The following is a 57,671-nucleotide window of genomic DNA, read 5'->3' as shown; positions in this document are numbered from 1 at the left end:
TACATTTAAAACTATTTTCTATGTTTAATTTATTGTTGTTCCTCTTCTAGTTTTCTGTATAATGTAGCTAAACCTATCCCTAAATCTTTTGCTATTTTCTTTTTTGTTTTTGTATCTCTTCCATATTTATTTAACAACTTATGTATGTAAGTTAATTCCAATTCTTTAATTGAAAGTATTTTTTCTTGGTTTTCTACTATTCCCCCGACTATATCATCTTCAAACTTTGTTACCTCATTATTACTCTTAAAACTATTTCCTTCAATATTATAATAGTTCAAAATATCTAATGGAAGCATATCTTTATAGATTATTCCATCTTCTCCAACTAAATTCATCATATATTCAACTGCATTTTCTAATTCTCTTATATTTCCCGGCCAATTATAATTAACCAACATATTCATTACATTTTTTTCTATTTGATTCAATTTTATATCTAATTCTAAAGAATACTTGGAAACAAATTTCATCATTATAGTTTCAATATCATCTTTTCTTTCCCTAAGAGGTGGCAAATTTATAGGAATTACGTTTAACCTATAGTACAAATCATCTCTAAACTTACCTTCATTCACCAACTTAAGTAAGTTTTTATTCGTTGCAGCAATTACTCTTATATCTAAATCTATAAGTTTATTTGAACCAATTCTTGCAAATTTTCTTTCCTGCAAAACTCTAAGTAACTTTGCTTGTAAAGGCATAGATAGGTCTCCCATTTCGTCAAGAAATATGACACCTTCATTTGCAAGTTCAAACTTACCAACCTTACCTCCACTACTAGCCCCACTAAATGCACCTTTTATATAGCCAAATAACTCACTTTCAAGAAGGTTTTCTGGAATAGCAGCACAGTTTATAGCAATAAATGGCTTATTCCATCTACTTCCTTCAGCATGTATAGCTCTAGCAATTAGCTCTTTCCCTGTACCACTTTCACCAGTTATAAGAACTGTTGAATTTGACTTTGCTAATTTCTTAGTTCTCTCTTTAACTTTCACCATTGATTCTGAGTTCCCAATTATAGACTCTATATCACTATTTCCCCATCCACTATTGACTTTCCCATGTCCTTTATGGTTTATATATGTCTTATCAAATATAATTATCTTGTCATATTGATTTATATATGGATATACAGGAATTATTTTGGCATTTATATTATAAATTTTGTTATCAATATCAATTTCTAGTAATTCATGTCCATTTGAAGAAGATTCAACAGATACTATTTTTACTGTATTTTCTATTATATCTTTTCCAATATCTAATTTTTTCAAAGCAATATTGTTTATATAAGATATTTTGCTATTTATATCTAATATAACAACACCTTTTTCAACATTTTCAATTATTTCTATCATCATGTTCATTTTTCTACTGCTACTTTTTGACACTTCATGTTCTTCTATCTTCATAGAAATTAAATCGCATATATGATTGACAAACTTCAAATAATTATCTATTTTTGCACTTATTTCTACTTTTTTAGTTTTATCTGTACTAATAGCACCAATTACTCCTATAGTACGATTATTATATTTTATTGGAACTGCTATTATTACTTTATTTAGGCATTTCATGTAATGGGAACATTCTATACAAAGCTGATTATCACATATATCTAATACGACTAATTCTTGACCTGTCTGTATAACTTTATCATAAAGAAAACCTTCAGTAACAACGCTTTCATTTATTTTTGATTTATACAGACCTGTGCCACTAATTCTTATTAATCTATCATCAACTATTTCAATATCTACATCTAACACGCTAGCTACTGTTTCAGTGTATTTTATCATTTCCTGTTGAAATTCTTTTAATTTACTTACCATAGTTTCCCCCATTAGAATTTAATTTACTAAATTATCAGTTTAACTATATTTTAACATATAGTTAATTTTTAAAATATATATAAAACATTACTTATTTATATATTTACATTGAAATACATAATAATAATTATAAAAAGATTGTTTTATATTAGGATTACTTTAATTATAATACACAAATAATAAAATAAAAAAAGCTTTCCTCCTATAACAAATATATTTTTGGCACAAAAATATATGTTATATAAGAAAAGCTCAATAGTTAAATATTTAGATAGATTTTTATATAGACTTTTTTAATATAAACTTTTTAATTGTAGACTTTTTTTATTAGTTTTTAATTTTCATTAGTTTTGTCATTGGTTTTATTATTATAATACTGCCATTGCTTCAATTTCTAAAACTGCATCTTTTGGTAATTGAGCAACTTGTACACATGATCTTGCTGGTGGATTTTCTTTAAAATATGTAGCGTACACTTCATTAATATCATTAAAATCTTTTAAATCTTTTACGAAAACTGTAGTTTTAAATACTTTATCCATAGTTGTACCAGCTTGTTCTAGTATTGCTTTTACATTGTCTAAAGAAGCTTTTGTTGCTTCTTTTGGGTCAGATACTAACTCGCCTGTCTTCATGTCTATTGGAAGTTGACCTGATGTAGAAACTATATTTCCAACTTGTATTGCTTGAGAATATGGTCCAATTGCTCCTGGAGCTTTCTCTGTAGCTATTACTACTTTTGACATGATTTCACCTCCTATTATTAAGTTATATTTACAGGAAAATAAAATTTCCTAAACACCAATATTAATATGAACCTCTAGACAAGAAATCAAGTCCAAAGTTTCAAATAATCAATACTCAGATTATTATATTTATTTGTGTTCATGTTAATATTTATTAAAGCAATTAGCATGCCAATTTCTTTTTATTCATAAAACTTTATAGAACCACTTAAAACACCTAAATTGAAACCTTTCCATAAAAAATAATCCGAAAATAGTTTTTTTATAGTACTAATTTTTTTCTCATATCTGGAATTTTACCAACTTGAGAATTCTTGTTTTGAGAATTTGCGAATTTTATTTAAATAGTTCTAAAGTTTTAAGTTATTATGCTATCATGTATGAAAGAACTATGGTTGACAATCCTACTGCTACAAATAGCAACACTTTAATCCAGACCTTATTTACTTTTGTTATCATAGAACCTATTGAAAATATAATAGCCAAGTATAATAGTAACCAAAAAATTATCATTCCACTACTGCTGCTGAAAACTTACAAAACTATTTTTTAATGACCCCATTTATTTTATAAGATATACGTTTATTTTATAAAATATAAGTAAAGTATAAAATTATTTCAGCAACTTTCTCCCTTCTTATTTTTTAAATCTTTTATAGAATTGTATCATGTTTGAGTGAATTTTCATACTATTAAGTCTTTACCTCTACAAAACAATACCTCTCATTTCATGCCTAATAATGTAAGATTACAGCTATTTTATTGATTTTGATAACTTGATTGACTATACTATTATTAGTTTTTATTTGTATATAAAGCTACTATTTATATGCAAAATTTTTATTTATATAGGGGGTTTTTAATTATGAACAAAAGTCCATTAACAGCAGAAACAACAGAAGAAATGCTAAAAGTACTAAGTGGGAAAGATTATAATATTGCTTATGATTTTCATAAGCTTGGTCAATCACTCGATTGCAAGATTGAACCACGAACAGGAGCTCGCTCTTATCGTATATTATATTCAACTAAAAAACCAAAGCGTAGTCTATTTACTATTGAATGTAATGAGAAAAAATGGAGAGTTAAAGCAAACCTTTATAATCTAAATACATATAGAGATACTGTGGAGGAATGTTCTAAAACTATTAAAGATAGTATTACAAAAACTCGTACTTGTAAAAAATGTAATCCAAAATGTATTGGTGGTTCTTCATTTGAATTAGATGGCAAGTCCTATATAACTTGTGTAGGAAGTGGACATTATTTTGCTAATATGGAAGAAATAGATTGGAAAAACCTAAAAAAGTTAATTAGTAAAGAGAATGATATTATGCAGAAATCTGTTTAATATGCTACTAACTATTAAAACCAAAACAACTACTAAAACACATATAAATTTAGATATCAAATAAAAGATAAAAATGTGCATAGATTTGTATGTATATCAAAATTCTGTGCATATTGAAAAACTGTGTATACCAAAAGGCTGTAGATAAATTTACTTTTCTGTAAATCTAATTATAGCCTTTATGTATTGCTTTTACTATATAATCATTAAAGTTATTTTGTAATCTTAAATTTCCTCCTACATGTACTGCTTCTATATTAGCTTTTGTTTATAAAAAATGAATCCTATTACAAGGATTCATTTTTTTATATTATTTAGTACTTATTTTCTGAATTTGCTAGTTCTTCCTTTAGGATACTTTATAATAATATACAGTTTCTTTTCCAATAAGTTCAGAACCAATTTTTACCCATTTCCCTCCATAAGTAGATTCTATCTTAGAAATATCTGAATCTGTTGATTTAACAATAAGTCCAGCTTTAGGTTTGAATACCTTTTTTTTCTTCTCATCAGTGCTGTTTTTAAAGCTAAACTCACCTTTCTCTAATAGAAATAAATTTTCATTTTTGTGATATCCGACCAAATTAATTCCATTAATAATTTCTGGAACAGATGAGTCAATAAATATATAATCATTAAAGTTGTTTTGTAATCTTAAATTTCCACCTCCATCTTTTGCTTTTACTATATAATCATTAGCATCTATGTTACATTTCAGTGTAGAATCTGGTATTTCAAGAATTTCAAATACATAAACTTTATGCTTATATTCTAAACCATCGTCCCAGTTATCTTTATTATCACTAAGCAAATTAACATAACTATTCTTAAAATAATTTCCACAAAATAAAGAATATGCATCTTCTTTTTCATCTTTTATATTTAAATAAGTATTATAATCTGTATTATAATAACGTTGTCCACATCTTCTTATAATTCCAGATATATAAGTATCAATTACTAACCCAAACAAAAATCCACACTGACCACATTGATCGATTGTAATATTATTGATTTTGTAGCTTCCAAATCCCTCAAGCTTCCCATTTTGACTACTTATAAGACCAACTTTTTGTATCTTCTCTATCCTTACATTATTTATACTAGTGCCAGTCATAATTCTCATTCCATCTCCACATTCGGATATTCTACTGTTAGAAATAATTGCATCAATACCTGTATCAATACCTAATCCGCAAGAGTTAACTGTAATATCATTTGAAATTGCGTAATATGGTATCTGAATTCCTATACCTGAGAAACCACTTATATAAAGATTTTCATAATGACCAAGACCTCTGGTAGCATCATCCAGGCCATCAGTTGTAATTGCTGACACATTATCAAGTTTTTCATTTTTATTATTTTTCTTAGTCAGCATTTCATAATGATAATGTGGGTTCCCATGTGTTGGTGGTTCATCATTAACAAGTACCTCACAGCTATCAGAGTAAAAACTTATATTTTTAATACATTGTTTCATTTTTGTCAATGTAATAATACTCATATTAGGAACTCCATGAGTTATAAATTCTGTAGCAGATGTTGATGAATTAGAATCTCCCAGTAAGGTTATTTCTTTATCAATTGTAACACCAGTTTCAAATAAGTATTTACCTTTGGGGAAATATAAAATACAAGACTTAAGTGGTAACTTATCAATAACTTCCTGTATGAAAGGTCCCACATCTTCTGAACCATCGTTTTTAATCTTAGGATATCTTTCTAATATGTTAATTGTTATTTCATTTTTAATTTCTTCCATAATATTATTTATTCCTTTCTTATTTACTCAATACCAAAATATTATGTATTTTTGGTATTAGATGAATTTTTCATAGTTATAAATTTAACTATACTATAACAACTAGACCACTAGTAACGAGCGAGTTTAAATACCATACATTTGCTTACTTTTCTATCATTTTATGATATCTTACCATCATTCCAAACTCTACTTTTTGAGCAATTTTCTCCCATTTTCCACCATAATTATCAGCAACTGTATCACTACTTTCATTTCCTGCTGTCATAATATCATTTATTTGTGGAGTATACATTTTAATATCTTTATCATCACTATTTATATACATCTCACCTTTTTTTATCATAATTTTGTTATTATGCTCTTCTTCAGATATATCAACTCCATTGATACTACTTATTTTTCCATTATAAAATATAACAGTTTGTTCTTTATTATTGTACATTAGGTTTCCTTTTTCTGACCCAACAACCAGATCAGTAGCATCTACAGGACATCTTAATAATATATTATTGGCTTCAAGAGCTTTTATAAGGTATACCTTATGAGGACTATATCTTAGATCCCCTTTTCCTTCATCAAATTTATCTTTCCCTTTATCGTCCCAATAATCTACATTAGTATTTGAGATTGTTATATTACTTGACTCTATTGAATTCCCATAAAATAAGGAATAAGCTTCCTTAACTCTCTCGTCTAACTTCAAATAGTCATCATAGTTAAAATTAAAATAAAATTGCCCACATCTTGAGATATTTCCTGATATGTATGTATTAGACATTGAGTCAAACTTGAATCCGCAATATCCACATTGGTCAATTGTAACATTTGTAACAAAGTTTAAGCCCTTACCAGTATTGTTAATAGCAATCCTACCAACTTCTTCTACTCTCATACCATTTATAAATGTTCCAGTAGAAATTTCCATTCCATAATCACATCCCCAAGTCTTTCCATTAGTAATTATTGAATTTTCTCCTGTACTAATTCCACGATTACATGAAAAAACAGTTATATCATTTACTGTGGAATTATTAGGCATCTTAAGTGCAATTTCACCAAAACCACCAAAGTCCACATTTTCATAATGACCAGGCCCTTCTGATACATTTTCACATACAATTGCTGATATATATTTGCCTTTGTGTGCAAATACTATCTCATGATGAAATCCTGATTCACCATTTGCAGGAGGTGCATCAGGCGACTTCGCATTATCACAGTTATCTGATTGAAAAGAAATACTTTTAATACAATGTTTTACTCCCTTTACTGTTATCATTGCAAAACTTTCCATTGTACCATTTGCCTCATCTTCTTTATCAAATTTACCAGAAAATTGTGTTGTTCCTGAATAAAAATACTCATTAGTTGGATTATTTGACCTAAAATAGGCATCTCCACATAGTGTTAATCGTTTGTTAATCTCTATACCATTTGTAAATAAGTACTGCCCTCTTGGAAAATATATAATAGAGTCTTCTGGTGCAGCATTTATAATTTCTTGCACCCTAGAACTTACATCTTTTGTTTCATCATTAAAGACTCCATAATCTAAAACATTAATCCAGCCATCTGTTTCTTTAATTATTATCGGTTCTCCCATAATTCACTACCTCCTAATTTTAAAACTAATCTTCTATTTTTTTATAATAATACATAGGTTCTTCATTAACTGTTTTTATACCAATTTGTTCCCATGTACCACTATGCAACTTGCTTATCTCTTCCTCAGAGTTTAATATTGAAGATATAACAGAGTTTTTTTGTAGTTTAGGAACTACTAAATCTTTCCCACCATCATCTACATAAAGTGTATTGTCAACTATCTTAAGTAAATCACCCTGATTTACATCAGAAACTTGAACTCCACCTACAGAACAAATCTCACCATCATAGAACTTGTAAGTATTCCTACCATTCTCTAATAATAAGTTTCCTTTTGCACATTGTATAAAATTATCAGCCTCAGCATCACATTCTAGAGTTACATTTTTAGTATCATTTGCTTTAATTACATGTATTTTACGCTCTAAACCATTTTCTAGAGTATCAACATTATTATTTACCAATACAATATTGCAGTTATCTAAAGTGTCTCCATAGAATATAGAATAAGCCTCTTCTTTTTTGTCTGGAAGATTCTTATAAGTATCATAGTCAACATTTTTATAATATTGGCTACAGTTAGTAAATCTTGCAGTTATCTGGCTATGAGACATTTTTTCAAACATAAATCCGCAGTATCCACATTTATCAACTGCAAGATTCATAATAAGATTGAAACCAAGCCCTTTATTATCAATACCTACTTCTTGAATGTCTTCTATTCTTATGTTGTTTAAGCTGACACCAGTTGTAATTTCCATTCCTTTTTTACATCCATAAATCTTACTACTAGAAAGCATTGATTTTTCTCCAAGTTTTATACCAAGACCACATGAAGTAACAGTAATATCATTTGCAGTAGCATAAAGTGGAATTTCTATTCCTGTTCCTGAAAATCCAGAAATATATAGATGTTCAAAATGTGATAGACCTTGTACTCCTTCTCCTTCTGTTATAGCAGATACATCTTCAGGTAATTTATTTTTTTCGCGATTATCATAGTAAAAGTTAATATTCTTTACAGTTTGATTTTTCTCTGCTAATGTAATGATACTCATATTAGAAACGCCTCTAGTTATAAAATTTGTTGCTCCTATGAATGTTTTTTTATCTTCTTCACTTTCACTTAATTCTGGAACATCTCCCCCATAATAAGAATTTCCTTGAAGTGTTATTTGTTGGCTAATTTTGATACCTTTTTCAAATAAATAGTCACCATTTGGAAAATATATAACGGAATCCTTTAATGATTCATCAGAAACAATTTCTTGTATCATATCACTTACATCTTTTTTTCCAGTAATGTCTATTTCACTGTTTAGTTCCAGCACATTAACCCAGTCTGGAGTTTTAGTTTCAATTGCCATGATTAATTCCTCCTTTTAAAATTTAAATTGTTTGTATTTACAGGAATAAGTGCATTTTAACTATAATCATATACTTCCTGTAACTCCTATACTATCATTAAAATTCATCTTATCAGTAGTTGATTTGTTTATAAAACGTTTATATTTTATATATAATTTATTTATATTTATTTTATAATTTATTCACTTTATAAAATTAGTATTTATATTTATGATATGATAATAAAATATGAAGACTGATGCTATGGATGAAAAAACTAATTATCTAGTTTACCAATTATATACAACAAAAAGCTGTAGGTAAATTTGTTTTACACAAATCTACTTACAGCCTCTAAATGGTAGAATACATTTTAGTCTACTATTTATTTTATCAAGATTATTTTGTCTAGATTATTCTGAACTCACTCTATCAATAAAATTTAGTAAATCTGATACTCTTAAAAATCTCTCTTCACTACACTGACTTGCCCATTTCATAGGCATGATTCATTGCTACACTTTCTTTGATGTCACCTACATGCCAAGCTCCTATGCCATACACTATACCTTTTTCCTTAGCACCATTTAGACATGACGTAAATCCTCTGAATCCTTCTAATGTTCTTTCCATAGCCTGCTCACTATTGTCGGCTGCAGCAACGATGAAATAAAACTCTTTTCCAGAAATTTCAGTGTATCTCGAACAAGTTCTATCAATCATAGTTTTCATCTGTGCATTCATAGTATAAAAATAAACTGGAGTTGCCAAAACAATCACATCTGCTTTAATCATTTTTTCAAGAATTTCTTCCATGTCATCTTTTTGTGAACAGTTTCCACCTTTCTCGTAACAGACTCCACATCCTATACAATATTTAACATCCTTATCTTTTAAAAATATTTTCTCTACTTGGTTTTTAGATTCTAATGCCCCTTGCATAAATTGGTCACATAATAAATCAGAATTACCACCTTTTCTAGGGCTTGCAGACAATACAAGTACACTTTTATTCATAAGACAATACCTCCGTTCTTTGACTCTCACTATTATTTTTTAATGTTTTTTCTTTTTCAATAACTTTATCCTCGTATCCATCAATTTTACTATTTAATCGTTCTAAAGTTTTCTGCATATCTTCAATTCTTCTAGAAAGCTGATTTCGTTGTTCTATTAAAAGTTCTTTTCTCGCTTTGACAGTTTCGTTCCCTTGTTGAAACATAGTTACATATTCAATCAATGTCTCAATTGAAAGTCCTGCACTTCTCATACATTTGATGAAATTAACCCACTCACAATCTTTTTCTGTAAAAGACCTAATTCCACTTTTATTTCTATTTACAGGTGGTATTAAACCAATTCGTTCATAATATCGTAAAGTATCTGCTGAAAGTTCGTATTTTCTACTTACTTCTGAAATTGTCATACAAATCCTCCTCCTTTCTTGATACTGTATAATTTAAAATCGGATTAAATAGTTTAACTGATATTTCATTAACTTCGACTTTTCTATATAACATTAATTATTTTACTTATATTTCATTAACTTCAACTTTTCTATATAACATTAATTATTTCACTTATACTTAATTAACTTCAAGTTCTTTATATATCATTAATTATTTTATAGTAGCAATTATTTTTCAAATATTTCTGCTACATTCTTTAGAGATTCTACAATTTTAATATGTTGTGGACAATTTTTTTCACACTGTTTACATCCAATACAATCTGATGCTTTTCCATAAGTTTTAATGTAGTTATTATAATAAACCATTTGTGTTGAAAATCCAGTATTAAGAGCTTGCTTTTCTGCATTGTATAAAGCAAAATAGTTTGGAATAGCGATATTTTTTGGACATCCTTCTACGCAATACTGGCAAGCAGTACATGGAACTGCAATTGCTTCATTTATAATTTCCACCGCTTCATTTATAACATCATATTCTTCCTGTACAAATGGTTCAAAATTTTGCATATACCCTGTGTTGTCTAATAGTTGTTCCATATTTGACATTCCACTTAAAACCATCATGACATTATCTTTACTTGCTGCAAAACGAATTGCCCATGATGGCACTGACATATCTGGATTATAATCGTTAAATAATTTTTCTGCTCTTTCTGGTATTTTTGCTAGTGTACCACCTTTTACTGGTTCCATAACTATAACAGGTTTATTGTGTTTCTTTGCTACTTCATAACACTTTCTAGATTGTATGCTTTCATTATCCCAATCTAAATAATTAATTTGTAACTGCACAAAATCTACTTCTGGATGCTCATTCAATACTTTGTCTAATAGTTCTGCACTATCATGAAAAGAAAAACCAATATTTTTTATTTTTCCTTCTTTTTTCTTTTCTTCAATAAACTTGAAACTGTCAAATTTTTTAGCTATTTCATAATGTGATACACCAATGTTATGTAAAAGATAATAATCAAAATAATCTACACCACATTTTTCTAACTGTTCATTAAAAATAGGCTCCTGCTCTTCTTTTGTTTTTAAAGCCATTAGTGGTAGTTTTGTAGCTACTGTAAAACTTTCTCTTTTATGTCTCTTTACTAGAGATTCTCTAAGTGCTATTTCACTTTTACCCATATGGTATACATATGCTGTATCAAAATATGTGAATCCTCTCTCTAAAAAAGTATCAACCATATTATTTAAGTAATCCATATCAATACTTGTAGCATCATTTTCGTCTTTTATTGGTAAACGCATTAACCCAAACCCTAATTTTTTTTGTTCCATTGTCCTGCTTCCCCCTTTATGTATTCTCTACTTTAATTTATGTTTTTAAATATTTATAAATTTTCTATAATTATACTTTACTACTTAGAGTTAACTTCAAGTCAATAGTTTTTTTATTTTTTAATTAAATACTATAAAAATTTATCAAGAAATTCCACCTAAAGTAGAATATTTCCTAACAGATTTAGGAATAAACTTTGTCCCTGTTTTAGAACACATGAAATAATGGGGAAAAACCTATTTATCAAATGATAAAAATAATCCATCCTGATTTACATATATTCAATATCGAAAACATTTTCCCAAAGATTTATGATACAATGTTAAATAGTAAAATAAAAGCTTTATATTGAATACTCTTATCTGTTAATTTTAAAATGTTACATTTAATAGTAACTTGATTTTAAGATTATATTTTACTAGTTCATACTAAATAATAAAATATAAGGATTGTGAGGTAAAAAATATGAATAAGAAAAACTTAGCTATATTAGTGGCAGGTATGATGTTTTTTTCTAGCTCTTCAGTAATCTTTGCAAACAACATAACAAAGCAAGAAAGATTAATAGGTAAAACAAGATATGAAACGGCTGTAGAAGTGAGTAAATTAGGATGGGTTCAATCAAAAGTAGCAATTATAGTCAATGGCAACTCTATTCAAAGTGCACTTTGTGCAAATCCTTTTGCTAAATTAAAAAATGCTCCTATACTATTAGTAAATGATAATAGTATAGAAAGTTCAACTAAAACTGAACTTAAAAGACTTGGCGTAGATAATGTATATATAGTGGACAGTGGAAATAGTATATCTAATAAAGTAGAAAATGAAATAAAATCACTCAACATAAAGGTAAATAAAATAGTAGGAAATAATATCTATGAAATGTCTACAAATTTACTTAAAGAAATAGATAAAATAAAAAAAGTGGAAAATGTAGCAGTTGTAAATGGATTAAAGGGGTTATCTGATGCTGTTAGCATAGCTTCTCCATCAGCAATACATAATATGCCTATAATACTAGTATCAGAGGAAAACAGCAATAATAGCAGTATAAATTTCTTAAACAATAGGTCTATAAAAAAATCTTATATAGTTGGTGGAAATAAGATTTTATCAGACAATACAGTAAAAAAATATCCGAATAAAGAAAGAATCAGTGGTTCAGATAGAAACAATACCAATGCCAAAATTATTGAACAATTTTACAAAACCAAAAGTATAAAAAATGTGTTTGTTACTAAAGATGGTATGAACAAGGAAAATGCACTAGTAGACGCATTATCAATAGGAGTATTGGCAGCCAAAGAAAATTCTCCTGTAATAATATCTAATGGCACTCTTGTAAACAGCCAAAAAGATTTTATTAACAATAAAGACATAAAAGAAGTAACACAAGTTGGCGGAGGTGATAACCAAAAAGCATTTGAGGATATCTTAAAGCTAAAAAATGTCGATATAAGAAATAAAACTAAAAAAATATCTTTAATTGAAGCTAAGGAAATATTAAAAAAAGCTGTTCCAGAAAGTAATGTTTTAGTTTGTTACTACGACCAAGATGATAATAAATACGACAGTAAGGTTATAAAGGATAATATTGTATATGAAGTAGAAATAGATGCCTACTCTGGTAAAATAATAGAAATTGAAAAAGATGATGATATAAATAATAATTTAGGTGTCAAAAATATATCTTTAGATAAAGCTAAATCTATAATACTAGATGCCATTCCTAATAGTAATTTAATATACTGTAAATATGATGCTGACGATAATGAATATGAGGCTAAAGTTGTAAAAGATAATAAAACATATGAAATAGAGATAAATGCATTTGATGGAAGAATTATAGATATTGATATGGACGATGATTATGATGATAATGATTATGATGACTTTGATAATAATCACAATAATAGTGATTCTAATAACAATAACTCTATAATTAGCATTGAAAAAGCTAAGTCAATAATGCTAAACAAAGTACCTGGTGGTAAAATAGTAAAATTTGAATATGATAAAGATGATAAAGAATATGAAGGCGAAATAATAAAGGGAAATAATGAATATGATATAACAATCAGTGCAATCACTGGAAAAATATTAGAATATGAAGTTGATACAGTATAGTATATAACTCTAATGATATAGTTTATAAAAATTTTCTTATTTATTACTGTAATTTAAATTTTATATTACTGGAATTTTAAAAATTCCAGTAATATTTTTTATTATTAATAACACTAATAATCCTATTTTCTATACATATAATATATCTGAACATAAACTATATCTAAATTTTAGATTTTTCATAATATCTATTCTAGTATATCTCTTATCCACTTATATCTCTTATCCACTATAATCACTTTTTATTTAAGTAAGTCTTGAATTCATGACCAAATAGAATCTCTGGCTTTATATCCACTAGCGTAGGAGTCTCCTTCCAGCTCTTCACTCTTGATTCTATAACTTTATAAAAATCTTCTAAGCTATGGCCTTCTTTTCTTCTTTCAGCTATAAGTTTATTATCTGTTTCTGAATCAAACCTAAAACTTTCCCCTGACTCTTTATTTAACTTTTTTATAATATTTTCATAAATACTTTCTATATAGCAGTATTCCTCTTCCACATCAGTATTTTTCTTGGAGTTCTTTTTTAATAACTCTTTTTTTAAATTTTTTTTTAATAATTCTTTTTTCTTTGTTACATCTTCTGTTTCATCTACAGTATGAAGTTCTGGGTCATAACCCCATTGTCTATACTCTTTATCTACATAGCTATACATATTGGTATCACTGGTCTTATCTTTGTCATACTTATATTCATGTTTTGATACCTTTTGGCTACTATTATTTGTTTCATTAATATTTTCTAATATATCTTCAAAAAAACTTCTACGTTTCTTTATTACACCTGTATCATTACTTTCAGAGCATATATAACTATATACAGAGCAACAATTTCCCTTCACTCCTCGACTTATTAGTCTCAATATTCCTAAATCTATAAATTCATTTACAAGCCTACTTATTGTAGATATTGATAAATCAAGGTCAGATGCAGCCTTTCTTACAGTCATCATAAACTGTCCCCTTGGTAAAGTTCCCCTTAATCTTTGTATGTTTTCTTTTCTCATTATATAGTGATTAAACCTTATTTTGTTTACATCACTTCGCTCGTTAAAATATAATACTGCTGAATTTAATTGATAAAAACCATTGTTCATATTCTTATTCCCCCAATTCAAATAAATAGTTGTTTGTAAGTATTTTTGTATTTCTTAATAATTTATTAGATGATTATATTTTATTAAAAATCATTCTTCTATATTTTTCATTTTAAAGTTTTAAAGGCTCTATGTTAATAGATGAGATTTAACTTTTTTATTTAAACAATAAATTTAATAATTTTTTTAATATAAATATTTTATTATTTAGTAAACATTTTCTTGAAATTGATATATTGTTCTTAGTATCAAAGTTTACACCCCTACTAGATATTAAGTTTTTGTCTATGTTATAGTCTCTAACTTTATATAAATGTATAATCAAATATACAATCTAAAAATATATCACTATGTTATACTAAGTGTTACAAAGTAAGATAGAAATTCTCTTATAATATAAATTGTTGTTATATATAAGAAAAACTCCTAATAAAAAATCTATTTAACATTTTTTTACTTTAAATTTCACATACTCAACGCTTTATTTACTATAAATAAGGGTATTTAAAATATATATTTTTACAATAAGGAGGTATACTTATGACCGATTCCCAAATTAAAAAAGAATACTTACGTCGTATTTGCAAAGTACAAGACTACATAGAAGAGCATTTGTATGATTCTCTTTCTCTTGAAGAGCTTTCTAATATAGCAGGTTTTTCAAAGTTTCATTTTCATAGAATTTTCAAAGCGATAGAAAAAGAAACATTGTCACAGTATGTAAATAGGTTAAAACTAGAAGGAGCCACTTCTTTTCTTATTCATCGTACTGATATGACAGTTACTGATATTGCACATTATTTCGGTTTTACTGATTCCGCAGTTTTTTCGCGAGCCTTCAAAAATTATTATAAGATAAGCCCTATAAAATATAGAAACAATTATAGCAAGAATTGCAAAGAACCATATAAAATTTCTCAGTATAATAGACACATATCAAAACTTAAATCTAAAAATAAGAGAGAGGTTAAGGGAGAAATTGAAATCTTAGAACTTGATAATGTAAATACAGCTTATATTAGATACACTGGGTCATATGGAAATTTGGCCAGTCACTTTCCAAAGATTGTAGAAAAACTCTTTGATTATGCAAATGAGCAGAATCTAATTGAACTTGAAAAGACAAAGATATTAGCTATTTATCATGATAATCCTCAATTTACACAAGAACATCATTTGAGGACTAGTATTTGTATGACAATTCCAGATAATATTGTTGTCAAAGAAAATAGCGACCTTGGCAATATTACAATACCTTCTGGGAAATATCTGGTGGGACATTTTAGTATTTTTCAAGATGAATATAGTGATGCTTGGGATTTTATGTATAATGAATGGCTATCAAATGATGAGCATAAACTACGTAATTCTTTTCCTTTTGAAGTATATCTTAATGACCCAAATAGTCACCCACAAAATAAACATATAGTTGATATATATTTACCTATAGAGCCTTTTTAATACTATGATTTCGCTTAACCTCTTCTTATATTAATGATTAAAACATACTAATTTTATAGTTTGATAAAATTAATAAAATGAGGTGAATTAATGAAAGAAATAAAAATCAAAGGTGCAAAAATACATAACCTAAAAAATATAAATATCTCTATCCCCAAAAATAAGTTTGTAGTTGCAACAGGTGTTAGTGGTTCAGGTAAATCCAGTCTTATGTTCGATATTGTATTTGAGGAAGGGCGTAAACAGTACTTACAGTCCTTAGGCATACTTTCAGGCATTGATAATGAGAATAAATTTGACAATATTCAAGGATTAGCTCCTACTATAGCTGTTAAACAAAATATCATCCGTCAGAGTAATCCTCGTTCAACAGTAGGTACTAGAACCAATATTATTAGTATGCTTACACTATTATATGCAGGAGAAGGACAAGTAATATGTTCTGCGTGTAACACTCCTGTAGACAACAATCTTATTTGTAATAATTGTGGTAATAAAGAAGAACGCTTAAGACCAAGTTATTTCTCATATACCTCTTCAGATGGAATGTGTATGAAATGTTCTGGACGTGGAGCATACTTTGAGATTAATATTGAAAAACTTATCTTGGATAAGCGCACTACCCTAAAAAAAGTTTTGGATAGAGCCCAAATCACACCAGGATATTTGAGAGTGTTATCTAAAAAATTCAAAGATTACTTAGATATACCATTCTTACAATTGCCTGAGGAAGTACAAAACGAGGTACTATATGGTCACTATGAAAATGGAAAACAAAGTTCTTCTTTAGCAAAAGTACTTCATGGTCGTCACCAAAGAGGTGAAGACTTAAATGGTATTTATAGCATGACTACTTGTTCTGAGTGCCATGGTTTTAAAATTGGTGAAGAAGCACGCCAAGTTTTATTAAATGGAAAGCATATTGGTGAACTTGGAAAGATGAGCATTTTAGAAGTTCATGAATTCCTAAAGTCATTATTGAATCAAGACAAACTAACTATTCTAGGTAAAAATTTAATAGCTGATATTTTAATTAAGACAAATAATCTAATAAAGGCACGACTAGGTCATCTGTCCTTATACAGAGAGATGTCAACTTTAAGTGGTGGAGAAATACAAAGGCTATTTTTAAATTCTCACCTTGATTCAGAGATGGACTCATTAATTTACGTACTTGACGAACCAACTGCGGGATTACATGAATCCGAAAAAATCGACATTCTAAAATCCATTAAAGATTTAAAAGATTTAGGTAACACTGTCATTGTAGTTGAACACGACAAAAATACAATTAATATGGCAGAACATATTATTGATATAGGGCCAAAAGCTGGTATTGAAGGTGGACAATTAATATATCAAGGAGATTTAGAAGGTCTACTTAAGTCAAATGAATCAATTACTGGACAATATATCTCAGGAAAATACTCCATGCCTACTAGAACATCATCTAAAAATATTACGGACATTGAAAAAATGCATTGTATAGTTGTTCAAAATGCAAGTACAAATAATCTTAAAAACATTACTGCATCATTACCTTTAGGTGCTATGGTTGGAATAGCTGGAAAATCTGGTAGTGGAAAAAGTTCCCTTATATCAGATACATTACTCCCTCTTCTTAGAAGTTACTTCAACAATCAAGCAAGTAATAATAAAACCACTATTAAAGAAAATGAAGTAAGTAATGAGGATGATTATACAATTGTAGAAACTATTGCTGATAAATTAAGTGGTACACAATATATCTCTGGATATTCAGAAATATCTCAAACTCCTATTGGTAGAAATATGAACTCAACTCCTGCCTCTTATATTGGGATATGGGATAAGATACGTGTTTTATTTGCAGGTCAACCAGAATCAATAAAACAAAATTTCACTGCTGGGCATTTTTCATTCAATTCAAAAGGTGCTTGTCCTAAGTGTAGTGGTAGTGGATATGAAAAAATCTGGTTGGGAAATAATTTAAGTATGGACAGTATATGTAATGAGTGTCATGGAAAAAGATTTAATGATGAATCCCTATCCATTAAATATAAGAATAAAAATATCTATGATGTCTTAAATATGAGTGTATCTGAAGCTGTTGTTTTTTTTGAAGATACTCCAAATATTGTTTCACACTTAAAAGTACTAGAACAAATTGGTATGGGTTATATAAAACTAGGTCAACCTACCCCTACTTTAAGTGGTGGAGAATCTCAAAGAATCAAGCTTGCAAAAGAGATTGGTAAAAAACGAAAAGGCAATATCCTCTATGTGTTGGATGAACCCACTACTGGTCTAAGTCTGTATGATACTGCTAAACTAATTCAATTGTTGGATGAATTAATCGAAAATGGAAATTCTGTAATTGTTGTTGAACATGATATAGAAGTTCTAAATACTTGTGACTGGATTATTGAACTTGGTCCAGAAGGAGGAGACAAAGGCGGATATATCATTGCAGAGGGTTCTCCTCAACAACTAAAAGAAAACTCAAAGTCTATAACAGGGAGGTATTTATAATGGATAAAGGTTACTGCTTAGATTTGAAATTTGAAAATATAGACCCTTCAAGTGTTGGAATGGATTCAAAAAAACTTTCACAGCTTGAGCCTTTAATAATCTCACAATATAGCAATATAAACGCAATAATCATAGCGAGAAGAGGAAATATCGTCTTTGAAAAATATTATAATGGTTATAATGCTGACGATACTTTTCATGTTGCATCTGTCACAAAAAGTATCATATCAGCCCTAATTGGTATCGCAATAGACAAGGGTTATATAAAGGATGTTGAGCAAAAAGTTGTTGATTTTTTTCCTGAATATAATTGTAGCCCTGCTGATATATACAAAAAAGCAGTAACTATACGCCACTTGCTTACGATGACTGCACCATACCCTTTTAAAAATACAACTGAATCATTAGAGAGACTTTCTAAACAACGAGATTGGGTAAAATATGCCCTAAATCAACTTGGTCAAAACAAAAACATTGGAACTTTCAAATATTCTTCAGCTGGAGTTCACCTACTTTCAGCTATTATTACAAATACTACAGGAAAGTGTGCTCGTGAGTTTGCTAATGAACATCTATTCAAACCTATTGGTATGAGAGAAATACCCGATTATGATATAGAAAATTTTGATTTTGAAGATTTATTTGGAAAAAATCTTAAAGGTTGGGCAAAAGACAGGCAAGGTAATACTGCTGGTGGCTGGGGACTTACATTGAGTGCCAGAGATATGTTACGATTTGGTTCTCTGTATTTAAATGATGGTATTTGGAATAATAAATGTATTATATCTAAATCATGGATTGAAGAATCAACCAAAATGAATTCCAATGAGTATGGTTATCTATGGTGGCTATGTGAAGAAGATGGAACTCTTTGGTATTCAGCAATGGGAGCTGGAGGAAATGCCATCTGTTGTATACCAAAGTACGATTTGGTTATAGCAATACCATCTAAGATAGTTTTTAAACCTCGTGATAGATGGCAGCTTATTAAAAAACATATACTTACTTCTATAATAGAATAGTTGTATATGGAATGATTATAACAACCCTCCACTATAACACCAGACTTTCGTTTAGTGATATTATTGTTGATGCTATATACACACAAGAGGAGTTGAATATAAATGAATACCTACACAACATCAGAAATAGCAGATTTAATTGGTATACATCCTAATACAGTACGTTTATATGAAGAACTTGAACTAATACCTAAACCTAAGCGTAATCCTAATGGCTATCGTATTTTTAACGATTTTCATATAGAGCAATTTAAATTTGCTCGTACAGCCTTAAAAATTGAAGTTACGCAAAGAGGATTGAGAAAAAATGCAATTGAGATTGTCAGAACATCAGCAAATAAAGATTTTGACAAAGCTATTTCTCTTGTTAGTCATTATTTACAACAATTAGAAATAGAAAAATCAAATGCTGAGGAAGCAATCAATATTGTTAAAGAAATTTTAAATGGAAACACACAAGAGACAGACAAGTTATTTTTAACTAGAAAAGAAACCTCAGAATACTTAAAGGTTACAATAGATACTTTAAGAAATTGGGAAATGAACGGGTTGTTAAAAGTAAAAAGAAAGCAAAATGGTTATCGTGTATATACTGATGAAGATATAAAGCGCCTTAAAATTATTAATTCGTTACGCTCTGCAAACTATTCTCTTTCAGCTATTTTAAGAATGTTAAATGCTTTGTCTTGTAATCCCAATGCTAATATTAAAACTGTTATTGACACTCCAAAAGACGATGATGAAATTATCTCAGTATGTGACAAATTGATAACCTCATTGAAAGAGGCGGAATACAACGCAAAAACAATGAAATCTCATCTTCAAAGCATGAAAGAACAATTTTCTTAACCCTCCACTCTAACTCCATACTTTGATTTGTGTGTTATTCTTAAGAGCAAGAAAAATTAAACACACAAATCAAAGGAGGAATAGAATGGAAAACAAAAATACTCATTTTACATGGAAGCAAAAAATCCTTACCTTTTTAGTGAGCCAATATATTTCCCTATTTGGTTCATCACTTGTACAGATGGCAATGATATGGTATATCACACTTCAAACGTCATCAGGCATATGGGTAACAATCTTAACTGTATGCTCCTTCATACCACAAATGCTAATATCTTTTTTTGCAGGTGTATGGGCAGATTACTATAATCGAAAAATACTCATCATTGTATCTGATACTATAATCGCTGCTTCTACACTAATACTACTTATGCTTATGATGTCAGGAATTAAAGGAGAAAATGAATTAATCGCAATTGCTGTTGTATCTATTATTCGTTCTTTAGGAAGTGGTGTACAGACACCTGCTGTAAATGCACTGATTCCTCAACTTGTGCCAGAGGAACACTTAATGCGTTTTAATGGTATGAATGGCAGTCTTCAATCTATAGTTCAATTTATAGTTCCTATTGTATCCGCAGCAATTCTTGGTCTAGGAAATAAAATATCTCAAGTACTTTTAATTGATATTATTACTGCAATTATTGCTATTGTATTACTCTGCTTCATTAAAATACCTAAACATAATATAATAAAACAAACTGAAAAAGTATCATTTTTAACAGACATGATATCTGGAATAAAATACTCTTTTTCGGATAAATTTATTAGAAAAGTAGTTTTTACTTATGGCGCTTTCATTTTTCTTTGCGTACCATCAGGCTTTCTTATAGGATTATTGATTGAGCGTACATTTGGTAAGGGGTATATTTATCTATCTATTATTGAAATGATTGGCTTTTCAGGTATGGTTCTAGGTGGATTAGTTATAGGAATATTTGGTGGCTTTAAAAATCGAAATAAGACATTTTTCTTGGCAATGTTATCTTATGCTATCTTTTCTATTATTTTGGGGTCTGTTACACAAGCTTGGCAATTTTTCATATTCATGTTTTTTACCAGTTTTTCAATCCCAATTATTCAAGCAACAGCTATGACCATGTTGCAAGAACATGTAGTACCAGAAATGCAAGGTCGTGTATTGGGCTTACCTACTATTATATATACTGGTCTTATACCTCTTGGGATGATACTCTTTGGACCACTTGCTGATATGGTATCTATTAATTTCTTGATTATTGTTTCAGGTGTAATAATTGCATTTTTTGCTTTATCTATTCCTTATTCAGGACAATTTTATAAGCAAGGCATCTTTAAATCAAAAGAAATTAAATAATATGCTAAAGAAACTAAGTAATATACTAAAAAAATTAAGTAATACACTAAATAAACTAGGTAATATACTAGATAAATTTTAATTGTTCTATTTTGATTTTTATACATAATACACTAAGATAGTTTTAATCACTACAATAGTTTTAATTAACCTAGTTCAAATTTTATAGACCTCCGTTTCATTTACATATTCATTTTCATCAAGAATTAAATGAAACGGAGAAAAGCTATATGCCAATAAGGCTATTATTATTTTGATTCCTTTTTAGCATGACACTCAGAACATTCAGAGTCATGTAAAGAAATAATGCCACCACAATAAATACAAGTCCATTTTTTTAATTCTGCTTCCATCAAAGTAGTTATTCCAGACTCTTTAGCTAAAATATTATTTTTTATAAGGCTCTCTTCGTATCTTTTATTGTAACTTTTTTCCAAGTTTTTGACCAATTTGCATGGAAATTTTTCACACTCAAAACAGTATGTAATCTTTTCTATCTTTGTACACTCTTTTATATTACACTTTCTGCAATGTTCTGGTTTCCCCAAGTCACCTGCATAACATCCCTGACAAGGTTTCTTTGAATAACAATGTTTATAACAGACTTTACAGTTCATCCCACAGGGAGCAAACATAATATTTTCAATCTTATTGGGCATTTTCATAATACATTATTCCTTTCTATAATATTCTTAATTATTGAGTCTTCTTAATTCTTTAACTACTCTACTTTAACTACATTTAAGGCTTACATCTTCCCCACTATACCATGTTGAAATAAAATATTTCTCCTATTCTTGATAAAAAGCTTCTCTATACTCCTAAATCTGTGATTATTGAAATCATGAAGTTTTTGAACAATCTTTTTATAAAAAATCATTTTAATGAGATACTCTCATACATCATAACATTTTATAATCATCAGCCCCATACTCATAGCCTTTTAATTTATCTTCTTCTTCACCTTTAGCTGTCAACATAATAATAGGTATATTAGTCATTTCACGTGAAACTCTACATACTGAGAATCCATCTAAATATGGCATCATAATATCCAATATCATTAAATCTATATCATTATTCTTTAGTATTGTAAGTGCTTCTACTCCATCATCAGCAGTTATGCAAGTATATCCTCCTTTTTGCATATATTCTACAATAATATCTTTCATTCTTTTTTCATCTTCTACTACTAATATTTTAGCCATTATTATTTTATCATCTCAGTTTTTTAACTTTATTTTAGTTTATATTAATTTATTTTATAACTATTTTTTAGAAAATAATATGTTTATAAAAATAACCTACCAATTTATAAAAATAGCCTGCCAACTTTGATTCATGTTGGCAGGCTAAGAATTTATAAAATACTTATTATATTATTTTAATACTAGTTTATTTTTTTGATTAAAATATATTCTAAAGCAAATCTCTTCAATTAATGCATAAATTGCACTTGTTATAAAATATAGACCTAGGGCTACTGGAGTTCTAACAGTTATTATAAGACTCGTTATAGTAGTCATTATAATCGTTTGTTTGTTAAATGTCCTGTGAGAACTCACCTTAAAATATGGTATATAATTTATTAAATTTGGAGCTAGCATAGTTAATGTGTATATACAAGGTAGTATAAATAAATTATCAGCTGTATTTAAATTAGCAATCCAAGGAATTATAACTGTCGTAAATCCCTTTGGCATGTTTAAGCATACATGATACAGTGCATATATTACTGGCATTTGTAGTAAAATTGTGGAACACCCAATCATACTCTTCATACTTTCCACAGAGTGCATCTGTAGTTGCTTTTCAAGTTCTTTAGCATTATCCTTATATTTTTCTTTTATATGTTCCATCTTTTCTGCCAATTCTTGTTGTTTTTTCATAGAAAATCTTTGTTTTAATGACAATGGCATTAGCATCAACTTTACTATTAAAGTTATAAGTACTATTGCAATCCCAAAATCTCCTGTAAAACTAAATAATATATTTAATACCTCTTGTAGTATATTTGAAATGAAATCCATTCTATTCTCTCCTTTTATCTTAAATTCTTGAACTGTAATAGAATCACTTCAAATTAAAATATACTATAATACCTCCAAATATCATATTTTTGAAAAACAATATAATGCTTAGGCAATCTTTTTTCAGAATATGTAAATCTATTTATAAATATGTTTTTCCTTAAAACATATTTAATTTTATGATATAAGAGGTCTTTACAAAAGTAAATTATGCATCCAAGGATAGATACTAATAATGTCATATAAATTAGTATATATAACAGATTATCCATATCAAATCTCATTACATCACCTCATAAGTATTTATTTTTGTTTTTATGTTTATGTTTATGTTTATGTTTATGTTTATGTTTATGTTTATGTTTATGTTTAAATAATTATAGTATGTTAATCTCTTAATGTCAATATTTTTATACACTATCTATGCTATCCATCCACACCTAAAAGAGTTGGCTTTGTGCACTAGGTTGTAAATATACAAGTACTAATACCTTGATAAAACTACATTAAATTTTCAGTGTTATTTTTACCAGAATTCTCATGCTCTACTTCTAAAGACAATGACTTTTTTCTAAATTAATGATAAAATAATTAAAACAATTCTTCTATATGTGAATATGTTTTTTGTAAACATAACGTAAATATCTTTTATATAAACAGATTTTATCTAAATATATTTTTAAAACTAATATAATCTTTAAAATAAAAACCTTACTTGGAAATATCAACAAAAATAAATGGAGGTTACTACAATGATAAGCAATTCTATATCGAAAAGACGTAGCATTAGAAAATATAAAAATCAAAATATTTCACATGAAACTATAGAAAAAATAATTGAAGCTGGAATAGATGCACCTTCATCTAAAAATAGACAACCATGGAAATTTATTGTTGTCACTGAAAAAGAAAAAGAATCTATGCTTAGAGCTATGAGCAAAGGTATTCAAAATGAAATTGATAACAATGGACTTCTTCCAGAAAGTCGTCAACATATTGCAGGAGCAAATTATACTGTTGAAATTATGAAACAAGCTCCCATAACAATTTTTATTTTAAACAAGTTGGGAAAATCACCTTTAGAAAACTTATCTGCTGAAGAACGTTTTTATGAAATGGCAAACATACAATCAATCGGAGCTGCAATTCAAAATATGTCTCTTACAGCTGTAGAATTAGGTTTAGGTAGTCTTTGGATTTGTGATGTGTACTTTGCATATCGTGAATTATGTGAGTGGTTAGATACAGATAGTCAATTGGTTGCAGCAATATCGTTAGGTTATCCTGATGAACAACCAGCAAAAAGACCTAGATTAAAGTTAAATGATGTAACTGAATGGAGATAAATAACTATTTATAATTAAAATATGGTAAGTAAATTCAATAAAAATAATTTACTTACCATAAAAAATAATTTGATTACTATGCTGTTAGAACTATTGAAGATTATCTTATACCTCTACAATCTCCTTATGATTACTCACTACTTTATTTTGCTTTATAGTCAATGATTTCATTTCATGAATTGCAAAATATATGCATACCATTGCAGCAGCGGCGTCCGCTATTGGCCCTGCATACATTACTCCATCAATACCCATAAACATTGGTAAAATCACTATTAATGGAATTAAAAACAGAATCTGACGAGTCAAAGAAGTAAAAAGTCCCAGTACTGATTTCCCAATTGATGTAAAGAAAGTTGATGATACTATTTGAACACCATTTATAAATGTTAAGAACAAGAAAGTTCTAAAATAATGTTCTGCAAATATAAAGTAAGTTTCATTCCCATTACCAAATATAGATGTAATTTGTCGTGGGAAGAATTGGAAGCATAAGAATGCAATAACAGATATAACAGTTGCACTTCCTACTGCTAACTTATATGCTTCTTTTACACGATTATATTTTTCAGCTCCATAATTGTATCCTATAATTGGTTGCATCCCTTGTGATATACCAATAATTATAGATATAAAAATCATATTTACTTTAATAATGATACCAACACAAGCAAGTGGAATTTCACTTCCATAAACTGACCTAGCTCCGTAATATGCCAACGTATTATTCATAACTATTTGTGTTACAGTCATTGCTAATTGGTTAAAACATGAACTTGAACCTAGCGCAAATATATGTTTATAAATTATACTCTCTAATTTAAAACTTTTCTTATGTAGTTTAATATGTTGAAAATTCATTACATAATAAACACTAAAGCCAAAAGATATAAGTTGACCGATAACAGTAGCTAAAGCAGACCCAGCAATTCCCATATCAAGCACAAATATGAATAGTGGATTTAAAATTGTGTTAATAACTGCTCCTACCAACATACAAAACATAGAAGCTTTTGGTTTTCCATCAGCAAGTATCAACTTACTCATTCCAGTAGACATTATAAGAAATGGCAATCCAATTGATGTAATCTTTGTGTATGTGTGTGCATAAGACAATATTTCTGATGTGGAACCAAAGAATTTCAATAGTGGTGTTAAAAATATTGATACTATTATAAACAAACTTATTCCAAAGATAGCCATTAGACAAATAGAATTTCCCGCTGATTTTGTAGCTTTTTCTGAATTTTTAGCACCTAATTCTAATGAGCACTTAGATGCTCCACCAATACCTAATAATAAAGCAATTGCAGTACATATTGTTGTTAGTGGAAAGCTAACATTTGTAGCAGCATTACCTAACACTCCAACACCTTGCCCTATAAAAATTTGGTCAACTATGTTATATAACGCACTTACTAACATTGCTATAATGCTAGGTATTGCATACTTAGTCAATAATTTTGAAACTTTCTCATACTCCAATGGTTCTTTATATTTTTCTTCCATCTTCCTTCGCCTCCAATTTTGCTTCTTCATTCATATCAATAGCTATAAAAGCAGTCTTTTTTAACATTGACATGAACAACTCTTGCTCTTCTTTTTTAAATGAACTTAACAATTCCTCTACATATCCATTCGTTATTTTTATTATTTCATCATAACATGCCAAAGATTTTTCTGTAGGATACAGATGCCATGTTCTTTTATCTTTAACACTTGGTTCTCTAGTGATAAACCCTTCTTTTTCTAGGTTTGCCAAAGCTCTTGTTATATTACTAGGATTTACAAGAATTCTTTTAAATATAGTATCCTGTGTAATACCTGGATTACTACATATGTGTAATACATAAAAATATTGGCTATTATTAATTCCAATATCAGCCAATTTCCTATCAATATAGTTTGCGTTATATCTATTTATAATGGAAACCCATTTTAATAGCTCTCTCATGTTCTCTCCTTAATATTGTTATTTATATTTTTGTTGCGAGCGCAACAATCTATTTGCTCATGCAATTATTTTACTGCTAAATTTACACTTTGTCAATAGTTCCTAATTCTTAATTCCTTTTAAGCTGTCATGTCAATGTGACATAATATAGTAAATTAGACAAGATGCAAATCCACAGAATTAAAATTAAATGACAACAAGTAAAATCAAGCCATAACTTCTCTATTTCGTTATAATGAATGTAGGGTAATTGAAACGAGGTGAATAGTTAAATGTATGAGTGGCAACAACAAATTCAGATAATCATTGACGAGATTGACAAATGTATTAAAAATTACAACGGCGAAGTCTTAACGTTACGCTTTCTTTCTCGCAAATTAGGATATTCTGAATTTTATACAACGAAAAAATTCAAAGAAATATCGGGTATGCAGTTTAGAGATTACTTGCGGAATAGAAAATTAGCCTTTGCATTAAAAGAGGTTAGGGACAGTGATAAGAGTCTATTGGACATTGCTTTTGATTATGGATTTTCATCACATGAAGCTTTTACCAGAGCTTTCAAAAGAACTTATGGTGTAACACCAAGTGAATATCGAAAAAATCCTAAGCCAGTCGTTCTTCGTACAAAAATAACCCCTTTTGACCGCTACTTTTTAGGATTAGGAGAAATAGGAATGATTAAATCAACAGATGGTGTCAAGATTTATTTTGCAACCATACCTGCACATAAATTTTTGTACATTAAAAACAATGAAAGTAACGGGTATTGGGATTTTTGGAGAAAACAAAACCTTATTCCAGGACAGGACCACGAAACAATTTGTGGTTTGCTCGACAGCATCAAGGGTAAATTGGATGATGATGGTGGAAGCGAAGCTAACTGTGGAAGTGGTCAGATTATGGCTTATATAAACAGTCCAGATGGCAGGCTCTGCGATTGGGGTATTCTCCGTACAGAGTGTTGGGGCGTACGACTTCCTTTTGATTATAAAGGGGAACTTCCGCCACAAATGCTTATGATTGATATTCCTGAAGCCGAGTATATCATCTTTGAACATGGTCCATTTAATTATGAACAGGAAAATTGTAGTGTTGAAGAAAAGATTGAAATGGCTATGGCAACTTTTGATTACATTGGTAAGGGTTACTGTCCTGATATTACCCCTGGAAGAATCATGTACTTTTATTATAACCCAGACCAGTATTTTAAGTACATTAGACCTGTGAAAAAGATGTACGCCTATCCACTGTAAAATCCAAACTAAGTAGATAAGACGTACTCGATAAAATAAAATTTAAGGAGGAAAATTAAAAATGACTAAGTCTATTTGCGGAGTTGATTGTAGGAAATGCGAATTGAGTAACACTTGTAATGGATGTGCTGAAACGAAAGGTCATCCTTTTGGTTCAGAGTGCTTGGTTGCATTATGTTTGAAAGAAGGTAAAGATGCTCTATACAAATTCAAAAAGAATTTGATTGCAGCATTTAATGCACTTAATATACAAGATATGGAAGAAGTCACAGAACTTAATGCACTGAAAGGCTCTTTCATTAACATTGAATATACCTTGCCAAAAGGGCAGCTTGTAAAGTTTTGGGACGATAATAAAATTTACTTTGGAAATCAGCTTAGCAAAAAAGACAGTGACAGATATTATGGAATTATTGCTGATGAAAAATATCTCATGGTATCTGAGTATAGCGTTTATGATTCTGATGCTGAAATTGTAGTATTTAAGCGTTGGATGTAAATGCAAATTGAAAGTTGAATCAAAGATTATTTATAATAGATGGAGGTTCTTTAAGTTAGAAAAATATATTGCTCTTTTTCGTGGCATAAACATTAGTTGTAAAAACAAAGTGTCAATGCCATTATTAAAGGCGGCATTTGAAGGTATGGGATTTTTGAATGTTAGCACCTATATCAATAGCGGAAATGTTCTTTTTCCAGTGAAAGCAACGATAAAAGTGAATGCCAGCACTACAAAAAAATTATTTTTGTTATCTAGCAAGTAAATCTATTATGGGCATAACATGGAGTTCCCAAATTTCAGTTTATCTTTATCATTGACTGACTAGAAAATTTGAAATTGACTAGAAGGTTATAACTGGATGGAAGTAGTTAAATTTGCAAAAAAACAGCTATACGAAAGCATCTGGAGCTATGACAATACCATAAAAGGTTAATAATCTAACGTCGTCATTTGTACAAAACTAAGAAAAAAATAGAGACTGACTCAGACAATCCACAATATATTGGCTGTTTGGGGTGTTGGCTATAAATTCAGCGAATAAAAACCGCAGATTGTATATAATTCACTAATTAGTGAATTATATACAATCTGCGGTTTTGTGCACTATTCAAATAATTTATATGCTTTTAATCATATTGTCATGTCAAAGTTCTTATGTAAGTGGTAAATTCAACTCTTAAAACTTAAGATATGATAATAAACCTAGTGTTTAAGCGATAATCTGTATTTCTGTTTAAAACTTAATTTAAAAACATATTGACAGTCTACCCATTATTTGTAATAATTAATATATCAAAACGATATATAACTAAACAATATATACATAAACGATATTAGGAGGCACTATGTTAGAATACATTATTTTAGGATTTCTGATGGAAAAAGAATTAAGTGGATATGATTTAAAACAAAAGATGTCACAAAGTACTTCATACTTTTTTGATGCTAGTTTTGGTAGTATTTATCCTGCACTTAAAAGATTAGAAGAAAAAGATTATATCTACTATCGCGAAGTTATAGATGGGGGCAAATTAAAAAAACTATATTCCATAACTGATATAGGGAAATCATACTTTCTCGAGTGGTTAGAAAAACCAATTAAATTTTCTAAGACAAAGCATAACCACCTTGTTAACATATTTTTTTATGAGTACTTACCTAAAGAAATAATTGAAACAAACTTAAAAATGTTGATAGCTGAAATTGAATTACTTTTAAATAAATTAGATGCACAAAAAACTGAGGTAGAACAAAATTGTTGTATTGACCAATACACATGTATGTATTTCACAATGATTTATGGCGTTGACTATTATAGTTTTGTAATTAATTGGTGTAATAATTTATTAAAAAAAATTGTAGGATAGAATTACAAAAGTCAACCTACATAATATAAAGGGGGTAAAACTTATGAGACTTTTAATACATGATTTAACTGAAAAAGATTTAGATAATTTATTACCTAAACTTGATAACAATATAAAAATACTTTCAAACACTGAAGAAATCCACAAGTGTATTGGTTGTTTTGGTTGTTGGATTAAAACACCTACTACATGTGTCATAAAAGACTATTACAGAAATATGGGTAAATTGATAGCTGATTCTGATGAATTTATTATAATAAGTAGATGTTGTTATGGTGGATTTAGCCCATTTGTCAAAAATATACTTGATAGAAGTATAAGCTATCTCCTTCCATACTTTGTAATAAAGAATAATGAAATGCATCATAAAAATAGATATGAAAAACAGATAAATTTAAAGGCTTTATTCTATGGGGATTGTATTACAGATACTGAAAAAGACACTGCTACTAATCTAGTACGTGCAAATGCTGTAAATCTCAATATGAAGGAACATTCTGTTTCATTTTTTAAAAATCCACAAGATGTAAGAGGTGAATCTTTATGAATATAGTAATGATAAATGGAAGCCCAAAAGTAAAAGAAAATAATTCACAATACTTTTTATCTGAAGTAGAAAAACTTATACAAAAGGATAATGACATTCTCACATTTAAAATAGACAATGTATCTAAATATCCTAAAGCTATTGAAGCCATACTTACTTGTGATAGGTTAATAATTGCATTTCCTCTTTATGTAGATGGCATTCCTTCTCATTTAATTCGTTTTTTAGAGGAATGTGAAGAATGTGCGAAGAAACTAAATAAAAAATCTATTCCAGTATATGCAATAGTTAACTGTGGATTCTATGAAGGGAAACAAACTCATTTAGCAATTCAAATGATAGAAAATTGGTGTAAAAGGGTTAACTTTACATGGGTTCAAGGGATAGGAATTGGTGGAGGAGAAATGCTAGGTTCATTACAATCTACTCCTTTAGGTAAAGGTCCCAAAAAAAGCTTAGGAACTTCATTAGGAGAACTATCAAAGAATATACTTAGTAACAACATAGATAGTAACACTTCTAGTAAAGATAATATTTTTATATCACCTAACTTTCCTAGATTTCTATTTAAATCTATGTCTAATTATCATTGGACTCCTCAAGGTAAATCAAATGGACTGACTAAAAGTGATATATTAAGAAAATAAAAAATTAATATTAAAATAAATTTTACATAAGATATAAGTATTTTATTTGTCTTTAAAATTATGCATACAAATCTATACAAATCATGTAAAGCTTAAAATACTATATTAAAAACAACTTCTAAAAAGGGGCTGTCTCAAAATAGGGATAAGTCTCTTTTTCATTGTTTAAATAATGAAAATATATTTGATTTCATACAAAAAAAGAGTGCCTCATGAACCAAAAAGCTCATTTTGAGACATCCTCTTTCTATTGTGCATATAAAAAAATATCTTTTTATGCTACATTTAATTATTATTTAGCTTGAATTATATTTAACCATTATTCAGTTTCTATTATATTTAATTACTATTCAGCTTCCCTAATTCTTTCAACAATACTATCCTTAGAAACATTATGATAAACTATTAAAGGCACTATAGACGTTATCAAAAATACTATTAATATACTTATTATAAGCGCCCCTAATGGATAAGCATACACAGAATATCTTAATTTCATAATATTAAACCCTAAAAATGTTGCGATACTTCCAAAAGTAAGATTTACAATAGTTATTATCACCCCATAATAAAAACCTTCAAGCATTATCATTCTTTGAAGCTGTTTTCTTGTCATTCCTACTGCCTCAATCATTGCAAACTCTTGTTTACGAGACATTATATTTGTTATCATAGTATTTATAAAGTTTAGCACTCCAATCAATCCTATTATAAATACCGCACTCATACCTACAATCTTTATAACCTTTTGACTCTCTCTTGCCTCTTCTATATAGATATTTTTTGAATAAACTTTTGTATATGGATTATTGTATTTCTTATTCAAATTATTTATTTTATTTTCAACAGACTTCACATCACCATTTATATCAATTACCAGATTTTCTATATATGGCTTTATAACCATATTTTTAAAGTCATTTTCATTAATGTACATCCCCATATTAAAATTTTGTGCACCATCAAAAACTGCCATGACTTTAAACTCTTTATCTATATATCCTTTCCCTATAGTATCTCCTTTTAAATATCTAAACTTAATTTTATCTCCTGCTTTTATTTTACTTCCTTCATGTCCAGTAATTACTACATATCCACCTTCATCAAATTTTTTCTCATCTATAGAACCTGACAGTATTTTAGAATTCTTTTGAGAATATATAATATTGTTTTTTGATAGTTTACTTAATAATCTACCTGAAGATAATCCAACTGTATCTGAGGCTAAAAAACCATTATTTTCTGCAATTTCTTTTGGGTCTCTGCCCTGAAGAAATTGCTTTTTATATTCTTCATCTACTTTTTGAGTCAATATCTCATCTTTTAAATCTCCTTCATAAACTATATAACTTAAATCCTTATACACCTTACTTACATTACTCACTCCATCAAGATTCTTAATATCTTTTATAAGATTTTCGTCAATTGGAGCAACTTCGTTATCTTCAGATTTAGCAGTGTCTGCAAGTCCATGACGTATTTCTATATCCCCTAACATCATACCTTCAGCAGCTCTTTCTGGATTAGAGCTACTTATAATTGCAGATACAGTCAAAAATATTATACAACTTAGTGACATAGAAACTAAAACTAAAATAGCTTTGCGTCTATTTCTAAACACATTTGCAAATGCCATCTTATGAATTTTAGAACCACTTTTCCCTCTTTTAGACTTACGTTTAATCTTATTACTTTTATCACTATATCTTACAGCATCTATAGGAGATACAGAACTTACAATCTTAGCAGGTTTTTTGCATGACAATCTAACAGTTACATATGAAAATACAACGGCAAATACAAATATTAACGGATTAAAATATTCAAATGCAGTTTTATTTAATCCATCCATAAACTTACCAACTAGAGGAACAAACACTATTCCTATTAAAAATCCCAATAATAAACCTATTGGTATAGCTATTATACATAATCTATTAGCTTGTTTAATAATCAATTTTTTTAATTGATATGGAGATGTTCCTATTGTTTTTAATAATCCATAATATTTTATATCTTTAACAACTGAAATATAAAAAATATTATAAATTAATAAATATCCACTTAAAAGTATAAGCATTACAATTAAGATTATTGGTAATACATTTTTAACAACTTCTTTGAAAGTAGTTGCTTGTTTACTTAAATATATAGGATTTATAGTTGATTTTCCTGAATAAGGTTGGATTTTCTCAGTTAGTTTATCAAATTTAGACTGCAAATCTTTATCATTAAAAAAATTAAAGGATACACTTGTAGGAGCTACTTCATTTGTTTTTTTGTAATTATCATAGAAAGCTTCACTCGTAAATACATCATGAAGAGGTATTGCTGTAGCTGTTTTGTATTCAAAATATCCAACTAGTTTAAATTTGAACGTTTCTTTTTCATTAGTTAGTACCCCATCTTTAGTTTTTGGAATTATTAATTTTACTTCAGCACCTATTTTATGAGGTACATCTAACATATCTAATATCTTTGTAGGCATGACTATTTCATCATTATTTTTTGGTAAACTCCCTTCAATCATCTCTACATTTGCAGCATTTTCAAGACTTTTTTTATCATAAACGGTTAAATTCACTGTCTGAGTTGAAAACTCTGGATTTTTTAAACTTGCTATGTTTTTTACTATTCCAATACTGTTTTTGTCTACTGAACTATCTTTTTTTATAATTTCAATTTGCCTATTACTTAAAGCTTGAAATTGAACATGGTTCTTTGTCCCATATTCCATAGCTTTGTAACTATTAAAAGCGTCCAACATACTATATCCCACTGTAAACAATGATGTAAACAAAACTGTTGTCAATACTATTGCAAGCACTGAAACTATATTTCTCATTTTATTTGTTTTGAAACTTCTATTACTTAACTTTTTTATAATTTCCTTATTGTTATTTTGTAACATTGTTCTCACCTCTATTTACAACTTTTCCATCCTCAATCCTTATAATTCTATCAGCCATTTGAGCAATTTGTTCATTATGAGTTATCATAATTATAGTTTGGCTAAACTTATTACTAGTAACTTTTAAAAGTCCTAGCACATCTTGTTCTGTTTTGCTATCTAAATTACCTGTTGGTTCATCAGCTAGTATTATTGATGGTTTTGTTGCTAAAGCTCTTGCAATAGCTACTCTCTGTTGCTGTCCTCCTGATAGATTATTTGGTAGGTCATCCACTTTTTGACTTAATCCTAAAACTTCTATTATCTCATCTATATATTTAGTGTCTATTTTACATCCATCAAGTTCTATAGGTAATACTATATTTTCATAAACATTTAGTATTGGAACTAAATTATAATTTTGAAATATAAAGCCTACATTACGTCTTCTAAATATTGTAAGTTCTTCATCATCCATAGCAAATATATCATTATTATCAACAATTACTTTTCCATCACTTGCTCTATCAAGTCCCCCTATCATATGTAACAAGGTACTTTTTCCACTACCTGAAGTCCCAACTATAGCTACAAACTCCCCTCTATTTATACTTATATTTATTCCATCTAAAGCTTTTACTATATTTTCACCTTTTCCATAATATTTTTTTAAATTATTAGTCTCCAGTATTTTCATAATCAAATCTCCCTCTTACTTTATTTTATATATTTTTTAATTGTATATTAAACTTTCACGCTTATTGATTCCTTACTTAGATATTATCATGTAAGCCCCTATCCAATCCTCACAGTGCTGTTATATTTTAGATATGAATTATAACAATTTTGAGATATTTTGTGATATTTATTGAAGTGAAACTAAAAATAGTGCATATGATGTTATCTAATAAACACTATATACACTACTTCTAAGAATTTTTGATTTTATTTTCAAGTTATATATTATAAGCATCAATTTTAAATAAATGCTAAGTATAATTTTTCATATAAATATTAAATGTAGTTCCAATATTTTTTTGAGAATCTACTTTTATATATCCATTCTGTTTATTTATAATTTCTCTTGCTAAGTACAATCCAACTCCAATACCTTCTATATTCCCAACTTCTCTACTTCTATAGAACCTTTTAAATATATTGTTTATTTCACTCTCATCTATACCCATTCCATTGTCACTTATGATAATTTTAGTGAATATATCCATTTTATCAGTCTTTATACTTATCTTTCCTTCCTCATTGGTATACTTTACTGCATTTTCTATAATATTAAATAAAGCTTCACTAGTCCACTTCTTATCGTGACAAACTTCAATTTTATCATCTAAATCAATTTCTAGTAATATATTTTTTTCTTCTAATTTTAAAAAGACTCCACTTAATGCACTTGCAATAGTATCACTTATTCTGCTTTTAGTCGTATTCAAAGATATAATACCAGTTTCTAACCTAGAAATTTTTATAAGTGCTTTTCCCAGCCAGTCCAATTTATTTACCTGACTTTGCATGTTTTCTAAAAACAATACTTGATTCTTTCTATCTAACTCTTTTTGTATTAGAGTCTCATTATACATAGATATATTAGCTATTGGTATTTTTATTTGATGCGATATATCTGATATTAAAGTTTTTATATTTTCTTTTTCCTCTGAATACTTGCTGTTTTTAACTTCCATAACCTCTATCATATATTTAATTTTATTTTGAACTTTTGCAGTTAAAGTATCTTTATTTAAATCAAAGTGCATATTTTTATTACCCGATATAAATTCATCTATGTTATATATGATATTACTACTAAATTCAACTATGTCTTTTCTTATTTTATATACAAAAAATAACGATATAAAAAACATAGTAAATATAAAAATTAAAATTATACAATTAATATTTACAATAAATTCAGCTAAGTCAGGATGCACATATAAAATTTTGTTAGTTTGCATTCTTATTATTATTAAGGATAAACATGATACTATGAAATATATAATAGAAATGTTCTTGTAATAGTTCTTATTTAAACTTTTATTATTTTTCATCTTGTTCACCAACCCACATATAACCTATTCCATAAATAGTTCTTATGTACTTATGCTTTGATGTTTTCTGGTCTATTCTCTTTCTCAATCTATTTATATTTACAGTCAATGCATGTTCTTCCATATACTCACTATCATTGTCCCATATTGCATCTATCAATGCTTGTCTTGTAACTATTTCATTTTTATGTTGCACCAATTTCTTTAGAATTCTATATTCTATAGGTGAAAGGATTATATTTTCGCTATTTCTAGTTACAATCATATTATCAAAATTAAATTCAAATTCTCCCTCAAATAAGACCTCTTCTTGTATTTCAACATTACATCTTCTAAGCAGTGCTTTTATTCTTTGTATCAATATGTTTATACTAAATGGCTTTGTTATGTAATCATCTGCTCCTATCTTAAATCCATTTACAATATCAGATTCCATATCACATGCTGTCAAAAACAGAATACCTACTTTTGAGCTAGCTCTTATTTCCTTGCACAAGTCAAATCCATTTCCATCAGGAAGATTTACATCTAATATCATTAAATCTATTTTTTCTTTCTCAAATTTCTCTTTAGCTTCTTTTAGACTATATGTTGGTACAACTCGAAATCCATCACTTTGTAAGTTAAAACATATACCATTATTAAGCATAATATCATCTTCTACAACCATTATAGTTTCCATTTTATTTCCTCCATATTTTTTATACACATTAAATCATTGAGTTTCCTATTTTATTATACTAATTTTATTTTCTAAAAAACTATTATTCTCTTAAGTTTTCATTAATTCAAAATAAAAAGAGTGTATATTTAGTAATTTTAACTAATATACACTCTTCATTTTTTATAAGTTTATAAATATTCTATTTTAGTTTACCATAGTCTTCATCAGATACAGGCTCCAACCATTCATTGAAGGCTCCCTCTGCTGGTACTTCTACAGCTAGATGCTGAAACCAACTATCTGGTGCAGCTCCATGCCAGTGTTTTACATCTGGTGGTATATTAACTACATCACCTGCATGCAATTCCTGAGCTGGTTTTCCAAACTCTTGATAATATCCTCTACCTCCAGTTACAAGTAAAATCTGTCCACCCTTATGATGTATGTGCCATGAATTGATTGTAGAAGGAGCAAAAGTCACATTACCAATTCCCACACCCTTAGTAGTAAGCATATTTAAATAACATTCTCCTGTAAAATACTGTGCAAATGCTTTGTTTTCTTCCCCAATAGGGAAAACTGCTCCTGTACCTAAGTCTCTTTCTCTATCCATATTTAATACCTCCTATGCCTTGCTTAACTATTCTTACATTTTTAGTATACGACTTAAAGTTAACTCAAGGTCAATAGCTTTTCAGTATTATCATAATTTAATTTTTGGATTAACTTTATTCTTTTAAGTCATCATAACTTGTTATAGATTTTTTTACATTCAGTAATTGGTCTACAAATTGATTCGCAGGAGCATTTAAAATATTTTCAGGAGTATCATATTGTTGAATGACTCCATGATTCAATACTAAAGTTTTTGTACCCAAAATCAAGGCCTCATAAATATCATGTGTAATAAAGATAATCGTAATTCCTGTTTTTTTATGAATTTCTTTTATCTCTTTTTGTAACTGTTTTCGTGTAATTTCATCAACAGCTCCAAAAGGTTCATCCATCAATAAGATTTCTGGTGAAGAAGCTAAAGCACGTGCAATCCCTACACGCTGTTGCTGACCACCTGATAATTCAGATGGGTATCTTGTTTTCATATCATTTGGTAATCCCACGATTTGCATCCATTTGTCTACAGCATTTTTTATCTCTAACTTATTTTTTCGATTAAGGAGATTTGGCACATATGAAATATTTTCTTCAACAGTCATATGAGGAAAAAGAACACTTCCCTGCACACAATAGCCTATTTTTCTTCTTAATTTAATTAAGTCCTCATTTTTAATGTCTGTTTTATTAATTAAAATATCTCCTCCATCTGGCAAAATAAGACCATTAATCATTTTTAGAAGTGTTGTTTTTCCACTTCCAGATGACCCAATAACAGTTAAAAATTCTCCTTTTTCTATATCTAAATTTAGATTATTTATGATTGTTTTATCATTATATTGTTTTTCAATATTTTTAAATTGTATAATAGGTGTCATTATATTTCCTCCAATTATAAAAGTCCCTTTTTGTTCAAAAACTCACGTGCAACTTCTCTAGGCTCTAAATTATTATTTTCTACATCGTAATTCAATTTAGCCATCTCTTTATCAGTTAAAATATTTTTAACCATCTGAAATACTTTTGAAAGTTCTGGATGTTCCTCTAACACCTCTGAACGAATAACATTTCCACATTGATAAGATGGATAAAAGCTTTTATCATCATTTAAAACTACAACATCTGAAACACTATACTGACCATCAGTTGTAAATATAGGCATTACATCAATTTTTCCCTCATTGATTGCCTGATATTTAAGTCCAATATCTAAATCAACTGTGTTTTTAAAGTGTAAGTCATAGGTATTACATAGTGGAGTATAGCCATCTTCTCTTTCATAAAAATCATACTCTGCACCAAATGTCAATTTAGAAGATATATCTCTCAAATCTGAGATATTCTTTAATTTATATTTATCTGCAATTTCTTTTCTGACTGCCAACGCATAACTATTAGAAAAACCATACATCCCAGTCCACTGCATTTTAAGTTTAGTTTTATATTCAGATTGTAATTTCTCAAACATATTTTCAGTGTATAATTCATTTTTATTCAGTACCATATTCCATCCTGTCCCTGTATACTCTGGATAAATATCAAATTCTCCATTCTCCATAGCTGGCTGAATATTGGATGTTCCTCCGCCTACACCTTGTGTAATTTCTACTTTTAAATCTGTATTTTTTTCAATTAAAATATCCAACATTTCACCAAGAATATATTGTTCAGTCATTGGTTTTGTAGCAATATGAATAGTTTGAGTCTTTGCAGAGTTAAAAAAATAAGATGTAAAGATAGTTGTTATGAGGATAAGACTTCCTAGAATGGCAAATACTTTTTTCCTATTTTTCTTTTTTCTTTTTCTTTGTAAAAATCTTTCTACTAATCCTAGAATAAAATCAAATAACAAAGCCAATAGAGCAATAAGAATGCTTCCAGTGACTGTCATTACTGTGTTGTTTGTTGTGATTCCTCTATATATAGCTACCCCCAGACCACCAGCACCTATAAATGAAGCGATACCAGTCAATGCAATTGTCATAATAACCATGTTTCTAATCCCAGACATAATAACAGGTAAGGCTAGTGGAAGTTTTATTTTATATAGTATCTGAAAGTCTGTACTTCCCATACCTTTCGCTGCTTTAAGTATATTTTTATCTACGTTAGTAATTCCAGTATATGTATTTCTAACCATAGGTAATAATGCATATATAGTAAGAGCAATAACAGCTGTAGTATTTCCAATTCCAGATAATGGTATCAAAAAACCTAACATAGAAATAGATGGTATAGTGTATAGAAAATTGATAGTCCCCAAGATGGGCTTAGAAGACTTGTGAAATTCACTTACAATGATACCAATTATACCACCTAAAACAATTGCAATTATTATAGAAATAATAGAAATTGTCAAATGTTCGATGGATAGTTTTATAAAAAAATCACTTCTTTCAGATAATAGCGTTAGCATATCGTTTAGCATTACTTACACTCCTTTTATGAGTTTTACTTAATAAGATTCAAATTATAAAATTATAGTTTAGTTATAGACTGCATCTTACTACACTAAGTAAATTATTCCATAAATTACATGTTAAGGTCATAATATAAAACTTTCAAGTAGACACTAAAAAGTAACTAATAGAAAATCCTACCTTGTCAATCTTCATGAAAATAATAAAAAATGTCAGAACCGTTAAAAACTTGCTATTTAAACGGATTTCTGACACTATATTTAATTAAATTTGAATATTTATCATATTATTTATTATTGTTAAACTTAACTATCATATTATATACCCATTATATTTACTCATATATCATCTATATTTATTGTATTTTATTTATTATACTATATATTTTGCTGTTAGCGATATTTTATTGTTAGACAATTGTTTTGGAGTTCCTTCAAAGATTACTTTCCCACCTTTTGTCCCTCCCTCAGGACCCATATCAATAATCCAATCTGCTCTTTTAATTATATCTATATTATGTTCAATTATGATAACTGTATTTCCATTATCTACAATCTCTTCAATTATACTTATAAAATTTTCAATGTCAGCCATATGAAGACCTGTTGTCGGTTCATCTAATATATACACTGAACTTTCCTTATTTAATTCATTAGCAAGCTTTAATCTTTGACACTCTCCTCCAGATAATGTATCCAGAGTTTGCCCTAAAGTAAGGTATCCGATTCCCATTTTTTCAATGCACTGTAATTTCTTTTTAATCTGTTTTAGACTAAAAAATTCAATCGCATCTGAAACTGACATTTCAAGAATTTCTATTATATTTTGCCCTTGAAATCTATATTCTAAAACTTCTTTTTTAAATTTTTTTCCTTCACAAATATTGCAAGTACTTTTTATACTTTCCATAAATGCAAGATTTGTTTGTACTGTTCCAGAGCCTTTACAATTATCACAAGCTCCTTCTGAGTTTGAGCTAAACAAAGACGCTTTAACACCATTTACTTTTGCAAAACTGTTTCTTATATCGTTCATAATTCCACTATATGTTGCTAAGCTTGACCTAGAATTAGCTGATACAGGGCTTTGGTCTATTAATACAGCATCTGTATTTTGCTTTAAAAATTCATGTTTAATTAATGTACTCTTACCAGCCCCTGCTACTCCTGTCACTAAAGTTAATACACCTTTAGGTATCTTTATAGATATATTTTTTAAATTGTTTTGATTACAATCTTTAACCTCTAAATATCCTCTATGTTCTCTTACATTTTCCTTAATAGAAAGAGCTTTATTTAAGGCATTTCCTGTCAATGTCCCACTTGAAAGCAACTTTTCATAACTTCCTTCATATACAACTTTACCCCCATACCTACCAGCTTTTGGACCTACATCTACAATGTGGTCTGCAATTTTAATAACATCTGGGTCATGCTCAACAACTATAATTGTATTTCCTTTATCACGTAATTTTCTTAGAAGATTATTTAATTTATAAACATCTCTTGGATGAAGACCTATACTTGGCTCATCAAAAATATACATCAAATCTACAAGGTTACTATTTAAATATTTTACCATCTTTACACGCTGAGATTCTCCACCTGATAGTGATGATGTTTCCCTATCTAAAGTTAAGTACCCTAGACCTATATCTATGATGTTATTTAGTTTTTCTAGTATTCCTTTAAGTAGAGGTTGTGCTTCTGGCTCATTTATATCTTTAATAACCTTAACTAATTCATCAAGTTGCATACTTGTCAAGTCTGCAATATTGTAGCCATTAATTAAAGATTTATATACGCTTTCATGAAGTCTTCTTCCATTGCAAACAGGACACTTGTCTTCTATAAGGAGTTTACTCAATTTTTTCTTAGTAGTCTCAGAAATTTCTCCTTCTTTACTTAGATATAGACGATTAAACTTAACCATTAAGCCTTCATATGTCATATTTATTTTTCCAGTTTCTTCTACTGTAATCTTTTCTGGCTCACCATATAAAAATTTTTTCAGCTCTTTCTCTGAATAATCACATATTTTCTTATCAATATTAAAGTATCCTGATTCGGCAAATATATTCCAGTGCCAAGAACCCACTCCGAAACCTGAAAGCAAAATAGCACCCTCATTTAGCGATTTATTCATATCAAGAATATGCTTCATGTTAGGTATTAGTTTTTTCCCAAGCCCATGACAATCTGGACACATACCATTGACATCATTAAAGGAAAACATGTTAGCATTACCTATATGCTTGCTTCCAAATCTAGAATATAAAGCCCTTAAAAAGGAATTTACATCTGTGATAGTACCTAAGGTTGACCTTGAATTACCTCCAAGTCTACTTTGGTCTATAATAATCGGTGTTGATAAATTTTCTATACAATCAGCTTTAACTTCTCCATACTTAGGTAAAAAACTTCTTACAAAAGTACTAAATCTCTCATTTAATTGACGTTGTGATTCTTTTGCAATTGTTTCAAAAACAATAGATGATTTTCCAGAACCAGATACACCTGTAAATATAGTTATTTTTCTTTTTGGTATTTTTAATGAAATATTATCTAGATTATTTTCCTTACATCCTTTTAAAACTATAAATTCATTACCCATACGTTACCCTCCTAAATTGTTTTTATAGCAAATTATAGCACGTGACCTATCCCTTGGTTGTATACTGTAGGGTTTAAAATTTCATATAAAAAGTCTATATAAACTTATTAAGAGCATAAAAAAAGTACCTCAAAATGATTTTTAAAATCATAACTGAGATACTAAACCTTGTCTAATCATAATATATTCTTATTATCCTCAAATACTTTTTTATCATTAGTAAATAATATTTTTAAGATACCTTTATGTAAATTACTTTAATCTTCACTTAACACAGACGTAAGTTCAGGGTCATTTAAAAGGTTTTCAAAATAGCTATGTGCTGAGATATACCCTATACCATACATTTTTCGTTTTGAATTTACAACCTTATATTCATAACACGCACTTTTGACCTTACTATAATCATTAAAATTAGTTGCTTTATAAATAGCTCTTTCATTTCTTGGTATGTACTTTACATATTTTGGTTTTATAAAATACAAGTCATCTTTTATCTTACGTTCACGTTTAAGCTTCTTTAAAACTGCACCATTTTTTCTATGCATTATATGGTCATCGTACTTATAATGATGAGCTATATGAGTGACATCACCCTTAAATTTATGTTCAAAATCTAATATTGTCTTTTCCATTAACTTATAATGTGTCCCCTCTTTTTTATCTATATCAGCAAGTATAATTATATTTTGTTGTTTTACTCCAAGCTCTTTTAGTGCTGACTTAAATTCATTGTTCCTAAGCTCTTCCTTTTGCTTCCTAGTTAAATTTCTAAATTTAGTATTAGCTCTAAAAACGTTCACTCCAGAGCCATCTGATACCAACACAACATATACATTATCAGTTCCACATTGTTTTATTGCATTAACAATAGCACTTCCTCCCCATAAGACTTCATCATCTTGATGCTGTGGGTAAAATACAGCATTAGATTTAAATTTTCTGCTATTGCTCTGTGGAATAGGTGTCTCAAGTTTACCATTAAGGTTAATAGCCATTATAAATATCATAAACAGTATTAATATACTTATGACTATGTGCTTTTTTTTGTTTTCCATTCTTAAAATTTTCTCCTTTTTATCAATTCAAATATCTTGTAAATTTTTGTTGTAAATAGGTTAAAATACACAAATTATTTTACAATAATTTGTAGCTTTATACAATCTTTGACACAAGGCACAATAAACTAAAAAAGCTCTCCAATCGCAATATTACAAATACTGCAATTAGAAAGCCCTTTAATTCTTAAAATTTATTAAGTTTATCTTTCTCAACATATCTTAGATTTCTTTCTTAACATCTTTAACATATAATTCTTATTTTTAATGAATTATATTTAAATTTCTATATTAATACTGATATTTTAATATTTCACTATTAATGCTACTATTTTAATATTCCACATTCATTTTATTCTACATTTCCTTTAAAATTTCAATCAACTCTTCTTCACTATACATATATTTCTCGTTACAGAACTGACATCCAACTTCTGCCTGTTTATCTTCTTCTATTATTTGAGCCAAAGATTTTTTCCCTATTGCCACTAAAGCAGTTTTCACTCTTTCCTTTGAGCACTCACACTCAAATCCAACTTCACAAGTATCAAGTACTTTAGGCTCTAAACCATCTAAAACTCTATTTAATATATCTTCTGGTAAGTTTCCTTCCTTTAACATATTAGTTATTGAAGGTAATTTAGCTACATTTTCTTCTAATTTTGCGATAGTTTCTTCTTCTGCATCTGGCATTAATTGAACTATAAAGCCTCCAGCAAACTCAACTTCATCCTCTTTTGTAAGAACACCTAAAGCTACCACTGATGGAGTTTGTTCTGACACTGCAAAGTAATAAGTAAAGTCTTCTGCAATTTCTCCACTTACTAATGGATAAGTTCCATTATATGGCTCTCTAAGACCTAAGTCTTTAATAACTTTTACAACACCTTCTGTCCCCACTGCTGCTGCAACATTCAACTTTCCATTTGGATAATCTTCAACTTCTACATGAGGATTTCCTACATAGCCTTTTACTATCCCCTTAGAATTTGCTGTTGCGATGATAGTTCCAATTGGTCCACCACCTTTTATTATTACAGTCAATTTATCACTGTCATTTTTCATCATCAATCCCATTATAGATGTTGCTGTTAATGTTCTACCAAGTGCTGCTGTTGCTACTTTTGTAGTTTCATGTAATCTTCTAGCTTCTTCTACTGTATTTCTAGTAGTTGCAACAAATGCTCTAACTTGACCATTTCCTGATGTCGCTCTTAGTACATAATCTTTCATCTGTATTCCTCCACATTTTGTTAATCATACTATTTTTCTATACTATTATTTTTTTCTATATTACTACTTTAAATTACTTTAATTTTTAATACAGAAAACTTTACCTTTTTTATTTTTACCAATAATATTTTATATTAATAACACTTCTTTTTGTACACAACAATAAAAGCCTTATTTTTTACATACAAAGAATATCCTTTGACTTTCTTCATTAGGTTTTTCAAATGTAAAATCTCCATAAGATTTTATATCCCTAAATCCAGATTTTTTAAGCATATCAATTATTTCATCCTCAGTATATGCCCTTTGTTGATGTACTTCTTCAAATCTTTCAAACTTTCCATCTTCATCTTTAATAAAAAATGTCAGTTCCATTTCAATCAAATTTTCTTCATCATCAAAGTAATTTTGCCACATATAAGCTATATCTTCTCGGTTTTCTCCATACATATTATTTCCTAATATATTGGCTAATTTATAAAATGAACTTATATCAAATATAAAGATTCCATCTTTCTTTAATAATTCATATGTTTTTGAAAATACATTTTCTAAATCATCATCATAAGTTATATAATTAAATCCATCACAAGCACAAAGTACACAATCCAAATCGGATATATCAAAGTCCAGCTCTGATATATCTTGTTGAAGTAAAACTAACTCTACGCCTTCTTTTTCTGCCTTTTCTCTTGCTACACTAAGCATTTCATCAGATATATCAATTCCAGCTATATCATAGCTCTTTTTAGTTAATGGAATTGTGAGATTACCTGTACCACATGCTAATTCCAATATATTTTTTACTTTTACACCTTCATTAGCTATTATATCTTCTATATATTTAACCCATCCATCATAATCAACTTCATTCATAAGTTCATCATATACAAACGCAAAATCACTATATTGACTCATCCTTTTTATTCTGCCCCTCCACAATCTTTCTCAGCCTCTTTTTGCGTGATGTAAGCATACCTCCAATTCTTCCAGCTTCTTTAGCTGTAAGTCCTGCCCACCCACGTTCTCCAACTTTGTCCATAAGACCTAGTTCAGAGGCTATCTCATATTTCATTATATCATCATTTGTCAATATTTTAGTATTCTTGCCATTAGTTATCTTCTTTTCTCTTTTCATATTTTCTTTCAAAAAAATCACCCCTTCTTATTTGTATTTTTGTCAATTAAAAGAAATTTATACAAATAAGTAAGGGGTATTTATCAATTCATATGTTTTTAAATGTAAGTATTTTAAATTTATGACTTTTTAAAATTATTCTTTCTAAGTATGTGTTATTTATAATTTTAATATATGTTATTTACAGTCTTACCAAAAAAATTGACCTTTTTATATAAGCTATCTACAACTTATTCATTACAAAACTGAATATATTTTAATCTATTGCTTTTTTATATTTTAATAGTTTTGCATAGACATTTAGTGCATTCACACATATTTTTTCATCAAAGTTAAAGTTTATATTATGAAGTCCATTTACAAATCCTTTTTTTTCATTTCTTGAACCCAACATAAAGAACAGTCCTGGAACTTCTTTTTGATAATAAGAGAAATCTTCTGATATCATAAGTGGGTCTAATTCTATGGCCGTATCCTTTCCAACAGCTTCTACAAACTCTTTATACAAGTCCTTATCATTTTTAACAGCTATATAATCATCCATAATATTTATATTTACCTTACAGTTATAAGACAATTCAAAGCCTCTAGCAAGTTCTTTAACTCTAAGTTTCATTCTCTCATACACTTCTGGATTAAAACATCTAATAGTGCCTTCCATCTTTATATTTTCAGCTATTATATTTCTTCTAGCCCCTCCTTCAATTCTACCTATAGTCAACACTGCATTGTCTATTGGACTTATATTTCTTGATACTATAGTTTGAAGTGAACTTATAAAGTTTGAAGCTATCACTATACCATCAATTCCATTTTGTGGCATAGCTCCATGTCCACTTTTAGATACTATTTCTATATCAATATCTCCTATTTGAGCCATGAAGTATCCTTCTCTTGTACCTACATAACCTTCTGGTAATTCTGGGTATATATGAAGCCCATATATCTCATCCACATTGTATTTTCTAAGCACACCTGCATCTATCAATGCTTTTGCTCCACCTGGCCCTTCTTCTGCTGGTTGGAATATAAATACAACATTATCATTTAAATCTTCTTTATTATCATTTAAATACTCAATTAATCCAAGCAATATAGTAGCATGTCCATCATGGCCACATAAGTGTTTTACACCTTCTTCACTACGAAGACCATCTATATCAGCTCTAAAAGCTATATCTTTTCTTGGCCTTTTGCCTTCTATCACACCTACTATTCCTGTTTCTAAATAAACTTCATATTCAACTCCTATTTTATCAAGATAATCCCTTATATATTTTGAAGTCTTATACTCTTTTCTTCCAATTTCTGCAATAGGATTTAATGCATTCCTATGCTTGTAAAGTTGTTCTTGTAAATACGATGCCTCTCTCATGTAATCTCCTCCAAATTATAATTTATTATAAAAATATTTCTATATCTCTTATAATTAAAATATTATATAATATACTTTCATATTTAAAAATAAAAAACTAAATTGAATATAAAAATATTTTGCATTATTAAATAATTCACCATTAATAATAATTCCCCTGTTTCATAAATCAAAACAGGGGAATTATTATTGAAAAATTTTTAATTTTAGCAAGAGAAGAAGTGTTTAGCAAGTCCACCTTTTGCAGTTTCTTTGTATTTATCCATCATATCGATACCAGTTTCTTTCATTGTTTCAACGACTTGGTCCAAGGAGACAGAATGTGAGCCATCAGTTAATAATGCATACTTAGCTGCATCATAAGCTCTTTGAGCTGCCATTGCATTTCTTTCTATACATGGAATTTGAACATATCCATATACAGGGTCACAAGTCATTCCTAGATGATGTTCAAGTGCTATCTCTGCTGCATATTCAATATGGTCTATAGTACCTCCCTTTAAATACGCTACTGCCGCCGCTGCCATCGAACAAGCTGCTCCAACTTCACCTTGACATCCTACTTCTGCACCAGATATTGATGCATTAGTTTTTATTATATTTCCAATTATTCCAGCTACAAGTAATGCTTCAATTATTTTTTCATCATCGTATTTATAAAAATCTTGCATTGCAAAGAATATTCCTGGTATTACCCCAGCAGAACCACAAGTCGGTGCTGTAACTATTATATTACCAGAAGCATTTTGCTCTGAAGCTGCTAGTGCATATGCATATACAAGTGTTGAAAAACTTTTATCTTCTTGATACGCTTTATAAAAATTATTTGCTCTTCTTTTTAATAATAATTTACCTGGTATTACTTCATCTGTGCTTAGTCCATCATCAATAGATTTTCTCATAGCATCTTTTATAGTTTTTATATAGTCTTTTATATCAGATGGTTCACATTCTAACACAAAATCAACTAAAGTTTTATTATTTTCTTTACACCATTTCACTATTTCATCCATAGTGTCTAAGTGATATATACTATTGCTTTTACTGTTTCTTTGACCTTCTTCTGCTATAGTTCCTCCACCAACAGAATATACAGTCCATTCAGCTGTCACATTTCCATCTTTATCTAAAGCTTCAAACTTCATTCCATTTGGATGAAAATCTTTTATTATATCTTCCTCCCAAACGATTTCAACTTTCTTTGGAGCTATAGTTTTTTCAATTATATAATCTGTTAAGTGACCTTTTCCTGTAGCAGCTAAACTACCATATAATATTGCTCTAAAACTTTCTGCATCTGGATTTTCATTTTTAAATCTTTCCGCTGCTCTTTGTGGCCCCATAGTATGAGAACTTGAAGGTCCACTTCCTATTTTAAAAAGTTCCTTTAAAGTATCCATATTATTCCTCCTAAATTTTCTATGTTAATGCTTATTATTTATTTTTACGCACATATTTATTATAACCTAAATATATTAATTATTAGTTATTAAATTCGCATAAAATTTATTTTTTATTTCCATTTTGGTATATTTTATTAAATTAATATGCATATTTTGAGAATAAAACATTTATTTTAAATTTTTTTAATATTAATATAATATAAATATCTTACTTTATACAGTTAAGATATTAACTATACCTATTAAAATTAATTAATTTGTACTATAATTATTATTGTACTTAAAAAATTAAATTTAAATAAAAAAGGAGATTTGATTATATGTTATTTAAAGGTTCTGCTGTTGCTTTAGTTACCCCATTTATGGAGGATAACAATGTCAACTTTGAAAAATTAGGTGAATTAATCGAATACCATATTGAAAATGACACAGATGCACTAGTTGTTTGTGGAACAACAGGTGAAGCTACTACTATGAGTGAATCTGAGATTTTTGCTGTAATAAAATATACAGTTGAAAAAGTCAACAAGAGAATACCAGTTATAGCAGGTACTGGTTCAAACAATACTATGTTGTCTGTTCATATGAGCCAAGAAGCTGAAAAATTGGGAGTGGATGGTCTTTTAATCATAACTCCTTACTATAATAAGACTAATGAAAAAGGTCTTAAACTTCACTTTGAAACAATAGCAAAAAGCGTTAAATTACCAATTATTTTATATAATGTACCAGGAAGAACTAAGGTAAATATAAAGCCATCTGTTGTGGCTGAGCTTGCTAAAATAGATAATATAGTTGCTGTGAAGGAAGCTAGTGGAGATTTAGCTCAGGTTGCAGAAATAGCTAAATTAGTGCCTAAAGACTTCGCTATATACTCCGGTAATGATGATACTATACTACCTCTATTATCATTAGGTGGAAGTGGTGTTATCTCTGTACTTGCTAATATATGCCCTAAAGAAACCCATGATTTAGTAACTAAATTCTTTGAAGGTGACATTGAAGGCTCTAAAAAATTACAACTTGATATGGATACTTTAATTGACGCCTTATTTATAGAAGTAAATCCAGTTCCAGTTAAAACTGCTATGAATATTTTAGGTTTTAATGTTGGAGATTTAAGACTTCCTTTAGCTGAAATGGAAGAAGCTAATCTTAATGTCTTAAAACAAGAATTGACAAATTTTGGATTTAAATTTTAGCAATATTTCTATAAATAAGTTGATTTTTTCTAAAATATGTATTATTATTAGAATAATCAAATTTTAATATCCTATTAACCTAGGGTAGAGGTAGCTGTAAATAAGAGTATCCAATAGGAGCTGGCAAGCGTTAATGATTGGAAAAAGGATTTATAGCCGAAGAAAATATTTCTTGCAATAATATTTTCTGGGATTACACATAAGATGTGTAATACTGTCACTTATTTGTATAGGTGATGAGCTACAGGGTTTACTTTGAGTGATAAACTAGACGTACAAAGTATACCTTTGTACGTTTTTTGTATATAATTAAAGTTGTTAATATAATATTAAAGTTTTTAGACATATAAAAATATTAACATGTCTTACTTGTATAGCTAAAATCAAATAATGTTTTAATAATTAAAAATTGGGGTGAATTTAATATGAAAAAAGTAAATGTGGCAATAGTTGGTGCTACTGGAATGGTAGGTAGAACATTTTTAAAAGTATTAGAAGAAAGAAATTTTCCAATAGAAAATCTATTTTTATTCTCTTCTTCTAAATCTGCTGGTTCTAAAGTAATGTTTTGTGGTAAAGAATATATAGTAGAAGAATTAAAAGAAACTTCATTTACTGATAGAGGAATACAAATAGCGTTATTCTCTGCTGGAGGAAGCATTAGTGAAAAATATGCTCCAATAGCTGCATCAAATGGAATCTTGGTAGTAGATAACTCTAGTCAATGGAGAATGAATCCAGATGTTCCTTTGGTTGTTCCTGAGGTAAATCCAGAAGCTATAAAAAAACATAAAGGTATAATAGCTAATCCAAACTGCTCTACTATACAAGCTATGGTTCCTCTTAAACCTCTTGATGACAAATACAAAATTAAGAGAGTTGTTTACTCTACTTACCAAGCTGTATCTGGTTCTGGTGTTAAAGGGGTTGAAGATTTAGAAAAAGGAATGACTGGTAATCCTACTGGATTCTATCCACATCAAATTTCTTATAACTGTCTTCCTCATATAGATTCATTTACTGAAAATGGATATACTAAGGAAGAAATGAAAATGGTAAACGAAACTATGAAAATACTTGATAACTACGACTTAAAAATAACTGCAACTACTGTAAGAGTTCCAGTAAAAAATGGTCATAGTGAATCTATAAACATTGAGTTTAATAATCCATTTGAATTAGAAGACTTGGTAAAAACACTTGAAGAAGCTCCAGGAGTTGTAGTAGTTGATAATCCTGCTAAAAATGAATATCCAACTGCTGTAGAATTTGATGATAGAGATGAAGTGTTTGTTGGAAGAATTAGAAGAGACTTTAGTGTTGATAATGGTGTAAACCTTTGGGTTGTTGCTGACAATATAAGAAAAGGTGCTGCAACTAATGCAATCCAAATAGCTGAAATGGCTATATCATATGATTTAGTATAGTATACAAATTTGTATAAATATATGATTTTGTAAAATATTAATAATAAGTAAAGATAAGCATTAGAAGTAACTGTAATATAAAACACAAAACTAAAAAAGAGGGGATTGATTTTTTATGATATTTAAAGGTTCTGCTGTTGCTCTAGTTACTCCATTTACAAAGGATAGCAAAGTTGATTTTGACAAATTAGGTGAATTAGTTGAATACCAAATCGCTAACGGTACTGATGCTATAGTAGCTTGTGGTACTACTGGTGAAGCTAATACTATGACTGATGAAGAACAACTTGCTACTATTAAGTATGTTGTTGAAAAAGTTAATAAAAGAGTTCCTGTTATCGCAGGAAGTGGTTCTAATGATACTATGCACTCAGTTAATTTAAGTCAAGAAGCTGAAAAATTAGGAGTAGATGCTCTATTAATAATAACTCCTTATTACAATAAAGCCAATAAAGCTGGACTTAAACGTCATTTTGAAACAATCGCTAACAGTGTTAAACTTCCAATTATACTTTACAATGTACCTGGAAGAACTTGTGTTAATATAAGCCCTAGTCTCATAGTTGAACTTGCTAAGATAGATAATATAGTTGCTGTAAAGGAAGCTAGTGGGGACTTAGGACAAGTTGCAGAAATAGCTAGCTTAGTTCCAGACGACTTTGCTATCTACTCTGGTAATGATGATACTATACTTCCTTTATTGTCTTTAGGAGGTCAAGGAGTTATATCAGTACTTGCTAATGTTTGCCCTCAAGAAACACACGATTTAGTGGCTAAATTCTTTGAAGGCGATATAGAAGGTTCTAGAAAATTACAACTTGGTATGGATGCTTTAATCGCTGCTTTATTTATAGAAGTAAATCCTATACCAGTTAAGACTGCAATGAATTTATTAGGATTCAATGTTGGAGATTTAAGACTTCCTCTAGCAGAAATGGACCCAGCAAACTTAGAGGTATTAAAGAAAGAATTAGTTAACTTTGGACTAAAAGTTAATGCATAGTACAAATTAATGCATGATAAAAGACTAAGTTTGGTCAAAAGTTAGCCCTTAATCATAGGAGGAAATTATGTTAAAAGTTATAGCAACTGGTTATGATGGAAAAATGGGCAAGATTTTAGCCGATACTATAAGAGATGATAGTGAACTAGAATTAGTTTGTGTTGCAGCTAGAGGTATGGATAGCTGTGAAGGCAATCTTAAAATTTATGAAGATATGAATACTATAGTTGAAGAAGCTGATGTAGTTATAGATTTTTCTCATCACTCTAATTTAGATAATATTTTATCTTATGTTTTAAAAACTAAAACTCCTTTAGTAATTGCTACTACTGGATATAATGATGAAGAAATTAATAGAATACATGAAGCGGCTAAAGTTATTCCTGTATTCCAATCATATAATATGTCTCTTGGTGTAAATGTATTAGTGAAATTGGTTAAAGATGCAGCTAAATTATTAGAAGGATTCGATATAGAAATAATAGAAAAACATCACAACAGAAAAGTAGATGCCCCAAGTGGTACAGCTGTTATGATTGCTAACGCTATAAAAGAGGTTTTACCAAACGTTGAAAATAATTATGGTAGATATGGGCGTAGTGCAAAAAGACAACCAAATGAGGTTGGTATCCACGCTATAAGAGGTGGAAATATCGTTGGTGAACATGATGCTCTATTTGCTGGAGATAATGAAGTCCTTACAATAAGTCATCAAGCTCAATCTCGTGGTATTTTTGCAAGTGGTTCTATAGCTGCTGCTAAATACTTGGTTAAACAAAAACCAGGATTTTATAACATGGATAGCATGTTAGGATAGTAAAAATCTATATCACAAGTAAAAAATATAAACAAGTAAAAATATATGATATAACAAATAAATTTACTCAATATTATGCTAAAATAATAATGCTATTAAAAAATAAATAGTAGTAAGTATATACTAAAGTTGATAAATTAGTATATCTGAGTATATAATAAAAGAAATATAATGAAATACAAGGAGAATTAACAAATGGTAAATTTAAACGATGCTTATAAAATAGCAAGATATATAAAAGAAGTTAAAAAGAAAACACCTGTTAAAGTATATGTAAATACTAACTCTTTACATTTCCAATCAACTGATAAATTTAAAGTATTTGGAAACAATGGTTCTTATGTATTTGTAGGTGACTATGAAGATATAATGGAAGTATTAGATAAACATGGTAACGATATAATAGATACTCATGTGGAATATGATAGAAGAAATTCTGCTATTCCTCTAAAAAATACTTTAAGTGAACATGCAAGAATCGAACCAGGTGCAATAATAAGAGATATGGTTACTATAGAAAAAAATGCTGTTGTAATGATGGGAGCTGTTATAAATATAGGAGCTGTTATCGGTGAAGGTTCTATGGTAGATATGAATGCTGTTATTGGTGCTAGAGGTACTCTTGGTAAAAATGTTCATTTAGGCGCTGGTGCTGTTGTTGCTGGTGTTTTAGAGCCACCTTCTGCTACTCCTGTTATAGTTGAAGATGATGTTTTAATAGGAGCTAATGCAGTTGTTCTTGAAGGTGTTAGAATCGGTAAAGGTGCTGTTGTTGCAGCTGGTGCTGTTGTAACTACTGATGTAGAAGCTGGTGCTGTTGTTGCTGGTTCTCCTGCTAAAGTTATAAAAATGAAAGACGAAAAAACGGCTGACAAGACTAAACTTATGGAAGACCTTAGAAGCTTAGACTAATTATAAAATAATATTATTGATTAAAAGGTGTCTCTATATGAATTTAATTCATTAGAGACACCCTCTTTTTTATAGCTATTTAATTTATCTTTGTTACATCACCTTAATTTACTTGCATGCAATTTAAACATTTTTAATTTATTGATTTTCTTACACTCTAATTAAAATATCCTTAATTTACTGATTTTCTTATATACAAGCTAAGCACTCTTGATTTTATTACATACTAATTAAATACTCTTAATTTAATGATATTACTTTTATACTAATAAATTGAGCCACTATTTACTACTGGTTGTGCATCTTTATTACCACAAAGAACAACCAATAAATTGCTCACCATAGCTGCTTTATGTTCCTCATCTAAAGTCACAACATTATTCTCACTTAAATTAGTTAATGCCATCTCTACCATACTTACAGCCCCCTCAACAATCTTTTTACGTGCTGCTATTATAGCTTCTGCTTGTTGGCGTTGTAACATAGCCGCTGCAATCTCTGGTGCATAAGAAAGGTGAGTAATTCTTACTTCACATACTTCAATTCCTGCAATATCTACCCTAGATTGTAATTCTTTTTGTAATTTATCTGCTATCTCTTGACTACTACCACGAAGAGATTTTTCATCACCATCTTCAGACACATCATATGGATAAAGTCTTGAAACATTACGAATAGTTGAATCACATTGAATTGATAAAAAAGTATTATAATTATCAACATTAAATACAGCTTTAGTTGCATCTATAACTTTCCAAATTACAACAACACCTATTATAATAGGATTTCCTAATAAGTCATTAACTTTTTGCTTTTCATTATTAAGAGTCATTGTTTTTAAAGATACTTTCTTTCCTCTTGGATTAGAGGATATATCTACTTTTTCAGTAGATGAAGATTTTGATACATTAATTCCTGATGATGTTGGATTTACTGCTGAACAAAATGGATTTACCCAATAGTATCCTTCTTTTTTTATAGTTCCATAGTAGTTCCCAAATAAAACTAGAACTATAGCTTCTTTTGGATTAATCATTTTTAGTCCAAAGCACAGTATAAAATCTATCACTATAAATAAAATACTTAAAACTAACATAAACGAACCTATTCCAGTGAATCCATTGTCAAGTTTTATTATTCCAAAAACCATAACACCTATTGAAACTACTAAAAACAAGATAATCATTATCAAAGCTACTACTCCATTAAATGCTTTAGCATCCTTTTCTTGATAAGTTTTTTCTTCATTTAACATAGCCACCTCTCCCATCTTATTATATTAAGTTAAGATACTTCTAATTTAATAATATCACTTTTAATGCTCAAATTGTTGGGTTTAAAATTAATACTCTAAATTTATATATTTTTAAAGATGTATCTTTATTGATTTTAATATATTAATATTGATTTTTAAGTAAATTTTAAGATATACAAACTTATATTTAATATATGTTAAATATAAATAAAATTTTTTAATATCCAGCAAATTATAAGTTTATTATGACTAATATTATTTTATATAAATTATATTAGTGATAAAATAAACTTATAGAAATATAACAAATTTTTATTAATTTCATAGGAGGATTTTATGTTAAAAGTTATAATTAGCGGTTATAATGGAACGATGGGAAGAGTGTTAGCAGAATGTGTAAAAAAAGATAGTGAATTAGAGTTAGTTTGTGGTGTAGCTAGGTCTGCTGATGAAAATACTTATCATGGTGATACGAAACTTTTTAAGACAATGACTGATGTAACTGAAAAAGCTGATGTTATAATAGATTTCTCACATCATGAAACTTTAGACCCAATCTTATCATACGCACTAAAAAACAATACCCCTGTAGTATTAGCTACTACTGGATATGATGAGGATGAATTAAATAAAATAGAAAAAGCATCAAAAAATATTCCTATATTATTATCCTCAAATACATCTCTAGGTGTAAATATTTTAATAAAATTAGTTAAAGATGCATCAAAAATGTTAGAAGGCTTTGATATTGAAATCATAGAAAAGCATCATAACAGAAAGGAAGATGCTCCTAGTGGTACTGCTAATATGATAGCCAATGCAATTAAAGAGGTCTTACCTGAAAGTGAAAATAGATATGGAAGATATGGTAGAGATTGTAAAAGGAAATCAAATGAAATTGGAATACACTCTATAAGAGGTGGTAATATAATCAGTGACCATGATGTTATATTTGCAGGTGATAATGAAGTTCTTACATTAAGTCACCATTCTCAATCTGATGAAGTCTTTGCAGATGGTTCTATAGTTGCCGCTAAATTTTTAGTTGGTAGAAAGTCTGGGCTTTATAAAATGTCAGATATATTAGGATAATTTTTTTATACATAATAAATCTCAATCTATTTATAAATAGATTGAGATTTTTTAATATACTTTCTAAAAAATTATAACCTCTACATCATTTTCTTTCTTGTTAACAGCACTTTTCAGTTAATATTTTACCTACTGTTATACATTACTATATTTGCTATTTTATATTTTTTCCCCTATGGCAAATTATTGTATTCTATATACTGAGACAAATCCAGCCGCTGAAGTCCCTGATGTAGTTGAATTAAAAGTAAAGCTTAAAGTAACAGCTGCTGCTCTGGCATCGACTAAGAAATCTAACCCTACACTTACATCTGATGATGTAAGTGTATTTACTGCTTTTGCAATAAAGTTACTTTGAGCAGTTCCATTAAAGTTAGTAGTGATTGACATATATCCTGCAAGTGAAAGTGTCGCACGCACACCAAAAGATACATTGTATATACCTCCCACTGCAAGATTTATAGTACTACTTGTTGGTAAAGTTATATTAGTTCCATTTATAAATGATGAGTTAAATGTAACTAATGAGTTATTTGTTAAGGTTGTAGAAGACACTACAAACTGTGCATTATTTGACGCCAACACTCCTGTTGCTCCTGTTGCTCCTGTTGGACCTGTTGCTCCATCTGCTCCTGTTGCTCCTGTATTTCCTGTTGCCCCTGTTGCTCCATTTGCCCCTGTTGCCCCTGTTGGACCTATTGCCCCTGCTGCTCCTGTTGGACCTGTTGCTCCTATTGCCCCTGTTGGACCTACTGCTCCATTTTCTCCTGTTGCTCCTGTTGGACCTGTTGCTCCAGCTACTCCATCTGCTCCTGTTGGGCCTGTTGCTCCCACTGCTCCTGTTGCTCCTGTTTCTCCTGTTGCTCCTGTCGCTCCTGTTGGACCTACTGCTCCATCTGCTCCTGTTGCTCCTGTATTTCCTGTTGGACCTACCTCTCCATCTGCTCCTGTTGGACCTGTTGCTCCTACTGCTCCTGTTGGGCCTACTGCTCCCTCTGCTTCTGCAGCTCCTGGATTCCCTGTTGGTCC

Annotated in this window: 51 protein-coding genes, 1 pseudogene and 1 riboswitch; of the genes and pseudogenes, 21 read left to right on the top strand and 31 right to left on the bottom strand. The window is 29.0% G+C overall.

All coding sequences use genetic code 11. The features are described from left to right. Positions 1-29: 29 nt before the first annotated feature. The 3 genes from IC213_RS06565 to IC213_RS06555 all read right to left on the bottom strand — a co-directional run bounded on the left by IC213_RS06565 (position 30) and on the right by IC213_RS06555 (position 3,097). Positions 30-1,838 carry a sigma 54-interacting transcriptional regulator gene (locus IC213_RS06565; RefSeq protein WP_227835115.1) on the bottom strand — a complete coding sequence of 603 codons (1,809 nt, stop codon included), beginning with the start codon at positions 1,836-1,838 and terminating at the stop codon, positions 30-32. A 368-nt stretch (positions 1,839-2,206) separates the two neighbouring features. Next, on the bottom strand, positions 2,207-2,584 hold the full coding sequence (locus tag IC213_RS06560) for a RidA family protein (RefSeq protein WP_227433761.1): 378 nt from the start codon (positions 2,582-2,584) through the stop codon (positions 2,207-2,209). Positions 2,585-2,950: 366 nt separating this feature from the next. Beyond that, positions 2,951-3,097 (bottom strand): hypothetical protein, encoded by a 147-nt coding sequence (locus IC213_RS06555; RefSeq protein ID WP_054274210.1) that lies wholly within the window; start codon positions 3,095-3,097, stop codon positions 2,951-2,953. Positions 3,098-3,449: 352 nt separating this feature from the next. On the opposite strand from IC213_RS06555, the gene IC213_RS06550 reads away from it, so the two are divergent. Continuing rightward, complete coding sequence (locus IC213_RS06550; RefSeq protein WP_227835114.1) at positions 3,450-3,935, top strand: hypothetical protein; 486 nt, start codon at positions 3,450-3,452, stop codon at positions 3,933-3,935. A gap of 349 nt (positions 3,936-4,284) precedes the next feature. On the opposite strand, the gene IC213_RS06545 is transcribed toward IC213_RS06550, so the two are convergent. The 6 genes from IC213_RS06545 to IC213_RS06520 form a co-directional block, all read right to left on the bottom strand. After that, the gene (locus tag IC213_RS06545) at positions 4,285-5,700 is read right to left on the bottom strand and encodes a glycoside hydrolase family 55 protein (protein WP_227835562.1); all 1,416 of its coding nucleotides are present in this window, start codon (positions 5,698-5,700) and stop codon (positions 4,285-4,287) included. 145 nt (positions 5,701-5,845) lie between these two features. Beyond that, complete coding sequence (locus IC213_RS06540; protein WP_227862867.1) at positions 5,846-7,306, bottom strand: glycoside hydrolase family 55 protein; 1,461 nt, start codon at positions 7,304-7,306, stop codon at positions 5,846-5,848. Positions 7,307-7,331: 25 nt separating this feature from the next. Continuing rightward, positions 7,332-8,675, bottom strand: coding sequence for a glycoside hydrolase family 55 protein (locus IC213_RS06535; RefSeq protein WP_227862866.1), 1,344 nt, complete (start codon positions 8,673-8,675; stop codon positions 7,332-7,334). A gap of 457 nt (positions 8,676-9,132) precedes the next feature. Further along, positions 9,133-9,672, bottom strand: a complete 540-nt coding sequence (locus tag IC213_RS06530; RefSeq protein WP_227433759.1) for a flavodoxin family protein — start codon at positions 9,670-9,672, stop codon at positions 9,133-9,135. Beyond that, on the bottom strand, positions 9,665-10,081 hold the full coding sequence (locus IC213_RS06525) for a MerR family transcriptional regulator (RefSeq protein ID WP_227835559.1): 417 nt from the start codon (positions 10,079-10,081) through the stop codon (positions 9,665-9,667). The genes IC213_RS06530 and IC213_RS06525 overlap by 8 nt, the downstream gene beginning before the upstream one ends. A 210-nt stretch (positions 10,082-10,291) precedes the next feature. Next, entirely contained in the window at positions 10,292-11,413 is a 1,122-nt protein-coding gene (locus tag IC213_RS06520; protein WP_227835110.1) for an aldo/keto reductase, read from the bottom strand. A gap of 133 nt (positions 11,414-11,546) precedes the next feature. On the opposite strand from IC213_RS06520, the gene IC213_RS21265 reads away from it, so the two are divergent. Continuing rightward, entirely contained in the window at positions 11,547-11,639 is a 93-nt protein-coding gene (locus IC213_RS21265) for a winged helix-turn-helix transcriptional regulator (protein ID WP_227433990.1), read from the top strand. Between the two features lie 240 nt (positions 11,640-11,879). Then, complete coding sequence (locus IC213_RS06510) at positions 11,880-13,541, top strand: cell wall-binding repeat-containing protein (protein WP_227433756.1); 1,662 nt, start codon at positions 11,880-11,882, stop codon at positions 13,539-13,541. Between the two features lie 235 nt (positions 13,542-13,776). Here the strand turns inward: IC213_RS06510 and IC213_RS06505 are convergent, their stop codons facing one another. Beyond that, a complete protein-coding gene (locus tag IC213_RS06505) occupies positions 13,777-14,640 on the bottom strand; it encodes a conserved phage C-terminal domain-containing protein (protein ID WP_227831551.1) in 864 nt (287 codons plus the stop codon). A gap of 540 nt (positions 14,641-15,180) precedes the next feature. On the opposite strand from IC213_RS06505, the gene IC213_RS06500 reads away from it, so the two are divergent. The 5 genes from IC213_RS06500 to IC213_RS06480 all read left to right on the top strand — a co-directional run bounded on the left by IC213_RS06500 (position 15,181) and on the right by IC213_RS06480 (position 21,819). Then, the gene (locus tag IC213_RS06500; RefSeq protein ID WP_227433754.1) at positions 15,181-16,101 is read left to right on the top strand and encodes an AraC family transcriptional regulator; all 921 of its coding nucleotides are present in this window, start codon (positions 15,181-15,183) and stop codon (positions 16,099-16,101) included. Between the two features lie 90 nt (positions 16,102-16,191). Then, positions 16,192-18,612: an excinuclease ABC subunit UvrA gene (locus IC213_RS06495; RefSeq protein WP_227862865.1), complete on the top strand. Its 2,421-nt coding sequence runs from the start codon at positions 16,192-16,194 to the stop codon at positions 18,610-18,612. Beyond that, positions 18,612-19,634, top strand: coding sequence for a serine hydrolase domain-containing protein (locus IC213_RS06490; RefSeq protein ID WP_227433752.1), 1,023 nt, complete (start codon positions 18,612-18,614; stop codon positions 19,632-19,634). Before IC213_RS06495 ends, IC213_RS06490 begins: the two co-directional genes overlap by 1 nt. A 102-nt stretch (positions 19,635-19,736) precedes the next feature. Further along, positions 19,737-20,483 (top strand): MerR family transcriptional regulator, encoded by a 747-nt coding sequence (locus IC213_RS06485; RefSeq protein WP_227433751.1) that lies wholly within the window; start codon positions 19,737-19,739, stop codon positions 20,481-20,483. Between the two features lie 85 nt (positions 20,484-20,568). Beyond that, the gene (locus IC213_RS06480; RefSeq protein WP_227835551.1) at positions 20,569-21,819 is read left to right on the top strand and encodes an MFS transporter; all 1,251 of its coding nucleotides are present in this window, start codon (positions 20,569-20,571) and stop codon (positions 21,817-21,819) included. 248 nt (positions 21,820-22,067) lie between these two features. Here IC213_RS06480 and IC213_RS06475 read toward each other — a convergent pair whose 3' ends face one another. The 3 genes from IC213_RS06475 to IC213_RS06465 form a co-directional block, all read right to left on the bottom strand. Continuing rightward, a complete protein-coding gene (locus IC213_RS06475; protein ID WP_227433750.1) occupies positions 22,068-22,484 on the bottom strand; it encodes a DUF3795 domain-containing protein in 417 nt (138 codons plus the stop codon). Between the two features lie 237 nt (positions 22,485-22,721). Next, the gene (locus IC213_RS06470) at positions 22,722-23,027 is read right to left on the bottom strand and encodes a response regulator (protein WP_413926682.1); all 306 of its coding nucleotides are present in this window, start codon (positions 23,025-23,027) and stop codon (positions 22,722-22,724) included. Between the two features lie 171 nt (positions 23,028-23,198). Next, positions 23,199-23,849, bottom strand: coding sequence for a membrane protein insertase YidC (locus IC213_RS06465; protein ID WP_227862864.1), 651 nt, complete (start codon positions 23,847-23,849; stop codon positions 23,199-23,201). A gap of 752 nt (positions 23,850-24,601) precedes the next feature. On the opposite strand from IC213_RS06465, the gene IC213_RS06460 reads away from it, so the two are divergent. Beyond that, positions 24,602-25,195: a nitroreductase family protein gene (locus IC213_RS06460; RefSeq protein WP_227824460.1), complete on the top strand. Its 594-nt coding sequence runs from the start codon at positions 24,602-24,604 to the stop codon at positions 25,193-25,195. A 105-nt stretch (positions 25,196-25,300) separates the two neighbouring features. Here the strand turns inward: IC213_RS06460 and IC213_RS06455 are convergent, their stop codons facing one another. Both IC213_RS06455 and IC213_RS06450 read right to left on the bottom strand, forming a co-directional pair. Continuing rightward, entirely contained in the window at positions 25,301-26,704 is a 1,404-nt protein-coding gene (locus IC213_RS06455; RefSeq protein WP_227862863.1) for an MATE family efflux transporter, read from the bottom strand. Continuing rightward, positions 26,688-27,149: a MarR family winged helix-turn-helix transcriptional regulator gene (locus tag IC213_RS06450; protein WP_227433746.1), complete on the bottom strand. Its 462-nt coding sequence runs from the start codon at positions 27,147-27,149 to the stop codon at positions 26,688-26,690. Before IC213_RS06450 ends, IC213_RS06455 begins: the two co-directional genes overlap by 17 nt. Positions 27,150-27,421: 272 nt before the next feature. On the opposite strand from IC213_RS06450, the gene IC213_RS06445 reads away from it, so the two are divergent. The 6 genes from IC213_RS06445 (at position 27,422) to IC213_RS06420 (ending at position 31,468) form a co-directional block, all read left to right on the top strand. Further along, positions 27,422-28,405, top strand: coding sequence for a helix-turn-helix transcriptional regulator (locus IC213_RS06445; protein ID WP_227433745.1), 984 nt, complete (start codon positions 27,422-27,424; stop codon positions 28,403-28,405). Between the two features lie 61 nt (positions 28,406-28,466). Beyond that, positions 28,467-28,904: a DUF3795 domain-containing protein gene (locus IC213_RS06440; protein ID WP_227433744.1), complete on the top strand. Its 438-nt coding sequence runs from the start codon at positions 28,467-28,469 to the stop codon at positions 28,902-28,904. 7 nt (positions 28,905-28,911) lie between these two features. Then, positions 28,912-29,169 (top strand): DUF1697 domain-containing protein, encoded by a 258-nt coding sequence (locus IC213_RS06435; protein WP_227433743.1) that lies wholly within the window; start codon positions 28,912-28,914, stop codon positions 29,167-29,169. 583 nt (positions 29,170-29,752) lie between these two features. After that, positions 29,753-30,274: a PadR family transcriptional regulator gene (locus IC213_RS06430; protein WP_227835103.1), complete on the top strand. Its 522-nt coding sequence runs from the start codon at positions 29,753-29,755 to the stop codon at positions 30,272-30,274. A gap of 43 nt (positions 30,275-30,317) precedes the next feature. Next, on the top strand, positions 30,318-30,821 hold the full coding sequence (locus IC213_RS06425) for a flavodoxin family protein (protein WP_227835102.1): 504 nt from the start codon (positions 30,318-30,320) through the stop codon (positions 30,819-30,821). Next, positions 30,818-31,468, top strand: a complete 651-nt coding sequence (locus IC213_RS06420) for an NAD(P)H-dependent oxidoreductase (protein ID WP_227433740.1) — start codon at positions 30,818-30,820, stop codon at positions 31,466-31,468. Before IC213_RS06425 ends, IC213_RS06420 begins: the two co-directional genes overlap by 4 nt. Before the next feature lie 346 nt (positions 31,469-31,814). On the opposite strand, the gene IC213_RS06415 is transcribed toward IC213_RS06420, so the two are convergent. The 14 genes from IC213_RS06415 to IC213_RS06350 all read right to left on the bottom strand — a co-directional run bounded on the left by IC213_RS06415 (position 31,815) and on the right by IC213_RS06350 (position 48,931). Beyond that, positions 31,815-34,379 (bottom strand): ABC transporter permease, encoded by a 2,565-nt coding sequence (locus IC213_RS06415; RefSeq protein ID WP_227862862.1) that lies wholly within the window; start codon positions 34,377-34,379, stop codon positions 31,815-31,817. Then, positions 34,366-35,055, bottom strand: a complete 690-nt coding sequence (locus tag IC213_RS06410; protein ID WP_227481886.1) for an ABC transporter ATP-binding protein — start codon at positions 35,053-35,055, stop codon at positions 34,366-34,368. Before IC213_RS06410 ends, IC213_RS06415 begins: the two co-directional genes overlap by 14 nt. A gap of 292 nt (positions 35,056-35,347) precedes the next feature. Next, complete coding sequence (locus IC213_RS06405) at positions 35,348-36,235, bottom strand: sensor histidine kinase (protein WP_227862861.1); 888 nt, start codon at positions 36,233-36,235, stop codon at positions 35,348-35,350. 172 nt (positions 36,236-36,407) lie between these two features. Further along, on the bottom strand, positions 36,408-37,100 hold the full coding sequence (locus tag IC213_RS06400) for a response regulator transcription factor (RefSeq protein ID WP_227481884.1): 693 nt from the start codon (positions 37,098-37,100) through the stop codon (positions 36,408-36,410). 181 nt (positions 37,101-37,281) lie between these two features. Continuing rightward, entirely contained in the window at positions 37,282-37,695 is a 414-nt protein-coding gene (locus IC213_RS06395; RefSeq protein ID WP_227433735.1) for a cupin domain-containing protein, read from the bottom strand. 115 nt (positions 37,696-37,810) lie between these two features. Continuing rightward, positions 37,811-38,572: an ABC transporter ATP-binding protein gene (locus tag IC213_RS06390; protein ID WP_227481883.1), complete on the bottom strand. Its 762-nt coding sequence runs from the start codon at positions 38,570-38,572 to the stop codon at positions 37,811-37,813. 14 nt (positions 38,573-38,586) lie between these two features. Then, the gene (locus IC213_RS06385) at positions 38,587-40,122 is read right to left on the bottom strand and encodes a glycine betaine ABC transporter substrate-binding protein (protein WP_227862860.1); all 1,536 of its coding nucleotides are present in this window, start codon (positions 40,120-40,122) and stop codon (positions 38,587-38,589) included. Positions 40,123-40,486: 364 nt separating this feature from the next. Further along, on the bottom strand, positions 40,487-42,727 hold the full coding sequence (locus IC213_RS06380) for an excinuclease ABC subunit UvrA (protein WP_227862859.1): 2,241 nt from the start codon (positions 42,725-42,727) through the stop codon (positions 40,487-40,489). Between the two features lie 257 nt (positions 42,728-42,984). Further along, positions 42,985-43,785 carry a PIG-L family deacetylase gene (locus IC213_RS06375; RefSeq protein ID WP_227824468.1) on the bottom strand — a complete coding sequence of 267 codons (801 nt, stop codon included), beginning with the start codon at positions 43,783-43,785 and terminating at the stop codon, positions 42,985-42,987. Between the two features lie 357 nt (positions 43,786-44,142). Continuing rightward, entirely contained in the window at positions 44,143-45,018 is an 876-nt protein-coding gene (gene hslO / locus IC213_RS06370; protein WP_227433730.1) for an Hsp33 family molecular chaperone HslO, read from the bottom strand. Positions 45,019-45,189: 171 nt separating this feature from the next. Beyond that, entirely contained in the window at positions 45,190-45,936 is a 747-nt protein-coding gene (locus tag IC213_RS06365) for a class I SAM-dependent DNA methyltransferase (RefSeq protein ID WP_227824470.1), read from the bottom strand. Continuing rightward, entirely contained in the window at positions 45,923-46,156 is a 234-nt protein-coding gene (locus tag IC213_RS06360) for a small, acid-soluble spore protein, alpha/beta type (RefSeq protein ID WP_227433989.1), read from the bottom strand. The genes IC213_RS06365 and IC213_RS06360 overlap by 14 nt, the downstream gene beginning before the upstream one ends. A gap of 256 nt (positions 46,157-46,412) precedes the next feature. Continuing rightward, positions 46,413-47,531 (bottom strand): N-acetyldiaminopimelate deacetylase, encoded by a 1,119-nt coding sequence (locus IC213_RS06355; protein WP_227433728.1) that lies wholly within the window; start codon positions 47,529-47,531, stop codon positions 46,413-46,415. Positions 47,532-47,737: 206 nt separating this feature from the next. Beyond that, positions 47,738-48,931, bottom strand: a complete 1,194-nt coding sequence (locus IC213_RS06350) for an L-serine ammonia-lyase (protein WP_227433727.1) — start codon at positions 48,929-48,931, stop codon at positions 47,738-47,740. A gap of 323 nt (positions 48,932-49,254) precedes the next feature. Between IC213_RS06350 and dapA (IC213_RS06345) the strand changes: the two genes are divergently transcribed. The 5 genes from dapA (IC213_RS06345) to dapD all read left to right on the top strand — a co-directional run bounded on the left by dapA (IC213_RS06345) (position 49,255) and on the right by dapD (position 54,295). Continuing rightward, on the top strand, positions 49,255-50,136 hold the full coding sequence (dapA, locus tag IC213_RS06345; RefSeq protein WP_227433726.1) for a 4-hydroxy-tetrahydrodipicolinate synthase: 882 nt from the start codon (positions 49,255-49,257) through the stop codon (positions 50,134-50,136). A 77-nt stretch (positions 50,137-50,213) separates the two neighbouring features. Beyond that, positions 50,214-50,388: riboswitch (Lysine riboswitch) on the top strand. A 173-nt stretch (positions 50,389-50,561) separates the two neighbouring features. Further along, entirely contained in the window at positions 50,562-51,563 is a 1,002-nt protein-coding gene (locus IC213_RS06340; protein WP_227433725.1) for an aspartate-semialdehyde dehydrogenase, read from the top strand. A gap of 115 nt (positions 51,564-51,678) precedes the next feature. After that, on the top strand, positions 51,679-52,566 hold the full coding sequence (gene dapA, locus IC213_RS06335) for a 4-hydroxy-tetrahydrodipicolinate synthase (RefSeq protein WP_227433724.1): 888 nt from the start codon (positions 51,679-51,681) through the stop codon (positions 52,564-52,566). A 67-nt stretch (positions 52,567-52,633) separates the two neighbouring features. Further along, a complete protein-coding gene (gene dapB / locus IC213_RS06330) occupies positions 52,634-53,383 on the top strand; it encodes a 4-hydroxy-tetrahydrodipicolinate reductase (protein ID WP_227433723.1) in 750 nt (249 codons plus the stop codon). Between the two features lie 195 nt (positions 53,384-53,578). Beyond that, positions 53,579-54,295, top strand: coding sequence for a 2,3,4,5-tetrahydropyridine-2,6-dicarboxylate N-acetyltransferase (dapD, locus tag IC213_RS06325; protein ID WP_227862858.1), 717 nt, complete (start codon positions 53,579-53,581; stop codon positions 54,293-54,295). Positions 54,296-54,560: 265 nt separating this feature from the next. On the opposite strand, the gene IC213_RS06320 is transcribed toward dapD, so the two are convergent. After that, positions 54,561-55,550 (bottom strand): SPFH domain-containing protein, encoded by a 990-nt coding sequence (locus IC213_RS06320; RefSeq protein ID WP_227433721.1) that lies wholly within the window; start codon positions 55,548-55,550, stop codon positions 54,561-54,563. A gap of 336 nt (positions 55,551-55,886) precedes the next feature. On the opposite strand from IC213_RS06320, the gene dapB (IC213_RS06315) reads away from it, so the two are divergent. Then, positions 55,887-56,642 (top strand): 4-hydroxy-tetrahydrodipicolinate reductase, encoded by a 756-nt coding sequence (dapB, locus tag IC213_RS06315; RefSeq protein ID WP_227481877.1) that lies wholly within the window; start codon positions 55,887-55,889, stop codon positions 56,640-56,642. 183 nt (positions 56,643-56,825) lie between these two features. Here the strand turns inward: dapB (IC213_RS06315) and IC213_RS06310 are convergent. After that, positions 56,826-57,671, bottom strand: a pseudogene (locus tag IC213_RS06310) (exosporium protein); the annotation flags it as partial.

Source organism: Clostridioides sp. ES-S-0049-02 (assembly GCF_020658465.1).
In the GTDB taxonomy this organism is placed as follows: Bacteria; Bacillota; Clostridia; order Peptostreptococcales; family Peptostreptococcaceae; genus Clostridioides.
The sequence above is the reverse complement of the archived record's forward strand: the minus strand, read 5'-3'. Positions and strand labels throughout refer to the sequence as shown.

Excerpts from the sequence above, each read along its gene's own strand:
- IC213_RS06565 (WP_227835115.1), bottom strand. The coding sequence starts at position 1,838 with ATGGTAAGTAAATTAAAAGAATTTCAACAGGAAATGATAAAATACACT.
- IC213_RS06560 (WP_227433761.1), bottom strand. The coding sequence starts at position 2,584 with ATGTCAAAAGTAGTAATAGCTACAGAGAAAGCTCCAGGAGCAATTGGA.
- IC213_RS06555 (WP_054274210.1), bottom strand. The coding sequence starts at position 3,097 with ATGATAATTTTTTGGTTACTATTATACTTGGCTATTATATTTTCAATA.
- IC213_RS06550 (WP_227835114.1), top strand. The coding sequence starts at position 3,450 with ATGAACAAAAGTCCATTAACAGCAGAAACAACAGAAGAAATGCTAAAA.
- IC213_RS06545 (WP_227835562.1), bottom strand. The coding sequence starts at position 5,700 with ATGGAAGAAATTAAAAATGAAATAACAATTAACATATTAGAAAGATAT.
- IC213_RS06540 (WP_227862867.1), bottom strand. The coding sequence starts at position 7,306 with ATGGGAGAACCGATAATAATTAAAGAAACAGATGGCTGGATTAATGTT.
- IC213_RS06535 (WP_227862866.1), bottom strand. The coding sequence starts at position 8,675 with ATGGCAATTGAAACTAAAACTCCAGACTGGGTTAATGTGCTGGAACTA.
- IC213_RS06530 (WP_227433759.1), bottom strand. The coding sequence starts at position 9,672 with ATGAATAAAAGTGTACTTGTATTGTCTGCAAGCCCTAGAAAAGGTGGT.
- IC213_RS06525 (WP_227835559.1), bottom strand. The coding sequence starts at position 10,081 with ATGACAATTTCAGAAGTAAGTAGAAAATACGAACTTTCAGCAGATACT.
- IC213_RS06520 (WP_227835110.1), bottom strand. The coding sequence starts at position 11,413 with ATGGAACAAAAAAAATTAGGGTTTGGGTTAATGCGTTTACCAATAAAA.
- IC213_RS06510 (WP_227433756.1), top strand. The coding sequence starts at position 11,880 with ATGAATAAGAAAAACTTAGCTATATTAGTGGCAGGTATGATGTTTTTT.
- IC213_RS06505 (WP_227831551.1), bottom strand. The coding sequence starts at position 14,640 with ATGAACAATGGTTTTTATCAATTAAATTCAGCAGTATTATATTTTAAC.
- IC213_RS06500 (WP_227433754.1), top strand. The coding sequence starts at position 15,181 with ATGACCGATTCCCAAATTAAAAAAGAATACTTACGTCGTATTTGCAAA.
- IC213_RS06495 (WP_227862865.1), top strand. The coding sequence starts at position 16,192 with ATGAAAGAAATAAAAATCAAAGGTGCAAAAATACATAACCTAAAAAAT.
- IC213_RS06490 (WP_227433752.1), top strand. The coding sequence starts at position 18,612 with ATGGATAAAGGTTACTGCTTAGATTTGAAATTTGAAAATATAGACCCT.
- IC213_RS06485 (WP_227433751.1), top strand. The coding sequence starts at position 19,737 with ATGAATACCTACACAACATCAGAAATAGCAGATTTAATTGGTATACAT.
- IC213_RS06480 (WP_227835551.1), top strand. The coding sequence starts at position 20,569 with ATGGAAAACAAAAATACTCATTTTACATGGAAGCAAAAAATCCTTACC.
- IC213_RS06475 (WP_227433750.1), bottom strand. The coding sequence starts at position 22,484 with ATGAAAATGCCCAATAAGATTGAAAATATTATGTTTGCTCCCTGTGGG.
- IC213_RS06470 (WP_413926682.1), bottom strand. The coding sequence starts at position 23,027 with ATGGCTAAAATATTAGTAGTAGAAGATGAAAAAAGAATGAAAGATATT.
- IC213_RS06465 (WP_227862864.1), bottom strand. The coding sequence starts at position 23,849 with ATGGATTTCATTTCAAATATACTACAAGAGGTATTAAATATATTATTT.
- IC213_RS06460 (WP_227824460.1), top strand. The coding sequence starts at position 24,602 with ATGATAAGCAATTCTATATCGAAAAGACGTAGCATTAGAAAATATAAA.
- IC213_RS06455 (WP_227862863.1), bottom strand. The coding sequence starts at position 26,704 with ATGGAAGAAAAATATAAAGAACCATTGGAGTATGAGAAAGTTTCAAAA.
- IC213_RS06450 (WP_227433746.1), bottom strand. The coding sequence starts at position 27,149 with ATGAGAGAGCTATTAAAATGGGTTTCCATTATAAATAGATATAACGCA.
- IC213_RS06445 (WP_227433745.1), top strand. The coding sequence starts at position 27,422 with ATGTATGAGTGGCAACAACAAATTCAGATAATCATTGACGAGATTGAC.
- IC213_RS06440 (WP_227433744.1), top strand. The coding sequence starts at position 28,467 with ATGACTAAGTCTATTTGCGGAGTTGATTGTAGGAAATGCGAATTGAGT.
- IC213_RS06430 (WP_227835103.1), top strand. The coding sequence starts at position 29,753 with ATGTTAGAATACATTATTTTAGGATTTCTGATGGAAAAAGAATTAAGT.
- IC213_RS06425 (WP_227835102.1), top strand. The coding sequence starts at position 30,318 with ATGAGACTTTTAATACATGATTTAACTGAAAAAGATTTAGATAATTTA.
- IC213_RS06420 (WP_227433740.1), top strand. The coding sequence starts at position 30,818 with ATGAATATAGTAATGATAAATGGAAGCCCAAAAGTAAAAGAAAATAAT.
- IC213_RS06415 (WP_227862862.1), bottom strand. The coding sequence starts at position 34,379 with ATGTTACAAAATAACAATAAGGAAATTATAAAAAAGTTAAGTAATAGA.
- IC213_RS06410 (WP_227481886.1), bottom strand. The coding sequence starts at position 35,055 with ATGAAAATACTGGAGACTAATAATTTAAAAAAATATTATGGAAAAGGT.
- IC213_RS06405 (WP_227862861.1), bottom strand. The coding sequence starts at position 36,235 with ATGTTTTTTATATCGTTATTTTTTGTATATAAAATAAGAAAAGACATA.
- IC213_RS06400 (WP_227481884.1), bottom strand. The coding sequence starts at position 37,100 with ATGGAAACTATAATGGTTGTAGAAGATGATATTATGCTTAATAATGGT.
- IC213_RS06395 (WP_227433735.1), bottom strand. The coding sequence starts at position 37,695 with ATGGATAGAGAAAGAGACTTAGGTACAGGAGCAGTTTTCCCTATTGGG.
- IC213_RS06390 (WP_227481883.1), bottom strand. The coding sequence starts at position 38,572 with ATGACACCTATTATACAATTTAAAAATATTGAAAAACAATATAATGAT.
- IC213_RS06385 (WP_227862860.1), bottom strand. The coding sequence starts at position 40,122 with ATGCTAAACGATATGCTAACGCTATTATCTGAAAGAAGTGATTTTTTT.
- IC213_RS06380 (WP_227862859.1), bottom strand. The coding sequence starts at position 42,727 with ATGGGTAATGAATTTATAGTTTTAAAAGGATGTAAGGAAAATAATCTA.
- IC213_RS06375 (WP_227824468.1), bottom strand. The coding sequence starts at position 43,785 with ATGGAAAACAAAAAAAAGCACATAGTCATAAGTATATTAATACTGTTT.
- hslO (WP_227433730.1), bottom strand. The coding sequence starts at position 45,018 with ATGAAAGATTATGTACTAAGAGCGACATCAGGAAATGGTCAAGTTAGA.
- IC213_RS06365 (WP_227824470.1), bottom strand. The coding sequence starts at position 45,936 with ATGAGTCAATATAGTGATTTTGCGTTTGTATATGATGAACTTATGAAT.
- IC213_RS06360 (WP_227433989.1), bottom strand. The coding sequence starts at position 46,156 with ATGAAAAGAGAAAAGAAGATAACTAATGGCAAGAATACTAAAATATTG.
- IC213_RS06355 (WP_227433728.1), bottom strand. The coding sequence starts at position 47,531 with ATGAGAGAGGCATCGTATTTACAAGAACAACTTTACAAGCATAGGAAT.
- IC213_RS06350 (WP_227433727.1), bottom strand. The coding sequence starts at position 48,931 with ATGGATACTTTAAAGGAACTTTTTAAAATAGGAAGTGGACCTTCAAGT.
- dapA (WP_227433726.1), top strand. The coding sequence starts at position 49,255 with ATGTTATTTAAAGGTTCTGCTGTTGCTTTAGTTACCCCATTTATGGAG.
- IC213_RS06340 (WP_227433725.1), top strand. The coding sequence starts at position 50,562 with ATGAAAAAAGTAAATGTGGCAATAGTTGGTGCTACTGGAATGGTAGGT.
- dapA (WP_227433724.1), top strand. The coding sequence starts at position 51,679 with ATGATATTTAAAGGTTCTGCTGTTGCTCTAGTTACTCCATTTACAAAG.
- dapB (WP_227433723.1), top strand. The coding sequence starts at position 52,634 with ATGTTAAAAGTTATAGCAACTGGTTATGATGGAAAAATGGGCAAGATT.
- dapD (WP_227862858.1), top strand. The coding sequence starts at position 53,579 with ATGGTAAATTTAAACGATGCTTATAAAATAGCAAGATATATAAAAGAA.
- IC213_RS06320 (WP_227433721.1), bottom strand. The coding sequence starts at position 55,550 with ATGTTAAATGAAGAAAAAACTTATCAAGAAAAGGATGCTAAAGCATTT.
- dapB (WP_227481877.1), top strand. The coding sequence starts at position 55,887 with ATGTTAAAAGTTATAATTAGCGGTTATAATGGAACGATGGGAAGAGTG.